The sequence below is a fragment of the candidate division TA06 bacterium genome (assembly GCA_004376575.1).
In the GTDB taxonomy this organism is placed as follows: Bacteria; Hydrothermota; DG-26; order E44-bin18; family E44-bin18; genus E44-bin18.
On record SOJN01000038.1, the window covers coordinates 1 to 48081 of the forward strand.

At 50.3% G+C, this 48081-nt stretch carries 44 protein-coding genes, 1 tRNA gene and 1 riboswitch; of the genes, 19 read left to right on the forward strand and 26 right to left on the reverse strand.

Annotated elements, in window-relative coordinates:
- Positions 1-104: 104 nt before the first annotated feature.
- The 3 genes from E3J62_02775 to E3J62_02785 all read right to left on the reverse strand — a co-directional run bounded on the left by E3J62_02775 (position 105) and on the right by E3J62_02785 (position 2796).
- A complete protein-coding gene (locus tag E3J62_02775) occupies positions 105-1103 on the reverse strand; it encodes a bifunctional methionine sulfoxide reductase B/A protein (GenBank protein ID TET46948.1) in 999 nt (332 codons plus the stop codon).
- A gap of 534 nt (positions 1104-1637) precedes the next feature.
- Complete coding sequence (locus tag E3J62_02780) at positions 1638-1931, reverse strand: GIY-YIG nuclease family protein (protein TET46906.1); 294 nt, start codon at positions 1929-1931, stop codon at positions 1638-1640.
- Positions 1932-2157: 226 nt separating this feature from the next.
- The gene (locus tag E3J62_02785; protein TET46907.1) at positions 2158-2796 is read right to left on the reverse strand and encodes a hypothetical protein; all 639 of its coding nucleotides are present in this window, start codon (positions 2794-2796) and stop codon (positions 2158-2160) included.
- Positions 2797-3177: 381 nt separating this feature from the next.
- Between E3J62_02785 and E3J62_02790 the strand changes: the two genes are divergently transcribed.
- A complete protein-coding gene (locus E3J62_02790) occupies positions 3178-3591 on the forward strand; it encodes a cupin domain-containing protein (GenBank protein TET46908.1) in 414 nt (137 codons plus the stop codon).
- A gap of 74 nt (positions 3592-3665) precedes the next feature.
- On the opposite strand, the gene E3J62_02795 is transcribed toward E3J62_02790, so the two are convergent.
- From E3J62_02795 to E3J62_02810, 4 genes are all read right to left on the reverse strand, one after another.
- Entirely contained in the window at positions 3666-3914 is a 249-nt protein-coding gene (locus E3J62_02795) for a GIY-YIG nuclease family protein (GenBank protein ID TET46909.1), read from the reverse strand.
- Positions 3915-4143: 229 nt separating this feature from the next.
- Positions 4144-4219: transfer RNA gene (locus E3J62_02800), tRNA-Asn, on the reverse strand.
- Between the two features lie 112 nt (positions 4220-4331).
- Complete coding sequence (locus E3J62_02805; protein TET46910.1) at positions 4332-4772, reverse strand: hypothetical protein; 441 nt, start codon at positions 4770-4772, stop codon at positions 4332-4334.
- A 3-nt stretch (positions 4773-4775) separates the two neighbouring features.
- Complete coding sequence (locus E3J62_02810; GenBank protein ID TET46911.1) at positions 4776-5054, reverse strand: hypothetical protein; 279 nt, start codon at positions 5052-5054, stop codon at positions 4776-4778.
- A gap of 97 nt (positions 5055-5151) precedes the next feature.
- Here E3J62_02810 and E3J62_02815 point away from each other — a divergent pair, with 97 nt between their 5' ends.
- From E3J62_02815 to E3J62_02825, 3 genes are all read left to right on the forward strand, one after another.
- Complete coding sequence (locus E3J62_02815) at positions 5152-5439, forward strand: GYD domain-containing protein (protein TET46912.1); 288 nt, start codon at positions 5152-5154, stop codon at positions 5437-5439.
- An 80-nt stretch (positions 5440-5519) separates the two neighbouring features.
- Entirely contained in the window at positions 5520-6500 is a 981-nt protein-coding gene (locus E3J62_02820) for a leucyl aminopeptidase (protein ID TET46913.1), read from the forward strand.
- 61 nt (positions 6501-6561) lie between these two features.
- Positions 6562-7179 (forward strand): hypothetical protein, encoded by a 618-nt coding sequence (locus E3J62_02825; protein ID TET46914.1) that lies wholly within the window; start codon positions 6562-6564, stop codon positions 7177-7179.
- A gap of 119 nt (positions 7180-7298) precedes the next feature.
- Here the strand turns inward: E3J62_02825 and E3J62_02830 are convergent, their stop codons facing one another.
- The gene (locus E3J62_02830) at positions 7299-7847 is read right to left on the reverse strand and encodes a hypothetical protein (GenBank protein TET46915.1); all 549 of its coding nucleotides are present in this window, start codon (positions 7845-7847) and stop codon (positions 7299-7301) included.
- A 453-nt stretch (positions 7848-8300) separates the two neighbouring features.
- Between E3J62_02830 and E3J62_02835 the strand changes: the two genes are divergently transcribed.
- Positions 8301-8750, forward strand: coding sequence for a hypothetical protein (locus tag E3J62_02835; GenBank protein TET46916.1), 450 nt, complete (start codon positions 8301-8303; stop codon positions 8748-8750).
- 213 nt (positions 8751-8963) lie between these two features.
- Here E3J62_02835 and E3J62_02840 read toward each other — a convergent pair whose 3' ends face one another.
- Together E3J62_02840 and E3J62_02845 are read right to left on the reverse strand one after the other, a co-directional pair.
- Entirely contained in the window at positions 8964-9416 is a 453-nt protein-coding gene (locus E3J62_02840; GenBank protein ID TET46917.1) for an NUDIX domain-containing protein, read from the reverse strand.
- Positions 9403-10407, reverse strand: a complete 1005-nt coding sequence (locus E3J62_02845) for a zinc-binding alcohol dehydrogenase family protein (protein ID TET46949.1) — start codon at positions 10405-10407, stop codon at positions 9403-9405. The genes E3J62_02840 and E3J62_02845 overlap by 14 nt, the downstream gene beginning before the upstream one ends.
- 372 nt (positions 10408-10779) lie before the next feature.
- Between E3J62_02845 and E3J62_02850 the strand changes: the two genes are divergently transcribed.
- The gene (locus tag E3J62_02850) at positions 10780-11655 is read left to right on the forward strand and encodes a radical SAM protein (GenBank protein TET46918.1); all 876 of its coding nucleotides are present in this window, start codon (positions 10780-10782) and stop codon (positions 11653-11655) included.
- Positions 11656-11748: 93 nt separating this feature from the next.
- On the opposite strand, the gene E3J62_02855 is transcribed toward E3J62_02850, so the two are convergent.
- Complete coding sequence (locus tag E3J62_02855; GenBank protein TET46919.1) at positions 11749-11964, reverse strand: hypothetical protein; 216 nt, start codon at positions 11962-11964, stop codon at positions 11749-11751.
- A 519-nt stretch (positions 11965-12483) separates the two neighbouring features.
- Between E3J62_02855 and E3J62_02860 the strand changes: the two genes are divergently transcribed.
- On the forward strand, positions 12484-13200 hold the full coding sequence (locus E3J62_02860) for an HAD family hydrolase (GenBank protein TET46920.1): 717 nt from the start codon (positions 12484-12486) through the stop codon (positions 13198-13200).
- Between the two features lie 280 nt (positions 13201-13480).
- Here the strand turns inward: E3J62_02860 and E3J62_02865 are convergent, their stop codons facing one another.
- The 7 genes from E3J62_02865 to E3J62_02895 form a co-directional block, all read right to left on the reverse strand.
- Positions 13481-14023, reverse strand: a complete 543-nt coding sequence (locus E3J62_02865) for a DUF664 domain-containing protein (GenBank protein ID TET46921.1) — start codon at positions 14021-14023, stop codon at positions 13481-13483.
- The gene (locus tag E3J62_02870; protein ID TET46922.1) at positions 14008-15159 is read right to left on the reverse strand and encodes a hypothetical protein; all 1152 of its coding nucleotides are present in this window, start codon (positions 15157-15159) and stop codon (positions 14008-14010) included. Before E3J62_02870 ends, E3J62_02865 begins: the two co-directional genes overlap by 16 nt.
- A gap of 81 nt (positions 15160-15240) precedes the next feature.
- A complete protein-coding gene (locus tag E3J62_02875) occupies positions 15241-15942 on the reverse strand; it encodes a PIG-L family deacetylase (GenBank protein ID TET46923.1) in 702 nt (233 codons plus the stop codon).
- A 350-nt stretch (positions 15943-16292) separates the two neighbouring features.
- On the reverse strand, positions 16293-17324 hold the full coding sequence (locus E3J62_02880; GenBank protein TET46924.1) for an ATP-binding cassette domain-containing protein: 1032 nt from the start codon (positions 17322-17324) through the stop codon (positions 16293-16295).
- Positions 17267-17971, reverse strand: a complete 705-nt coding sequence (locus E3J62_02885; protein TET46925.1) for an ABC transporter permease subunit — start codon at positions 17969-17971, stop codon at positions 17267-17269. Before E3J62_02885 ends, E3J62_02880 begins: the two co-directional genes overlap by 58 nt.
- 19 nt (positions 17972-17990) lie before the next feature.
- Positions 17991-18839 (reverse strand): tungsten ABC transporter substrate-binding protein, encoded by an 849-nt coding sequence (locus E3J62_02890; GenBank protein TET46926.1) that lies wholly within the window; start codon positions 18837-18839, stop codon positions 17991-17993.
- A 36-nt stretch (positions 18840-18875) separates the two neighbouring features.
- Positions 18876-19772: a helix-turn-helix domain-containing protein gene (locus E3J62_02895; protein ID TET46927.1), complete on the reverse strand. Its 897-nt coding sequence runs from the start codon at positions 19770-19772 to the stop codon at positions 18876-18878.
- Positions 19773-20153: 381 nt separating this feature from the next.
- Between E3J62_02895 and sppA the strand changes: the two genes are divergently transcribed.
- The 8 genes from sppA to E3J62_02935 all read left to right on the forward strand — a co-directional run bounded on the left by sppA (position 20154) and on the right by E3J62_02935 (position 31905).
- Positions 20154-21923, forward strand: a complete 1770-nt coding sequence (sppA, locus tag E3J62_02900; protein TET46928.1) for a signal peptide peptidase SppA — start codon at positions 20154-20156, stop codon at positions 21921-21923.
- Between the two features lie 9 nt (positions 21924-21932).
- Positions 21933-22283: a VOC family protein gene (locus E3J62_02905; protein TET46929.1), complete on the forward strand. Its 351-nt coding sequence runs from the start codon at positions 21933-21935 to the stop codon at positions 22281-22283.
- 210 nt (positions 22284-22493) lie between these two features.
- On the forward strand, positions 22494-23981 hold the full coding sequence (locus tag E3J62_02910; protein TET46930.1) for an FAD-dependent thymidylate synthase: 1488 nt from the start codon (positions 22494-22496) through the stop codon (positions 23979-23981).
- Between the two features lie 375 nt (positions 23982-24356).
- On the forward strand, positions 24357-25256 hold the full coding sequence (locus E3J62_02915; protein TET46931.1) for a hypothetical protein: 900 nt from the start codon (positions 24357-24359) through the stop codon (positions 25254-25256).
- A 19-nt stretch (positions 25257-25275) separates the two neighbouring features.
- Positions 25276-28518, forward strand: a complete 3243-nt coding sequence (locus E3J62_02920; protein TET46932.1) for a hypothetical protein — start codon at positions 25276-25278, stop codon at positions 28516-28518.
- A gap of 9 nt (positions 28519-28527) precedes the next feature.
- The gene (locus tag E3J62_02925) at positions 28528-29496 is read left to right on the forward strand and encodes a hypothetical protein (GenBank protein ID TET46933.1); all 969 of its coding nucleotides are present in this window, start codon (positions 28528-28530) and stop codon (positions 29494-29496) included.
- 45 nt (positions 29497-29541) lie between these two features.
- On the forward strand, positions 29542-31185 hold the full coding sequence (locus tag E3J62_02930; protein ID TET46934.1) for a GAF domain-containing protein: 1644 nt from the start codon (positions 29542-29544) through the stop codon (positions 31183-31185).
- Positions 31186-31194: 9 nt separating this feature from the next.
- Positions 31195-31905: a hypothetical protein gene (locus tag E3J62_02935; GenBank protein ID TET46935.1), complete on the forward strand. Its 711-nt coding sequence runs from the start codon at positions 31195-31197 to the stop codon at positions 31903-31905.
- A gap of 169 nt (positions 31906-32074) precedes the next feature.
- On the opposite strand, the gene E3J62_02940 is transcribed toward E3J62_02935, so the two are convergent.
- Genes E3J62_02940 through ribD form a run of 7 tightly spaced genes read right to left on the reverse strand, consistent with a single transcriptional unit; the run spans position 32075 to position 37748 of the window.
- Positions 32075-33181, reverse strand: coding sequence for a glycosyltransferase family 9 protein (locus E3J62_02940; GenBank protein ID TET46936.1), 1107 nt, complete (start codon positions 33179-33181; stop codon positions 32075-32077).
- A 2-nt stretch (positions 33182-33183) separates the two neighbouring features.
- Positions 33184-34008, reverse strand: coding sequence for a metallophosphoesterase (locus E3J62_02945; GenBank protein ID TET46937.1), 825 nt, complete (start codon positions 34006-34008; stop codon positions 33184-33186).
- Positions 33915-34343 (reverse strand): transcription antitermination factor NusB, encoded by a 429-nt coding sequence (gene nusB / locus E3J62_02950; protein ID TET46938.1) that lies wholly within the window; start codon positions 34341-34343, stop codon positions 33915-33917. Before nusB ends, E3J62_02945 begins: the two co-directional genes overlap by 94 nt.
- 12 nt (positions 34344-34355) lie before the next feature.
- Positions 34356-34829 (reverse strand): 6,7-dimethyl-8-ribityllumazine synthase, encoded by a 474-nt coding sequence (locus E3J62_02955; GenBank protein ID TET46939.1) that lies wholly within the window; start codon positions 34827-34829, stop codon positions 34356-34358.
- 14 nt (positions 34830-34843) lie between these two features.
- Positions 34844-36049, reverse strand: coding sequence for a bifunctional 3,4-dihydroxy-2-butanone-4-phosphate synthase/GTP cyclohydrolase II (locus E3J62_02960; GenBank protein ID TET46940.1), 1206 nt, complete (start codon positions 36047-36049; stop codon positions 34844-34846).
- Positions 36046-36651 (reverse strand): riboflavin synthase, encoded by a 606-nt coding sequence (locus E3J62_02965; GenBank protein ID TET46941.1) that lies wholly within the window; start codon positions 36649-36651, stop codon positions 36046-36048. The genes E3J62_02960 and E3J62_02965 overlap by 4 nt, the downstream gene beginning before the upstream one ends.
- Positions 36624-37748: a bifunctional diaminohydroxyphosphoribosylaminopyrimidine deaminase/5-amino-6-(5-phosphoribosylamino)uracil reductase RibD gene (ribD, locus tag E3J62_02970; GenBank protein ID TET46942.1), complete on the reverse strand. Its 1125-nt coding sequence runs from the start codon at positions 37746-37748 to the stop codon at positions 36624-36626. Before ribD ends, E3J62_02965 begins: the two co-directional genes overlap by 28 nt.
- A gap of 60 nt (positions 37749-37808) precedes the next feature.
- Positions 37809-37926: riboswitch (FMN riboswitch) on the reverse strand.
- Between the two features lie 324 nt (positions 37927-38250).
- Here ribD and E3J62_02975 point away from each other — a divergent pair.
- Together E3J62_02975 and E3J62_02980 are read left to right on the forward strand one after the other, a co-directional pair.
- Positions 38251-39885: a T9SS type A sorting domain-containing protein gene (locus E3J62_02975; GenBank protein ID TET46943.1), complete on the forward strand. Its 1635-nt coding sequence runs from the start codon at positions 38251-38253 to the stop codon at positions 39883-39885.
- A gap of 484 nt (positions 39886-40369) precedes the next feature.
- The gene (locus E3J62_02980) at positions 40370-42124 is read left to right on the forward strand and encodes a T9SS type A sorting domain-containing protein (GenBank protein ID TET46944.1); all 1755 of its coding nucleotides are present in this window, start codon (positions 40370-40372) and stop codon (positions 42122-42124) included.
- Positions 42125-42549: 425 nt separating this feature from the next.
- Here E3J62_02980 and E3J62_02985 read toward each other — a convergent pair whose 3' ends face one another.
- On the reverse strand, positions 42550-44295 hold the full coding sequence (locus tag E3J62_02985; GenBank protein ID TET46945.1) for a hypothetical protein: 1746 nt from the start codon (positions 44293-44295) through the stop codon (positions 42550-42552).
- Between the two features lie 204 nt (positions 44296-44499).
- Here E3J62_02985 and E3J62_02990 point away from each other — a divergent pair, with 204 nt between their 5' ends.
- Positions 44500-46602, forward strand: coding sequence for a tetratricopeptide repeat protein (locus tag E3J62_02990; protein ID TET46946.1), 2103 nt, complete (start codon positions 44500-44502; stop codon positions 46600-46602).
- Complete coding sequence (locus E3J62_02995) at positions 46603-47703, forward strand: DUF4388 domain-containing protein (protein TET46947.1); 1101 nt, start codon at positions 46603-46605, stop codon at positions 47701-47703.
- Positions 47704-48081: the final 378 nt, after the last annotated feature.

The following is a 48081-nucleotide window of genomic DNA, read 5'->3' on the forward strand; positions in this document are numbered from 1 at the left end:
CCCTACAAGGTCCTTCCCGGAGGCTGCAGCGGTGCCTGCCACGCAGATTTGCAAAGTTGAGCCTCGGGAGACTTCGCTGGGGCAGGCCCCGTGTGATGCGGGGCTCATCTCAGTTTTTTCAACTTCGGGGCGATGACCAGACGGCAATAGGAAGCGTTGGGGTTGTTCTTGTAGTAGTCCTGATGATAGTTTTCGGCCTCGTAGAACTCGCCTGCTGGGACGATTTCTGTCACAATCTTTTCTTGCAGCTTCTTCGGAAGGGATTCAATCGATCTGGTAGCTGCGTCTTTCTGCTGCGGTGTGTGATAGAAGATGACCGATCGGTACTGCGTGCCTACATCAGGTCCCTGCCGGTTCAACGAGGTCGGGTCGTGTACTTCCCAGAACACATCGAGAAGTTCCTCAAAGGAGATCTTCTTTGGGTCATATTCGATCTGCGCCACTTCGGCGTGTCCGGTGTTTCCTGAACACACCTGCTCATATGTCGGATTCTTGATATGCCCACCCATATACCCGACCTTCACCGACTTAACCCCGTCCAGAGTTTGAAACAATGCTCCGGTGCACCAGAAGCATCCAGCACCGAACGTCGCGGTCTCAAGCCGAGCCGGGTTGGGATGGTCCTCTGCCTTTTCGAATTTTAGAGCGACCGAGTTAATACAGTACCGCAGCCCTGTCGGAGGCGGACCATCGGGAAACACATGTCCAAGGTGTGCGTCGCAGCGGCTGCACAGTATTTCTGTCCGAGCCACACCCAGACTGTTGTCCAGCCGTTCAACGATGTTCTCTTTTCTGAACGGCTTCAAGAAGCTTGGCCACCCGGTGCCTGAGTCGAATTTGCCGTCTGAACTGAACAACTCAAGACCGCAACAGACGCACTTGTAAACACCCGCACCACGGTGATCGTGTAGCTCGCCGGTAAAGGCACATTCGGTGCTTCCTTGCCGGGTGACGCGATACTGCTCGGGGGTCAGGATCTTCCGCCATTCGGCGTCGGTCTTCACAACCTTGTCATTCACCTCCTGCTCTCCCTCTTGCTTTGTGTGTTTCGCATCCGGTGCTGCACAACCGTTGGATGCGATGAGAAACACTGCTGCGACCATGGCCAGGCCGGTGAATAGGAATTTCCATCTAGCTTGTGAGTCCACTTGTTTAACTCCGATAGCATTTCATTTTTCTTTGTAGAAGCCACGGCCTCCAACCCTCAAGCTCATAATACGAACTACAGCCCAGCTGTCAAGGTTCCGCGTGGGGGAGCTCGTGAAACGAGCGGCCGTCAAACGGCCCGGGCGGACCCCGTGTATCTCGCTTCGCGAGAAACGGGGCAAGCAGGTGTGGACTTTTGGACTCATGGCTCTACACGCAAAACAAGTATTGTCATTGCGAGCTGAATAGGTCCGATCCATCGTAAGATGGAGCGAGGCATATTCAGTCCTTCATCGGCGTGAGCCGATGGAGGAGTAACAAAGCGGCGAAGCAATCTGGCACAAGCAGATCCGGAGTTTATCCTGAGAGTATCGAAGGGACTCCGCTCAGGATGACAAAAGCCCGACCCCGGCGCGCATCCCAGCTGGGTACCCATGCTGTCATTCCCGCAAAGCATGCCCCCGACCTGATCGGGGGGCGGGAATCCAGAATCAGGCCAACTCTTCCCACAGGTCTCGCCAGTCTGGATTCTTCCTTTCAATCAACTCCAACTTCCACGCACGGTTCCACTTCTTGATTTGCTTCTCCCTGGTGATTGCAGAAATGATATCATCGTGCAACTCGTAGTAGACCAGGAGGTGCACGCCGTACTTCTTTGTGAAACCTTCGATGATGTCCTTTTTGTGTTCCCAGACGCGTTTGGCAAGGTTGGTAGTCACGCCGGTGTAGAGCGTTCCGTTGCGCCTGCTCGCGAGAATGTAAACGGCTGGTTGTTTCTTGTTCACGGTATCCTTCTGGATTCCCGCTTTCGCGGGAATGACAGTCTTTGTGGAATATTGTGTGGACGCTCCTCAAAGCTCTTGGCGACTCCGACGCATAGGGTCTTGTCGGAGCACTCAACGATGTAGACAAACCATTTCATCCGTCTCAAAATCCACAAGGGAAATCATGGCAGGCAGGGTGTGGATCGGGGATTTTACATTTTTCATGGGTGACCCCAATCTCAATGCTTCATCTTGAGAACTCAGGGCTTCTTGCCAAAATACACCAATAATTGTGGGTATCGGAAAGAAACATTCCGTTCAATCCTTTGGATAATAGTCTGTGGATTAATCTCTGAGAAAAGGAAGCGTTCTTGAATACGTCGTCTTCGTAAAACGATTGCTCAATAGTCCATCCTTTTGCCATAAGCAATGCTCGGATTGATGCCTCAGAATACATTCTTACATGGGTGATACAATCCCATAAGACGTAATGAGAAAATGCACAGCGCGGGTTATTGGTCGCAATAAAGAGGTATTTGGCCTTTTGGGCACTAATATCGATGAACTGCAAAACCTCAGTCGGCACCATGTGTTCTAGTACGGTAACACATACAATGATGTCAACTGGTTCCATGCTGGCGAAAGAGCCTTTTTCGGAAATCTCATCAATTTCAGTACAAGGTATGTTCATTTCATCACATATTTCCTTTACCCAACCAGAACCAGCACCATAATCAGCAACAGATGCATGATCTTTGATTATGTTTCTTACCCAAGGAAGTTTTCTCTTGCGTGCTGCTCTAAACTCGTCTGGATTCATTTCTCTTCCAAACTCCTCAAACGCTTTGATGGCGTTGTATCGTGTGAATTCTTCAGGTGTCATCATTGTGTGTTTCCTTTCTTCTATGGTCTAACTAATGAATATCCTGTTCATATGATATCCCAAACGCCGATGTTCTGCAACATGATATGACTACGGTCAGCCCGGGGGTCAGGCCCTTCGACTACGCTCAGGATGGACATGGGCCTTTGGACTTTTGACCAGAATGCAAAAATGTAGCGCCTGGCACCGGGGCGCCGTGGGTCATCCGGGCTCCTCAATACGCCTCCGGGCGGGATGTTAGAAAAATGTAAAAATGTAAAGCCAGGCACCACAGGGGTTGAGGGCGGATGGGGGCCATTCTTTTCTTCAAATTCCGCAGCGAATCCTTGACAGCCCCAGCAACTGGGGATATAAAATAGGCTCAGGCCGATCCGTCTCCGGAAAATGGGCATTTTGGGTAGAATAATAGGTTGGCCGGAACCGTACCGGGAGGTTTTCTGTGGACAGGAAAATTTGTCTGAGAAGTTGGGTAGCTTCACGGACCATTGGGGGCCGAAAATCGTTGGGCAACTGAACGATTACCATGTGAAACTCGTGAAGATCAAAGGCGAGTTTGTTTGGCACAGCCATCCAGATACTGATGAGCTCTTTCTCGTGTTGAAAGGTGACATGGTGATTGATTTCAGGGATGGAGAGAGCCATTTGTCGGCAGGCGAGATGGTCATTGTTCCGAAAGGTGTTGAGCATAAGCCTTATGCGTTGGATGAATGCCATATACTCCTAATTGAACCTGCGGGGACAAGGAATACGGGAGACGCTGGAGGCGAACTCACCGCTGAGAATGACGTGTGGATATGATTGTGTGCATCCGGGTCAGATCTGACAGCAATTTCCTAGTTTCCGGGGCGGTAAGGTAGGGCGGAGGGAGTTTCTCAATTTCGGGTGTCAGATATGAGGGTGAGTTTTTTGGCGCGGGGGAGGTGGTTGATTTGGCGTTCGCGCTTTAGGGCTTCAGACCTGTTTTTGCATTGCTCCGTGTATACCAGCCTGACGGGGCGGCGCGAGTTCGTGTACCCTCCGCCCCTGCCCTTGTTGTGTTCTTCGACCCGTCTCTTCACATCCGATGTGATTCCCGTGTAGAGAGATGAATCGTTGCATTGGACGATATAGACGTACCACACCTTGTTTCACATAACCTCTCCTCTCCCTCGATGGGAGAGCCTGTCCTCCGCGAAGTAGGAGGGGATAAAGGTGAGGGTGACAACCTAATCCATATGGGTGTCGAGCATTTTGGTTTCCCGATCTTCGATCTTACTTCTACGATCTGAGATGTCGAAGTGTCCTCCATCGGCTTACGCCGATGAAGGATCAAATATGCCTCATCCCGTCTAACGACGGGATGGGCCTATTTGGCTCCCCGGGAGGGACTCGAACCCCCGACCTAGTGGTTAACAGCCACCCGCTCTACCAATTGAGCTACCGAGGAGTGTGGATTATATGTTGGACTACTGAATTATACGAAAACGAATACCAGATGTCAACCTAGACGCAATTGTCTGGATTCGAGAGGCTCAAGAAGGAAGCGCAGGTCGAGCCTCTCACTTCTTGGCTGGCTCATAGACATTTTCGCCGCCGGTCTGGCTTTCTCGCCACTCTATCTTCTCAGTAGCGATTTTCAGCAGGCATAACTCATCAGAAGTCGGACCGTCCGGGAAGAACTGTGAAGGATCCCAGGATACCAGGTTCCAGATCCTCTTCTTCTCATCCAGGCTATCGACTATTTCGGCTCTACCGAATACAGTGGCTGCCTTCTCTCCTGAAGGATATTCCACAAAAGTAAGACAAATCCTGGGATTTTGTCGTATCTGTTTGACTTTCCTCGAGGAATTAAAGGTTATCACCCAGATGGTCATGTCATCTTCAACTATGGGCGAGATTGGACGAACTACTGGCTGGTCTCCATCGCAGGTTCCCAGGTAGGCGTGGGCACAATTCTCCTTCATTATGGCCACCATCTTGTTTCGATCAGATGAACTCATGCTTCACCCCTTTTTTCTACTATCCTGATTATACAGTTCACGAACTCCCAAGAACACATCTTTCTTCACGTGGCTGAGTTTTTGTGCTAAGCGAAGAACGCCAGACTTCAGTTCTATGAGATAGACACCCGAGGCAACCGGAGTGCCGTGGGAGTCCGTGCCATCCCAGACCAATCGGTGTGTACCTCGCTGAAACTGTTCATCTGCCAGGTTGATCACACATCGGCCACTTGCATCACAAACTGATAGTGTCACGTGATTTTCCTGTCGCCTGGTATGCAAATTTGGCTTTCTATTTTGAGGTAGAGATTTACTCTTTAGGGTTTGACCGTAAACTGTCGAACGTGTAGAATGCTTCTTTAGAGAAAGGAGGAGTCATATGGGGATATATGTTATCCTTAGTCGGCTTTCGCCTGAAGCGTTCTCTGATCCCAACGACTTCAGACAGATGGCCACTTTGGTGTCTGAAAAGATCAAAAAGGAATGTCCCGGTCTGGAATGGAAGGCCAGTTTCGCGACTCTCGGACGCTACGATGTAGTTGACATTGTGGAAGCTCAAGATCACGAGCAGGTAGAAAAAGCAGCCATGGTTATACGCGCCTATGGACATTCGACGACCGAGACTCTGGTTGCGACGCCGTGGGAAGATTTCCTTAAGGCGCTTTAGCAGGCCGGCATTGCTTCACTCTGTCTTGCATCTGCCATATCTGTGAGTGGTGGATGCTCCTATAACAGGAGGAACACGAGATGGAAATGCTTGAAAGTGCAGGCGGTGCTCTTCGTTGGGTTCTGAAACTGAAAGCAGGTGAGAGCCTTTTGGTGGTAACAGATGAGGCGCGTCTGCCCATAGGTGAGGCATTCCGTGATGCGGCAAAAGAGATGGGTGCCTTAGCTGAGATTTATGTTCTTCCTGAGAATGAGCGTCCGCTCTCAGAGATACCCAGTGATCTTTCGGGTCTTCTGAAAGACAGAAGCGTCTTCATCAATACCCTTACTAGTTTTGCCGAGGAGACGCCTTTCAGAATCAAACTGATCAAGGCCGGGATTGCAGTGGGTGCGCGGGTCGGTCACGGCCCAGGTATCACAGAGGGTATGATGATAGAAGGCCCCATGTCTGTGAACTACCCGGAGGTGGCCGGGGTTGGAAGGCGGCTCATGGCGGCGTTCGATAACGCGAACAAAGTCCATCTTACTGCTCCTGGTGGAACAGATGTGACATTCAGCATCGCGGGGAGACCTTTTGAGACAGATCTTGAAATAACTCCTGGTCACATGGGGAATCTTCCACCGGGTGAAGTTTGGTGTGCTCCTGTCGAGGACAGTGCGGATGGCGTGATTGTGAGTGACGGGTCCATCGGCGATTTGGGTCAGGTGCCTTCAGCGGTCACCATTGAGGTTGAAGGAGGGAGAGCAACAGCCTTTTCTTGTGATCAATCGCCATTCTTGGAGAAGATAAAAGAACTGACATCAGTTGATGATATGGCTTCGGTCATCGGGGAATTCGGGATAGGCGTCAATCCGAGGGCAAGAATAACAGGGAACCTTCTTGAGGATGAAAAGGCAGGCAAGACGGCACATATTGCGTTCGGCAATAATGAGACCATGCCCGGAGGGAAGAACAAGTCCAAAACCCATAGAGACTTTCTCTTTCACAAGCCGACTATAGAGGTTACATATGCAGATGGTTCCAAGAATACAGTCATGAAACAGGGTGATGTGGTGGTATAGTTGCTGAGTTGTTTTGGGCATGGTGGTTGATACGATGTCTGGAAAAACGGAAGGAGGGAAAATGAATCGTCAAATCGCACTGTCTTTCAGTCTTGCGCTTCTCCTGATTCTGGGGTGCAGCCCGAAGGTGATGGTCCCTCCAAGAATCGATCTGGGAGAATACGGTGCTATAGGTCTGGTCAATTTTACGTCGAACGCTGAGGGGAACCTGGATGAGTATGCGACACAGAAGTTCCTTGAGATGGTGAGCGAGTCGCAGCCGAGAGCACGGTTCATAGAGCTTGGGAGCCAGAAGAAGCTGCTTGAGTCAATAGGGCGGGATGAGATGGATCGTGCAGCAGTTCAGGAAATCGGAGAGAAGCACAATCTGAGCGCGGTCATTTTTGGTGACCTGTATGTTGGCGATGTCGAACCGAAGATCAGGTTCAGTTTCGATTTCCTGCCGGCTAGCGTCGAGGCTGAGGTGGACGCTTCGATGAAGGCGAAGTTGGTGGATACGAAGGACGGCGCGACTGTATGGACTGCTTCAGCACGCGACAAGAATACTGTCGCTCATGTCAGCGTATTTTCTTCTGGCGGTTTCATTTTTGACGCAGAGGACCCCGATGAGGCATACGGAGATCTGGTCGAGTCGTTGGTCAAGGAAGTATCGAGGGACCTACGGGTAACATACAAATAGAAACATAAAGAAAATCACAAATTACGAATTACCAAGTACAAGACGAAATATGAATTCACATAGCAAGGCCCCGGTCTGCTGACCGGAGCCTTGGTCGTTTCTGGGAAATCACGCGAGCATCAAGGGGAGTAGGGCATGTTCCAGTTTGGTATGAAGTCATAGTCAGTTCTGCCTTGATATACTTGATGGGCAAGTTCAGGATGTGGGCCGCCGTCAAAGTAGAATGTAAGCATGGGCCTGTGGTGGAGCCACACGACCTTACTCGGGTGTTGCGCGCCGTCTGAAACGCGGACGAATTCGTGATAATGGACATAGCCTTTCTCTGAGTAGTCTTTTGCTTTATCCATTGACCACGTATCTATGATGGCACGAACGTTGAACAGAAGAATGCCATCGTCCTCCTGTGTTGCCCACCAACTGGAAGCGCCGAACGGTCCGGTATTGTAATGCTTCCCGACCATCCTGTTCATTCCAGCCATTCTCCACCAGTGTCCCGGAATGTCGCTTGCGCCGTTGGGTCCGTCCGGAGGTCCAGCCAAATAGTAATCCTCGCCATCGAGTTTGACAACGATCCCGTGCACGAATCCTTTGCCTTTGGCGAGGGCTGCTGCTCCTGACAACCCAATAACGAGAAGTATACCCAGGGCAATGTAACCGAGCTTTTTCACGATGCTACCTCTACTGTTGATTTTCCAAACCTATCCCTGGTGATGCAAATGACCAGGGGCTTCCGACTGCGTGCTCCAAAACTAAGAATTCTCGCCTCCTTTCCTATATGGGTTGAGCCACAAAATATGTAGATTTAGAAATTTGTCAAGTCCCGTGATAGGTTTCAATACGATTTTTTCTATTTTTTTGACAAAGGCTTTCTTCAATGGTTTTCTTGGGATACGTGAGAAGCGTAGCTTCTCAGTCCCTGTCGTTTTCACCCGCGGCCTACCCCATCAGGGGAGCTCGTGAGACGAGCCGGGAAGGGAGGTCTTTGGGTTGGGAGCCTGTTATGTGGGGAAGAGCGTTGACACAGCGCAAAAAGCACGTAGAATATCCTTACGTTTTTGAGGGTTTGTATTCCAGTCCGATCGCAGATAGAGGCTTTTGATCCAAAACGCAAGGAGGATGAATTGAAGAGCGCCATGATTGCCGCTTGCCTGATATGTCTAGCCGCCCTTGCCGTTGGAGGATGCAGTTCACCATTTCGGAGGTTGCCTGAGTCAGAGGTAGATGCCGGAATGAAATTAGTCGCTGAGCGTGTTGCGACAAAAATCCTCGAGTCGGAGAGAGATGGGCTGTTTGAGCCTCTGGGTGATGAGGCCACAGCCGCTGTGCGTTCAGGTCTAACACCGGAAGTACAAAAGGAATCTTACGAAAGCATCAAAGGCATGTATGGTGACTTTCAGTCCATGGAGTACGCGGAGACCTGGGTCCCTACAGATGGTTCTTTGCTTGTTATCTATCGCTTCAGAGGGCGCTTCTCCAAAAGTGACGCAAGACCGGAAATTCGGGTTGTGATGGATGGGGAAGGAAAATTGGCAGGCCTATGGCTTAAGCCGTGGAAGTCCAGAATTCAATAGACTTATCCTGTGATTCAGAATTGATAAGGATCCTCTCCGGAACGCGGTCCTGAACTATCCATAGCGAATTTCTGTGGGAGGCGTAATGCCTTACGCTCCTACAGACTTTGACCCCGGGGCGCGAAGAATGCTGGAAGCTGTTCTATGGCGTCGTGCTAGAAGATCTCAAAAGGCAGGGGAAGGTAGTGGAATGGAGTTAGTGTACGTGGTTTGTTATTCCATGGTGGATGCCCAACAGTGCTCTTTTTTTGAGGATAGCCATCCCGGCAGTAACAATCGGAGTGATGAAGGCTCAAGCTTTGAATCGCCTAACCGCTCAAGAGGGTACCAGATGAATTCGAGTTTGCTCTCCTTTGAAGGCACAGGAAGCCTGTGGTCAATATCAGAAACTGAGATAGAAAAAACAAGATTGATCTCGTGGCTAATTCCACCGGCTTCGTCCCATGCGTGTTCAATGGTGCCAAGATATCTCTCTACTTCTGCATCCAGATCCGTCTCTTCCTTGATCTCACGAATGAGTGCGTCTCTGGCTGGCTCCCCTTTTGTGATGTGGCCTCCTGGCAGGAATGTGTTGGCTTTTCCTATGGCGTGTGCAAGAAGGATGTGATTGCCTGACACCAGTACGCCTCTTACTATTACATCTATTGCCTGGTCAATCTGGGCCAATTTCCAGTACTCCTGCTCCTTTTATCTCGCTCCGCTTCAGCATCTGAAGCGCTTTATTTGCATCCTCCAGAGGAAAACTCTGCACCTCCGTTCTGATCGGTATTTCGCCTGCGTACCGAAGAAGTTCGCGCGCATCCTCCCTTGTGCTTGCGGTGACGCTGCGTATGGTACGCTCATCGTAAAGAAGTTTGTAGTCAGTTTCAGGTATTGGAGTCATGTATATTCCTGCGAGAGCAAGGGTGGCACCCTTGTCCATGACTCTGAGCGCGTCCAGCACGAGATGTCCTGCAGGCGCAAATATGATTGCACTCTGGATACTGTCAGGGGGATTGTCCTCTGCCTTCCCCACCCATGCTGCCCCTAGCTCAGTGGCAAGATCTCGATGCTCCTTGCTTCGAGTGAACACAGAGACTTCGCATCCCCAATGGCGGGCGATCTGGATTGTGACATGTGCGGAAGCACCGAAACCATAGAGTCCTAACCTCTGTCCGGGTTTGACCTCACTCAGTCTCAATGCTCTAAATCCAATGATTCCGGCACAGAGAAGAGGAGCCGCGGCAGTGTCACTAAAACTTTTTGGTATTGGGTATGCGAAGGCTTCCTTAGCCACTGCATATTCAGCATAGCCGCCGTCCACGTGGTATCCAGTAAACTGGGCATTCACGCAGAGATTCTCCAGCCCCCTTTTGCAGTAGTCGCACTCTCCGCAAGTGCAGGAGAGCCAGGGTACTCCCACTCTGTCTCCCTTCTTGAAGGTCGAGGTTTCGGGCCCGAGGCCTTCCACCAGTCCCACAATTTGGTGCCCCGGTATGAGAGGGAGTCTGGGTAGATCAAGTTCCCCTTCTAAGGTATGAAGGTCGGTATGGCATATTCCACATGCCTTTAATCTTATGAGTATCTCCCCCTTGCCAGGCTTTGGTCTTTCAACATCCTCAAGTCTGAGTGGATTCTCTTCGATCGGCCCAGGCGTGTTCAGCACCATCGCCTTCATAACGTAAATAGAGTATTGCATCGATAGTGACTAGTCAAGAGATTCTCACGCTGCACGCTCTACGATAGCAGTCAGCTCTCAGCTTCCAACAACCCAAAACCTCTGAACCACAGATTAGCACAGATTATCACAAGATTCTTTTTCTGGTTCGGGTTCAGCCATGAGGATATGGTTTGAATCCGTGTCAATCTCGTGTAATCTGTGGTTACAAGTGTTTTCAATTTCGCAATTTCGTGGTTTCGTAATCTCGTATTTTGTGTCAGGATCTTGTGTAATCTTGTGGTTGCAATCCATGACGTACAGCGACGGATGGGTGGAAGGGCTTGACTGCCAGGTGAGGGAGCGGTAACATAGTGAGAGAGAGGCGAAAAAGTGAGATTCAAGGGAATGATAATAAGACCTCCAAGTGAGGCTGATAGCTACCTCCTTCAAATAACCTACGGATGTTCGCACAACAAGTGCACATTCTGTCCTACGTACCTGGACAAAAAGTTTGGCGTCAGGCCACCAGAGGAGGTCTTTGAGGATATTGAGCTTGCCTCCAATAGTTACCCTCAAACTCGACGGGTCTTTCTTTGCGATGGAAACGCTCTTGTACTCCAGAACAGACGGCTCATGCCAATACTCGAAAGAATCTACACAGCATTTCCCAGTCTGCAAAGGGTGGGCATCTATGCCAATGCGCGTGATATATTGAGAAAGAGCATGGAGGAACTGGAGGAACTCAGGGAGAAGAAGCTTGACCTGATATACATGGGGCTTGAGAGTGGTAGCGATGAGGTTCTTCGGAAGGTGAAGAAGGGTTCGACTGTCAGGGAGATCATAGACTCCGTGAAAAAAGCGAGGCGCGCCGGAATAAAGGTTTCGGTCATAGGCTTGTTGGGTCTGGGGGGAAAGACACTATCACACGAACACGCAGTCAAGACAGGAAAAGCGGTGAGTGAGATGGATCCACTCTACTTCTCCTTGCTGTCGTTAATGCTTGTGCCTGGAACTGAGCTCCACACCGAGTGGGAGAGGGGTGAGTTTGAGATGCCAGAACCCATAGAGCTCCTGCAGGAGATGAAGATAATAATTGATAACCTTGAGGGTTTGAGCGGGTGCATCTTCAGAACGAATCATGCTTCCAACTACCTACCCCTGGCCGGAAGGCTTCCTCGGGACAGAGAGAAACTGCTTGCTACGATTGATAGTGCGGTTTCCCAGGGAGAATCGGCTCTGAGGCCGGAAAGCTGGCGAGCACTTTGACATTTCTGATGAAAAATAAACGGCACCCATATGGGGCGCCGTTTATCTCGCAAGGTTGAAAAGAGGAAGGCTTGAAACAGCGCGTCTCAAGACCTACCAATATGTTTTCTTCTTCCTTCTGGCTGCTGTTTTTCTTTTCTTCTTTTTCTTTGCTGTCTTCTTTTTCGGTTTTGCAGCGGCCTTCATCGATTTTTCTAGTTTCTTCACAGCGAACTTGGTCTTTTTCAGTTCTCTCTCAAGGCCGGTTGCCTTTTTTTTCTTCACCTTGATCATGTACTTGATCTGTGCAGCGGTCTTCTTCCTGGCCATGAGGTCCTCCTCCACTAGGTTTTGTATCCCACCGAGGTCAGGCGTGAATGCCCAACCTCATCCCTCCAACACCTCTTGAACCTCTTCAATAATAAGACAATCCACCTCCCTTCCTTCCAACCCCAGCGAAACAACACAAAAAAGAAAGGAACCCCCCGAGGTTCCTTCGTGAAAGGTTCCCTTCAACATAGGATTCCTAGACACATCTGTATTTTAGTGCGTTAAGGTTATGATTGCAACAGGAAATTACACAGTCATAAGAAAGAATTCCAATAACCAAGCACCAAATTACAAACAAATTCCAATGACAAAATCTCGAGCTCCAAACCGGAGCCGTCATCTGTTTGGAATTTGCGTCATTGGTTATTGGTCATTATTTGGAATCTGGTGCTTGGAATTCGTGATTTGGCCCTGGAGTCAGTTCATCCAGCAATGGGAGAAAAACAAGGAAATCAAATGTGTTGAACTGTTATTCAATAAGCACTAGAATCACAGCCTTATGATGGTTCATGATTGCACATGAGGATTGAGATGCTTGTTCTATTTGACATAGATGGCACACTGTTGAGAAGAGTTCCTCCCGAGGAAAGTGGCCGTAAGGTCTCGGTGAAGGAGGAGGCCTTCATGCATACGCTGAGGAGATTATGGTCTGTGGATGAAGGGTTCTATACCAGTGTCGTAGGAAGCAACCTCGAAGGAATGACCGACCTGACCATAATGGAGAAGCTGGCCGGAGGACTGGGGGTTGCGGCTGATCAAGTTCGCAGCCGCACCGAAGAGGTGAAAAAGGTCTTGATAGAAGAATTTGAAAAACTTGTGAAGAAATATGCTCCAACCAATGAGTATGTGATTCTGCCCGGAGTAAGGGAGTTGCTTGAAGAACTCAAGGCCCGACAGGCAAAACTTGGGCTGGCAACGGGCAATCTTGAGCACTTCGCGATGTATAAGATGAGGCTCATGAAGCTGGATCAGTATTTCACTCTGGGAGCCTTCGGGGATCACAGCTTTGAGAGAAGAGAGATTGTGAAGAAGGCTTTGAGAGAAGGTGCCCAGGAGAAATCGTTTCTCGTTGGGGATACCCCGGCTGATATTGAGGCAGGCCATTCCTGCAATATTGGTGTGATAGCGGTGGTCACAGGTAAGCACAGTCTGCAAGAGTTGGAAGCTTGCTCACCAGAACTGCTAGTCAAATCCCTGACCGAAAGAGACCGGATCTTGAGATACCTGGGTTTCTAGAAAGATTGCCTCTTCTCGTACGCTCGCAATTCCAATAACCAAGCACCAAATTACAAACAAATTCGAATGACCAAATCTCAAGCTCCAAACTAGAAGCGCCCGTTGTTTGGGATTTGGGGCATTGGTTGTTGGTGATTATTTGGAATTCGGTGCTTGGAATTTGTGATTTAAACGTAGACTTAGTTGAGTCAACAGAATCGGAGAGGAACCAAAAGATTGAATGAAAGCAAGGCCGGAGGCCACTCTGAGTAATTCCTCAGACGTGGAGCCATAGCGTTTTCTAGCATGCCCTTTCGTGTTTGCCTTCAATGAGAGCACGCAGAAGCTGAATCCGTCCGATGTGCAGCGCCGTATGCGCCGTGGTGATGAAAAGCCAGTGAGCCACGCTCAGGCGCTGATCTGAAGTAGATGGCACCTTGTGAAAATCTTCGTCAGTAAGTGCCCCGATGTACTCGTGACTTCTTTCGCGCACGTCCTTGACCCAGTCGAGAACATCCTGCACAGAACCCATCGACTGGCGGATCTTTTCAGTGGCGCACCACTCTGGACCGAAGACCTCGAACTGTTCGGGAATTATTGTAGGTTCAAGGCTCTGAAGAAACATTCCTATGTGCGATCGTTCTCTGTGCGCAATGTGTCCCACGTGCCAGAGAATGCAAAGGCTGTTTGGTTCTGGAACCCAGAAGAGTTGTTCCTCGGAAAGTCCGTCAATCTCCCTGAGCGGGTCTGCATACCAGAAGCCTCTGCCATAGAGAAAGTAGGCAAGATCTTTCCATTCGTGCATGAGTTCCTCCTTCTCGCTGCTCATTATCTTCTCATCCATTCTATAGCTTTTTTGGCTGCCTCCTCGGGAACTCTGTGGCCTCCCTCAAAGTCATAAGACGTGACGTCATAACCGTACTTTGTCAGGAAATCCTTTGCCTTGATGCCCGCCTCATGCTCAACTACTCCGTCTTCCGTGCCATGGGCTATGAACACTCTGAGACCCTTGGCACCTTTGACAGATGTGTCTGTTAGCCAGTCTTCATCAAGCCAGCCACCGAAGCATATCAAACCCTTAAAAAGAGGACTGTACCGTAGTCCCGTCGTATAGGTTTGAGCGCATCCCTGGGAAAATCCGAGAAGATATGCTTCGTCAATCTTGTAACGCTTGCGCAGATTCTCCACTACTAATGCAACGTAGTCGTCGGACATTGCCGAGGTCTTCTTCCCGAGTCCCTTTTGGCCCGGACCCCAAAGGCGCCAGCTGTACCCTATCTCTTTGCCAGAAGAGAATGGGTAGGGGGCTTGGGGTGAGGCGTATATGAAGTCGGGCTTTCCGAACTTCTCCCAGAGAGTTATGAATCTATCAGGGTTACTGCCGAGTCCGTGCAGTCCAACAAGAAGAGGATAGCTCTTGGTTGAATCATAATCTTCTGGCAAACGGATTCGGCACTTGAAAAGTGCAGGGGCATCGACGTGAATGATGTTTCCCAGGGCCTCGGTCTTTCTCTTTATCTGGGAGGCTATGCTGTCCACTACTGCATCAAATACTTTCTTCCCTCTTACTTTGTCGAAGTCGGGGTCTTCTTTTATGTGCTCGATGTCTTCAAAGCCCGCCGTGACCGATCTTTCAACATACTTGGCCGCGAGTGTGTCTTTCCCCAGAAGCCCATAGCAGCATGCAAGGTTGTATATGGAATTCGCATTGTTGATGTCGTATCTCAAGAAGACGAGGTAATACCTGGCAGCCTCCTCAATGTCTTTTGATTGATAGGCGTCGTATGCTTTCTTGGCGTAGTCTCTGAGATCCACGTCCAGGAAGTCCCCGATGTCTTCACGAAAAGGATCTATGATCTCCGGACGGGACCAATCAACATCTACTGCCTTTTCAGTCTGGGGTGGCTCACTGAACGCAGGGAAAGAAAAAGCAACGCACAGCAAACAAAAGATCCCTATCCATTCGCAAAGGGTACGCATCAAAATACCTCCTTTTCACGTGGAGGGCCCACAGTTTAGGATAATAACGAGGTCTGCAGAATGTTACGGATGGTTTTCAGGCTAGTCCAGATATTTCGCTTCACTTGAGCCGCGCTGGATGACATTGAACGATTCAGCAAGCTCACAGCCAAGGCTGAACCCGTTTACGGCCGAACTTGCCAGCTTCAGATTGAGGGCCTGCCATGGGCCATACATTTTCTCATAGATTGATGTGAACTGTCTTATCAGCTTCTCTTGAGTTGATATGTCCACATAACAAAGAGGGAACGGCGAGGTAGGCAGCCCCGGTGCAAGATATAAACTGATAATCTCCCGGTAGGGAGGCAAGGAGATCTCGGGAATCTTAAAACGTGCATAAGAGACTGCATCCAGGACGATAACCGAAGTATATCTGTGATCTGGATGTCCCGGACCGGTGGCCCAAAGCTGGTTCCAGGTTATGATGATGGTGGGCTTGATCTCCCTGATCAACTCGGCGACCTTCAGCGAGGCTTCTCTTGAAGGATAGATCGCGGTGTCCTCGAAGTCGAGACATCTGGCCTCTGCACCGACGAGTTTTGCGACCTCCTCGGCTTGCTTGGTCCGTGCGACTCTCTTCTCTTCATCAGTTCCGTCCAAAAAGGAAGTTCTTGTCCCCGGGGTCATGCAGGCCATGATAATCCTGTCGCCCCTTTTGGCATGGTTTGCTATAGTTCCAATAGCAGCCAGCTCATCATCAGGATGTGCGAAAATCGATAGCAGCGTCTTTTTCACGGGCGTCATTATAGACTTGCTCGCGAGGACTTTCAATCACAAATTGCAGATGGCTGGGCCAGAACCTCTTAGCCACAGAGAACACAGAGATCATTTCTTGTGCAAAACCTCTGAACCACAGATTACACAAGATTAACACAGAGAAACACTGAGCCCAGGGTAGAACCATGAATGGGGAATCTTGTGGTAATCTCTTAATAATCTGTGGTTGTTGGTTTTATTTTCGATTTTTGGATTTTCGCAATTTCGAAGGTTGGGCTGGGGGTCGGGCGGAGTTTCGAAGGTGCGGTGAGGGGTAGATGGGAATTTCGAGGGTGTAGTGGGCGGGGCCGGGAGTTTGGTGATTTCGTCCTCTGTGGTCACAGGACCCGCACCGAGGTTGCCTTGAATGTCGCGTAGACTTTGAGTCCCGGGGACAGGCGGAGCTCCTCAAGTGAACCCCTAGTTATTGACGAAACAAGTTCAGTCCCGACGTCCAGGTATACATTGACCAAGGAATCTTCAAGCGATATTCGCTTAATCGTCCCCGGAATGCAGTTTCTGGCACTCGATTCTAGTTCTTCGAGAGAGAGGAGCACGTCCTGAGGGTCGATGGCTATGTGGCCCTTGCCCTCTTTCAATGTGGCAACAGATATGTTGATACCGCACTTCAGAGTGGCGACATTGTTCAAGATGGAGCAGGGGAATACATTTTCTGGGGAGACATCGACCATTTTGCCTGCCACCAGGGAGACCATGTTGTCACTGAGCCTGTAAGCCTGGTGGAAATCATGGGTAGACATGATTACGGTCATTCCTTCTGATTTCAGGCGTAACGCGATCTGTTCTATCATCTCGGAACTGATCTTGTCGATGTTTGCTGTGGGTTCATCTAGAAGCAGGACTTCGGGCTCCAGAACCACCGATCTTGCAATGGCCACTCTCTTGCTCTCGCCGCCTGACAGGGTATCGGTTCTTCTGTGCTCAAATCCTCCAAGTCCTACTTCATCCAGAGCGGAGCTGACCGACCTTTTGATGAATGATGGATCGTGCCGCCTTACCCTCAGGCCATAGGAGACGTTCATCCCTACAGAACCATCAAAGAGATAGTGGTCCTGGATAACCATGCTCACCGACCTTCTCACCTTTTGAGGTACGGTTGCGTCCGGACCAAACAGGCCTCCTTTGAATTCAATGGTTCCTTTGGTTGGTCTTTCCAGGAAGGAAGTGAGTTTCATGAGGGTGGTCTTCCCGGAACCGTTAGGTCCAACTATCGTGTGCAGGAGGCCAGATTCTAAAGACAGACTCTCCACATCGAGTACCATCTCATCCTGGTAGGACTTCTGAACCCCTCTTAATCTGTAGATCTCGATGTTCTTTCCTCCAGAAAATGGAGCAGCACGTTTATGCACAGTGCCACAGTCAGGAGCATTATCCCCAAACCCAACCCCAGAGAGATCTCGCCCCGGCTGGTTTGAAAGGCTATACCTGTGGTGAGGTTTCTGGTGTAGTGTCTTATGTTACCACCCAGCATCATAGACACCCCGACCTCGCCAAACACTCTCCCGAATCCGGCGACCATGGCAGCCATTATAGCGAAACTTCCTTCTCTCAGGATTGCGAGATTGGATTGAAAAGGCGTAGCGCCCAAAGATACGGCGGTGGGTGCAACACGCCTGTCCACACCGCTAAGGGCAGAGAGGGTAAGCATGGTCACTATGGGGAACGCGAGAATGAATTGGCCGATCACCATAGCGGTCTGGGTGTACATGAGTCTCATGCCCCCCATAGGGCCTGATCTGGAAAGAAGAGAGTAGACAAAAAGGCCCACTACAACGGTGGGCAGAGCAAGAAGGGTTCTTAAGATGGTGATGAGGACTCTACGTCCGGGGAAAGTGTGAAATGCCACGAAGAACCCGGCAGGCAGACCTGCTGCAGAGGCCAGAAACGTTGACAGTGAGGAGACTCTGATAGATACGAGAGCTATACGATACAGCTCCGCATCTCTGCCGAATATCATCTTTACGGCTTCTGCGAATCCCTGCAGGATGTGACTCATGTATTTCTAGTCTACCCTATTAGTGAGCGTTGGGAGTAAATAATATCTGTCCAAACCTCTTGTACTCCCCAATCATCCTCTGGCACTCTGGCGAGGTGAGCCAGCCTATGAGCGCCATGGCATAGACGTAATTGGCATCTGGATACCTGGCAGGGCTGACCGCAATAACCCCATACGGATTAAACAGCTTCTCGTCGCCCTCACAGAGCACTGTCAGGTCTATCTTGTCCTTGAATGTAAGATAGGTCCCTCTGTCAGTAAGACAGTAAGCCTGTTTCTCATTCGCAATCTGGATAGTGGCGCCCATGCCCTGTCCTGATTCGATGTACCACTTCCCCGAAGGGGTAATTCTTGCACCCACCCAAAGCGACAACTCCTTCCTGTGAGTTCCGGAATCATCTCCTCTTGAGACAAAAGCTGCTCTGTTTTGAGCTATTCTTCTTAGAGCTTCGGATGCATCCTTCAGCCCCTTCGTTTCCGCAGGATCATCTTTGGGACCTACCATGACGAAATCGTTATACATCAGATCCCGTCTGTTGACGCCAAAATCCTCGGCGACGAAAGCTTCCTCTGCCTCTCTCGCGTGCACCATGATCAGATCCACATCGCCGTTCTTGCCCAGTTTGAACGCCTTTCCTGTTCCCACGGCGACAACGTCCACCTTGACATTGAACATCTTCTCAAAAGGCGGCAGGATTTCAAATAAGAGGCCAGAGTTCTCTGTGCTTGTGGTGGTGGCGAGCCTGAGCCGGGGACGAGGTCTTTGTGGTCCTACCCGGGCGCATGAAAGAGACAGGATGGCAAGAAGGATCAACAATGCTTGTGTTTTCTTCTTCAATGTCTGGTTCCCTTGAGGTGTTCTCTTCATTACTTCAAATGCAGAGCACACAAAGATTCCTGGTGCTCAGTACGCAGGTATCGGTCCTGGTGGCTGTGTTTCATAGCCTCCTGCTTCTGCCAGCACTTTCTTGAATCTTGCAGACTTCAGATCTTCCAAAAGGATTTGAAAAGAGCGCATTTGTGTGGCTTCCTTTCTTACGAGAATGTCGAATCTTTCTTTTCTCAGAGGGACAAACCCGAGCCCAAACATTTTTGCGGCAGAGCGTATCCCGAGCCCGGCATCTGCCTTCCCCCGGGATATTGTCGTGGCAACCTCGATGTGCGTTCCAACTTCTCTCGTATAGCCGACAATTTGAGAGGTTGTGAGTCCTGCCTTGGTCAGAAGGAGATCGAAGAGGGCTCTTGTTCCTGTTCCTTTTTTCCTGTTGACGAATCTTATTCCAGGGAAGATCAAATCCTCAATTCCGGCAATTCCGAATGGGTTACCCTTTCTAACCAGGAGTCCCTGTTCCCTCAGAGCGAATGGGAAGATGAGAATGTTCCTTCGGGTTTTTCGGTCAAGGAATGGAAGGTTGTATTCACCGGTGGTTGGGTCAAAAAGGTGGGCAGCGGCAGCATGCGCGTCTCCTTTCTCCAACGCCTTCAGTCCCGAAAAACTCCCTACCCTGGCAAAGTAGATGAGGGACTCGGATGCTCTGACAGATAGGGAACTAACCCCGGATTCCAGGATCGGATCATTGCTTCCAGCTATGAGGAACACATCCTTTTTTGCTGAGATGGATGATTGGACACTGACGGTTGATTGTAAAAGCCAGTTGTCCACCAGTTCTCTCGGGAAGAGCCACTTCCCCGTGGCCTTGGTGGCTGGGAGGGCGGCATCCCTTACAAGCAGGTAGACCTTTTTCTCATTGACATCAAGGTACTCTGCGATTTCAGCAGTGTTCATGAACTTCTCAGACAAGGTCCTCTCCTTTTGGGCAAGGCTATTAGAGCGATCATGCGCTTCTTTAGCTCGTTGTCAAGAATAAAATCACCTAAAATAACCTATTCTTACAACCTTCGAGTTATACGCTCTACGCTGCACGAAAAGGTCAGGCGTGAACCGATGGAGGAGTAGCAAAGCAATAGCGAAGCAATCTGGCACAAGCAGATCCGGAGTTTATCCTGAGAGTATCGAAGGGACTCCGCCCCTGGATACTTTCTCGTCGATTCTATTTTCGTGTCTGTCGTCTATCGTACAGCGTATCGCGTACAACGGTATTGTGTTGTTGACGGCGTTGGAACGAGACGGTATAATCCGACAGTTACTGGCACTGAAGCAAGGCTGGAAAAGGAGGCAAGAATGAGCAAAAAGGCAATCTGGACAATAGTTATTGTTGCCGCCGTTGTGTTCATCGGGATCTGGCTTACAGGGATATCGTTCGTCATGAGGAGTCTGGTGAAGGGTCCGGTTTCGGTGAAAATGGGGAGCGTGTTGGTGGCAAATCTTTCTGGTTCAATTCCTGAAGAGCCCCCCGGTCCCCTGTCGAAATTGTTCGGAGCAAAAAAGAAGCTGACTATCCAGGAGGCTGTGGACCTACTTGATGCAGCCAAGGAAGATAAACGGATTGATGCGCTCTTGATAAAGTCAGGTGCGCTTCAGGAGGTTGGGTGGGCAAAGGCGCTAGAATTGCGGAGTGCCTTCCTGGACTTCAAGGAAAGCGGGAAGCCTGTCGTGGCCTTCTTAGAAGCCGGGACCGATAGGGACTACTACCTTCTGAGTTCTGCTGACAGCATAATAATGCCCGAGCTGGGCATGCTGTTTGTTGATGGTCTTTTGGCTCGGGTAGGATTTGTGAAGGGAACCTACGGGAAACTGGGGATAAATTGGCAGGGGGTCAGAAAGGGAAAATACAAGGCGGCGATCGAACCATTCACTAGAGAGAGCATGTCCGAACCATTCAAGGAGCAGCTCGACGCCCTGCTGGATGACATATATTTCGAGTACCTGAAGGCCATAGCTGAATCGCGCGGAAAGACGCCTGAACAGGTTGCATCCATTGTCGATGAGGGACCTTATCTTGACGCTAAGGCTGCTCTTGAGGCCGGGCTCATAGACAGAATAGCTTATTTTCGGGAGATAGAAGAGGGACTGGGCATAGCTGAATCTTCCTCTTCTGACGGAAAGGGGAAGGCGGTCGACTGGCGCGACTACGCCAGCTCACGAAAGAAAGGGATACCTTTCGGACAGAAAAAGATAGCAATCGTTCATGCGGTGGGAGCAATAACTACGGGCAAGAGCAAAGACAGTCCCTGGAGCGGAAAGACCATGGGGTCCAACACCATAAGCAAGGCAATAAGCAAGGCCGCCAATAATGATCAGGTAAAGGCTATAGTAATGAGGGTTGACAGTCCGGGAGGATCCGCTCTTGCCTCGGATATCATATGGAATGAGGTACAGAAAGCCAAAGGGGAGAAGCCTTTCATCGTATCAATGGGTGACGTGGCCGGGTCCGGGGGATACTATATTTCCTGTGGAGCGGACGCTATCGTGGCCCAGCCAAGCACCATCACTGCAAGCATTGGCGTGTTGGCCTTGGTTCCGGATGTGAGTGGGCTATACAAGAAGATCGGGTTCAATATTGAAACTATAAAGAGAGGAAAGCATGCCGACTTTCTCTCCACTGATAGGCCAATGGCCGATTGGGAAAGGGCGGCGCTTGATGATTTCATCCAGGTGGTCTATGACCGGTTCGTGAACCTTGTGGCCGCCGGTCGAGGTATGACATACGATGAGGTCCATGAGATCGCTCAGGGCAGGGTGTGGACGGGAGTCGCGGCGAAGGAGATAGGTCTTGTAGATGAAGTAGGGAGTCTTGAGACGGCAATAGAGATAGCAAAGGAGAAGGCCGGTATTCCAGAAGATGAGGAAGTGAGCTTCGTTCACTATCCTAAGAAGAAGACTCTCGCTGACATTCTCAAGCAGGGCGATTTTTTGAACAAGATCGCATTGCAGGTATGGGAACACATGCCAGAAGAAATGAGAGAGGCGCTTGAAGTGTCAAGGCTGAGAGTTCTGTTCAAGGACGAGCCGGTTCTGTTGCTTGCTCCCGAAGAGATAGAAATCGATTAGAGGAGGTGTATGATGCACGGGATATGCCATTTTGAATTTCCCAGCGTGGACATGGAGAAGTCAAAGGAATTCTACTCCAAGGTGTTCGGATGGGAGTTTAAGGATGTTGGTGATCCGAACTATGTTGTATTCTCCACACCGGACGGACCTGGCGGCGGGATTGAAAAGGCGGACGTGGGTTCGGGTTCCAACATCAAGATATATATAGAGGTGGAAGACATACCCTCGACTCTGGCGAAGGCAGAGCAACTGGGCGGGAAGATCGTTAAGGAAAAGACCCTCATAAGCGAAGAGCATGGTTTTTGGGGGATGTTGGCTGACCCCTGTGGTGTACAGATAGGGATCTGGTCAAAGAAGTAGACGAGTACACAGGGCGGGCCGTCAGTGACTACCGATCAAGATGTTCGAGTTGTGTACAAGACGATTGAGAGCATGCACTGAGTTGTGTGTTCTCAATTGGCAATCTTGAGCAGCCCGAATCGCTTCAAGGTTTGGCTGAGGTAGCCAACTGACGTTGACCTTACCCCGTCGCCCCGGCATAATGTGATGGCCTGAAAGTGGGGCAGTATTTTGAAGATAATACTCGCTGGCTACAACGTAGACGCAGATGTGATCGACGAGCTTGCAGCCAGTAGAGAAATGGGCGACGTCACTCCGGAAACCATATCCGCGGCATATGCAAGGATAAGCAGGGACCCCAGGCCTGTTGATGAGCTTCGCAAACTCGCTCGTAAAGAGGTGGAGAAGGCAAGAAGGTCAAACAAGAACATCATCTTTGGGTTGGGTCACCACTCAGTTGCAGAACACGCAGTTTTCAATTTTGATATAATAGGGGTCTCCAGGCTTGCCATTGAAGAGATAGAGAAATTCAGACTGTGCTCATATACAGAGAAGTCCCAGCGGTATATAACACTGAAAGATGAGTTCATAGTTCCTCCTGAGATTCAGGGCTCCAATCTCGAGAGCCGGTTTGTGAAGACTGTGAATGCGCAGAATGAGCTCTACCACAAGCTTTTTGACAGGCTGAAGGAAAGAGTCGCGAGGTGGTATCACGATGAGGCGGAATCTCCTGGTGAGCTAGGAATCATAGAAGGGATAGCAAAGGAGGATGCAAGATACATAACCTCTCTCGCAACCGCAGGACAGCTTGGTGAAACAATCAACGCGCGAAACTTGGAGCTTCTTCTGAGGAGGTTTGCATCGCATGAGCTTCTGGAGGTTAGAGAGATAGGCAAACGGATGTATGAATGCGTGGCAGATGTTGCGCCAAGCATAATCTTGTTCACGGAAGCAAATGATTATGATCAGAAGACATATCCGGCACTGCGCACTGTTTCGGCCGATTTGGCGAAGACCGGTATTCAACCTGAACGGCCCGTTACTGTCCAGCTTGTTGACTACACCAAGGATGCCGACCTTGTCCTGGTGGTAGCTCTTCTTCATACTTCAACGGAGATGTCTTACCAGAAGTGCAGAGAGGTGGGTGAGAAGCTATCCCTTGAGAAGAAACGGGAGATTGTCAAAACTGCCTGCCAGCGCATGGAGCTTTATGATCCAGTATTGAGAGAGTTCGAATACATACATCTCAGCTTTGACATTGTTGTCTCGGCTTCAGGTTTCGCTCAGCTTAAGCGACACAGAATGGCGACCATTACTGTACAGAATTACACTCCGGAGCTGGGGTTAACTGTACCGCAGTCAGTTATTGACTGCGGTATGGAGAAAGAGTTTTCATCCGTTGCTGAAATGAGCGAAAGGAGCTATCACGCGCTTCTCGAACAGTCGCCTTCTGTTGCTCCTTATGCTTTGACCAATGCCCATAGAAGAAGAGTACTGCTGGGGTTGAATGCGCGTGAACTCTATCACTTCTCGAGGTTGAGAGAAGATCTAACTGCTCAATGGGAGATAAGATCGGTTTGCAAAAGGATGACAGAACTGGCCAGAGAAATCATGCCTCTTACAGTGCTTCTTGTGGGTGGAAAGGATTCCTACCCGGGGATTTATGAACAGGTTTATGGCAAACCCCCCAAAGTCCTTAAACCCGAACTGCCTACCTGACGAAAGGCCTTCAGCTGTCACAACTCAGTACTCAATCGAAATTGAGAAAACGGAAATCAAAAATCACCCTGGCGCGCGCACCCCGGAATGTCATTGCGAGACTTGGGGAGCGAGGCGAAGCAATCTGGCACAAGCAGATCCTTCGGCGGAGTTTATGCTGCCTGTCCTGAGGGCTTCCGAAGGGAGCGAGGTCCCGCCCGTCCCGAGCCTGTCGAGGGGAATTTATGGAGGGACGGAGCCGAAGGATCTAGCTGCGGGCTGGACACCAGGGACCAGACACAGAAAACTTGGTGCGAGATCATAGATCATAGATCTGAGATCTTGGATAGTGGGGGCCGGTCATTGTTGACATTGGGGTGAAGGCGTCGTAAACTTATGGTTGAGATGCGTTTAAAGATAGTCTTTCTGTGTCTGGTTGTGTTTCTCTGGGGCTGTGGTGGAACAGTCACGACTGTGAGGCGTGCAGCCAGGACTCCCATCGGAATGGTCCGCGTTGGAACATTCGGTGCGGAGCAACTTTCTAGCCCAATGAGCATATGTTCTGATGTTTACGGTGACATATATGTTGGGGATGGGGCCAGAGTGGGTGTGGAGAAGTTTGGTCCTGACTTCTCCTACAAGACAGAGTTTGGAGAATTTGGACATGGAGATAACCAGCTGTTGAGTCCGGTCGATCTTTCTAGTGACGGTTTCTACATCTATGTTGTTGATGGCAGAAACGAAAGGATTGCAAGGTATGATCGCTACGGTGGATTTTCCAAATTGATAGTGCCTGTGGGGGCAGATTCATTTGGTTCCGGCTGGCCAGTGGCGGTTGCCGTTTCAAAAACCGGTGAGATGTACATAGCGGAAACGAGGCCTGATCAGATTCTTGCCCTTGACGAATTCGGAAGGTTGAAATTCGCGTTTGGTCATCTTGGAGGGATCAGCGGTCTGAACAGGCCGACTTCAATTGCAGTAGGTCCATCTTCTGACATCTACGTTTGCGACAGCGGAAATAGGCGAGTGGTGATCTATGATCCTTTTGGAGGCTACCTCAGCGAGATAGGTGGTCTTGGGGATCCCAGCAGTGTTGACGTTGATGAGTCAGGTAATGTTTTTGTGAGCGACCTTTCAGATGGGACAGTTGTCTGCTTCGACCAGGCAGGGAACCGTGTCACCTCTCTTGAGGGTTTTCTCTCCCCTCGTGCGATTGAGGTGAGAGGGGACAGCACACTTCTGGTTGTGGACACAGAAAATGGCTTCGTGGCCATATACAAGATCTACTACAGGTGAAGCTCGACTGCCGGCATCCATGCTGGCAAGCGTCCTACTCATAATTCTGGCCTGCAGTTCGACAGGCAGCGTTGAGCTTTCCAGAGCATCTGACACTCTGCTAACAAAAGGCCCAGGTCCTTATCAGCTTGGAAAACGCTTTATCATAGAGGACTCTGACTCTGTTCTTCTTGAAGATGTACTGCTTACCAGAGATGAAGATTACAGGATAAATTACAGGCTGGGTCTCTTGACGTTGAAGCGATCACCATCTGAGAGTGTTGCACTTGTTGTGAGTTACAGATTCTTCCCCTTCCAGATAGGCGAGCAATACTACAGGCACAAAATCCAGGCCAATGTGGAAGGAGAGAAGGCTATCATGAAAAAAGAGCCCGTCGAGAGAAAAGAGACATCATCTGCACCTTCTACCCTCATAATCGGAGGGTCAAAGTCACTGGGGATAAGTGTAGGTTCAGGCAAAGACATTGAGCTTGAACAGGCCCTGAGAGTGAACATATCAGGTATGGCAGCAGAAGGGGTTGAGGTGAGAGCTATCCTTTCCGATCAATCCACTCCCATACAGCCTGAAGGGACTACAGAAGAACTCGAGGAGCTGGATCAGGTTGTACTCGAGATAAAAGGAAAGAACCTGGGTGCTTCATTTGGTGACTATGACCTGGAAATGAGAGATTCTCGGTTCGGCGAGATAGCGAGGAAGCTGGAAGGAGGAATGGGTGAGGTGAGATTCTCGGGAGTAAGCCTGATGGCGGCTGCAGCACGCAACAGGGGCAGTTTCGGCTTCAACCGCCTCTGGGGAATTGACGCAAAACAGGGTCCCTACCAGCTCACGTCTGAGGATGGGAGGACGGACATTGTGATTGTCGCAGGTTCAGAAAAGGTCTATGTGGACGGAGAGATAAAGAAGAGAGGCCAGAACAATGACTATGTGATAGACTACTCCACCGCGCAGGTGACATTCACCAGCAGGGTTCTCATCACCTCTCTTTCAAGGATTCTTGTCGATTTTGAGTATGCTGTATTGGACTACAGAAGGTCTCTCTATGCTGCCAGTGCTTCCTACTCATCCTTAGCCGGGAAACTCCTGATCGGTGGAAGTTACCTGTATGAAGGAGATGACAAAGACTCACCTGTGAGCCTGAGCATCACACCTGAGAGGAAGGAGCTGCTTCAGAATGCCGGGGACGACACTTCGCTTGCGTGGGCGCCAGGCGGTGTGTGGGTTGGTGATAGTCTGGGAAGTTACATCCTGACTGACTCTGTGTATGAATACAAGGGATATGGGAAGGGGGACTATTCGGTCTTATTTACGAGGGTGCCCGAAGGTGAGGGGGACTATGAATACAACTACGCTCTCGGAGGATACGAATATGTTGGGTTGGGCAATGGAGACTATGTAGCAAAAGTGAGGCTTCCCTTGCCCCAAAGAGATGAGTTCTACTCTTTCAGGGCGGATTACGAGATTGCTGAAGGTGTTGCGGCAGGCTTCGAGTACGCAGGAAACAGGAGAGATGAGAATTCGTTCTCTTCCATAGCAGATGACGATAATATCGGCTCAGCCTATGATTTCTCATTTGATGGAAACTTCCGGGAGAAGCTCTTCATAAGAAGTAAGTATAGGGTCTGGGGTGATAGGTTCAGTTTCCCGGGGAGAAGAACTGAAGTCCAGTATGAAGACAATTGGAATGTCGGTGAAAGTGAAGGTGAAGAGTCGGCAGGAGAACTCGAAGTTGGGGTTTCGCCATTTAATGGAATGAGAATGACCGCCAGCTTTGGCAGGCTGGAGAGACCAGGTGGCGAGGCAAACAAGACGGGGCTGGACGTTTCCTTCAATCACATAAGTTTGCCATCAATCTCCTACGCATATAGTAGAGCGGAAAACGACCTGGATACCACCGGCACGCGCATACGGCACGGGTTGACTGCCACACAAAGGTTGGGCAGATTTTCTCCGAGACTCTCCTTCTTTAAGGAGGAGGGCGAAACCAGGCTGAGGGAGGGGACTGCCGGGTTATCTTTGGGTCTGGACTGGATGACCGGCGACGTTTCATACAGTCACAGGCTCGATGATGTTTTGGATGAAGGTGGCTGGACGCGCGAGGGCACGATAAGAACTGCGAGAGCCTCCTTTCGGGCATCGAGAACAAAGAGAGTGAGCGGCTCCCTCGACTTCGTCCACAGGGACAAAAGGTACGAACACGATTTCCCAGGTGAGAGTTCTAACTACGATCTGGCCAGTCTGAGACTGAAGGTGAAGCCGATTGAGAAACGCATGTCCGTGGAAGCAAGATATGAGCTGACTCAGACTCAATCGAGAGCCAGGCGCGAGGTTTTCCATGAGGTAGAAGAGGGGACCGGCGACTACAGCAAGGATCCAAGCACAGGCGAATACTATCCAGACCCTGAAGGTAACTACAGAAGAGAGATAGTGGCGACGGGGGACTACAGGCCAGTTGCGGATATCTCTTCTTCATTCAGAGTTTATCTCTTGCCTGTAGACGTTCTGTCTTTTGACGGATTCATAACAATCGAGGAGAAGACCGTTCAGGAAAACCGGTTTTCAATCTACACATTTGACTTCAAAAACTTCCACAACGATTCGACGACCCTATCCGGAACTTTTTCATTCCAGGGAGATATCGATCTTTTCCCGTACTCGAACCGCTCACTCAGCATGAAATTGAGGTATGGTGATTACGAGGACAACCGATTGGAGACAGTCCATCAAGAGAGAGAAAGATTTCAGCTTTCTCTATTGGGCAAGTCGAAGTTGAGCAGAGCGCTCTCCGGGGAAGTCGAGGTGGGCACAAGAAGCGAGGAGACACGAAGCACAGAAAGGGGTTCCGAAAGGAGAGAGTCCTGGAAGAATGTGCGATCCACTCTTACCTGGAGACTGAATAACCGTTTTGAGCCATCGATCTCTGCTGGATATGAGATGGGCGAAGTGAGCGAGCCATACCACTACGGTTCGCTCGGGGCTGTTGCTATGACCTCTAGAGAGATTTCTCCGAGAATACGCTACTATCTCACACGCAGAGGAAGGGCCGAGCTTAGCGTCACGGTGACCGACAGGAGATCCGAGTCCGACGTACTTCCGCCGGACATACAGGCCATCTACGCGCCTGGATTGACAACCACAGTGAGGTCGAGTACGGAGTACAGGGTTAATGAGTGGCTCACTTCTTTCTTGAATTACTCGGTGAGAAAGGAACCGGATGATAAGCCTAAGCATACATTTCGGGCGGAGATGCGGGCCAGTTTCTGATGGAGACTTATTCACTCACCGCCGTATGACACCCTCTTCAGACAGTCGGGTTCAGGGTCGGGCGTCATACCTTCTCGAGGAGGCATACTTGTGCGCAGGAGGATAGGTATTGCGCTTGGTGCCGGTTCTGCGAAAGGATTGGCACACCTTGGTGTTCTTCAGGTCCTGGAGGAGAACGCGGTAGAGATATCCTATATTGCCGGGTCATCTATAGGTGCAGTGATTGGCGCAGCTTATGCTGCGGAACCAGATGCAAAAGAACTTGCTCTGAAAACAAAGGCCCTCTTGCACAGCGAGGCATTTGATGCGATAGGGCTGGAATTTTTGGTGAAAAAGGATCATCCAGGGCCAGGTCTGTTCAGAAGGATAACGGATTTTGTGAGGAAGCGCTTCTTGATGAGCAGAGCTGCAATGAGGCCCTGGTTGGTGGAGGGTGAGAAGATTGAGTCTGTACTGAGATTGATCCTCCCCGATATTGAGATTACCCAGTTGAAGATCCCGTTTGCATGCGTGGCCCTGGACCTGACCACTGGTAGGGACGTTGTCTTCAAATCGGGTTCGCTGATCCAGGCTGTCAGGACGAGCATGTCCATTCCCGGTGTCTTTCCTTATATGGAGATCAAAAAAGGCATCCTTGTTGACGGCGGAGTCACTGCGTCTGTTCCTGTAGATGCAGCAAGGGAGATGGGAGCAGAATTTGTGATTGGCGTTGACCTTCTGGACAAGATGAGCAGAGACTTCAACGTGAAGAGTGGGCTTGAAATAAACTTCAGGGCTGATGAAATCGCGAAAAGGAGGCTAAACTTTCTCCGGGCCGAAAAAGCTGACCTTCTTGTTCGTCCTAGAATGGACACCATTCACTGGGCAGACTTCAGCAAACCCGACTTTTGTATTGATCGTGGAAGAGAAGCCGCTCTGGAAGCGATACCTCTCTTGAGAGCGAAACTGAGGAAGAGACGCAGGTTATGGCCGTTTTAATATATTCTTGACATGCCCACCGGGAAATGATAGATTGCATGCGCCATGGCCAAGAAGGTGAAGGACGAGCGGAACAAAGCCATAAATGCTCTAAAACTCAGACTTAAGGTTCTTCAAAGGGCTGCTGAAATATCCAAATCGACATTCGATCTGGATAGGATTCTCGATCAGTCCGTGGAGCTGCTTATGGAGGTGATTCCTTCCGAAGCAGCCTCTTTTTACCTTGTGGTCGGTGACACGCTCAACTTCAAGGTTGCGAAGGGGGAGAAGGGGGACCAGTTGGTGGGTGGGCACATGAAGATGGGGCAGGGCATCGCGGGCTGGGTGGCAAAAACAGGAATACCCTATTTGACCAATGACGTTGTGCGTGAGCCTAAGTGGGAGAGGAGAATAGCGGAAGAGATGAAGTTCGACACGAGAAGTATCCTGTCTGTTCCTGTCAAGTCGAAAGAAGAGGTGATTGCTGTTGTTCAGCTCATTAACAAGAGGGAAGAAGGGGAATACGACGAGGACGATCAGGAGATGGCGGGTCTGTTTGCCTCTCATCTGGCTAATGTTATGGACAGTGTAAAACTCTACTGGGAAATGTCAGAAAAGGTATCCAAGCTGAGCGTGTTAATGGATGCCTCCATTCACATGACCTCCACGCTGGACCTGGAAGAGGTCCTCGATCTGATAATGAGTCAGGCGAAGGAGGTGTTGGACGCAGAGGCAAGCTCCGTATTCCTGATTGATGAAGAGAAGAATGAACTTTACTTCGTATCCGCCACAGGAACTGGGGGCGGCAAGGCGAAGCGTGTGCGCGTACCCTGGGGAAAAGGGATAGTTGGCTGGGTGGCTGAGACTGGTGAGACTCTCCTTGTTCCGGATGTGGCCAAGGACAAGAGGTTCTACAGGAAAGTTGATGAGGAGACCGATTTCGTAACCAAGTCGATCCTCGCTGTGCCATTGGTGGTCAAGGGGAGAGTGGTTGGTGTTGCAGAGTCTCTCAACAAGAAGGGGACAAGCGGATTCACTCAGGACTATGTGGAACTCTTCGAGGCGTTTGCAAGACACGCTGCGGTGGCAGTAGATAATGCCAGGCTCTACTCTGAACTGGAGGAACTTTTCAAGAGTTCAATACGGGCTGTTGTATTCGTGGTTGAGGCAAAGGACAAGTACACTCGCGGGCACACCGAAAGGGTAACAGAGTACAGCGTGATGGCGGCCAGGGAACTCGCTCTGTCCAAGGACGAAGTGAAGAGAGTAGAAATAGCTTCTCTTCTCCACGACATTGGCAAGATTGGCATTCCTGATACGATCTTGGGCAAGCCCGGTAAGCTTACCGATGAAGAGTTTGAGATTGTCAAGGACCATCCAGTGAGGGGTTGCGAGATAATGGGTCCCATAGCGGCGATGAAGAATGTAATCCCCGGCATACGACACCATCACGAAAGGTATGACGGCCTGGGTTATCCTGACAAACTGAAGGGAAAAGAGATACCTCTTCTGGGCAGAATAATCTCTGTGGCGGATGTTTTTGACGCCTTGACCACAGATAGGCCCTACAGAGGAGCCATATCGATCGACGAGACACTAGAGTACCTTCAGTCGAATGCTGGTTACCAGTTTGACCCTGATGTGGTAGATGCGTTCTGCAAAGCCTATGACAGACAGAGAGAAGGTGGAGCAGAGTCAGAGGAGGGGTAGAAAAGCTGCATGGCCTTTAGTGTAAAGCTGGAAGTTTACGAAGGTCCTATGGACCTTTTGCTATATCTGGTGAGAAAAGATGAGTTGGATATTCAGGATATTCCTATTGCGAAAATAGCCAACGAATACCTTGAATACATAAGATTGATGAGGCTTCTCGACCTTGAGTATGCGGCTGAGTTCATATTGATGGCGGCAACCTTAATGCGTATCAAGGTTCAGAGTCTCCTTCCTACACCTGCCTTGGAAGAGGAAGAAGAGGATCCCAGACTTGAACTGCAGCGGAGGATGCTTGAATACCAGAAGTACAAGGAAGCGGCCGCAAGATTGGGTCATAGGGAGGAGGCCGCCCGGGACCACTTCCCCAGGACCTATATGCATGCAGCTGAACCTGAAGCCAAGGAGGAGATAGACTCAGAGGTGAGCCTTTTTGACTTGCTCTCTGCCTTTAAAGCAATTCTGGGCAAAGTGGAGAAGATCGATGTCTATGAGGTAGAAACAGCCCGGCAATCAGTTGAAGAAAGAATGGAGGAAATAGTGTCCATTCTCTCTGGAGAGACAGGCTTGAATTTCTCCAGGCTGTTTTCGTCGGACTCGACAAGACTTGATTTTATAGTCACTTTTCTGGCGATTCTTGAATTGATCAGACTGCAGAAGATTCTGGTGAGGCAGAGAAAAGCCTTCGGTCAAATTACAATACGTCTGGCCAAACCCAAATAGCCAAATTCCAAGCGCCAAATCACAAACAAATCAGAATAACCAAGCGCGAAATTCGAAACAACTAACGGTTCGAGTTTGTGATTTAGGATTTCGAGGTTGGAGTTTATTTGGAGCTTGGAATTTGGCGGTGGAGATTTGCTTTGAGTTTGGGATTTGGCTCAAAGTTGGTTCAAGAACCAGAAATGGTTTTCGCCAGGATTTCTTCCGCGGCACTGTACACACAGTCCACGCTCAAGCTGGTCAGACAGGCGAAGTCGCCTCTCCTGCAGGTTAGTGGCCTCGGGCTGTAGTAGAAGCATGGGCTACAGGCAAGTCCTGCTCTCACGAGGGCATATTGTCCGGTCCAGGGGTGCAGCCAGACAGGGTCAGTGGGGCCAAATATCGCTACTACGGGCGTTCCTACGGCAGCGGCAATATGCATAGGCCCTGCATCGTTGGTGATGAACACGTCGCATCTTTCCATTATGGCTGCGCTCTGGCGGACAGTTGTTCCCTCCACTATGTACAAAGGTGACTGGCAGGCTTCTTGTATCGTTCTGTTTGTGTCCACGTCGTGGGGCCCCTGAAAAAGAAGAATCTGGTAGTTGTGATTCTTGCTCAACCTGTCAGCAAGGGCAGCAAAATTCTCGGCCGGCCAGCACTTCTTGTGCATATTCTTGAGAGTCGTGGACCATGCGTGCATGCCGATGAGAACCTGGTCGTGGGGGAGTTCATGGAGGAACCGGGACGCATATGTTCTGTCCGTCTCTTTCAGTGGGAGGCTGAGAGTCTTGTCATCTTCTAAGATGTCAATTCCAGCCAGGCCAAGGAGTCTCAGATTTTCTTCCACATTGTGAAGATCCGGCCTTTCGAGCACGGTCCTGTTGTTCAGGAAGAAGAGATTCTTTGCATTTTGATGATGATATTGGTGGGCCAGTCTGAGCCTTGCGCCAATAATGAAACTGACAAGATTGTACTCTATTCTGTTTGCCGGGTAACACATTATACTCAGATCAAACTTCTTCCTCCTCAGTTTCAAAAGGAACTTGAGAGAAGACAGAGGGCCCTCATTCAAGAACTCCCAGAGTATGACTTTATCAATGCGAGGATTGGCCTCTAGGACTTCTTTGCAGGGCTTGTACATGACTAAGGCAGTCACATGCGCCCCGGGGAAAGCTCTCTCCAGAGGTTGGAGGATGGGGGTACAGTTGATAGTATCGCCTATTCCCGGCAGCGATATTACAAGAATTTTCTTAACAGATGGGCTCCTACGTAAGAATGTGCTCCTGAGGGCCAAACTCACCTACCGGCTAACAGTCTGTCTCCAAGAAAGCGAGGAAGTCCTGCTTCGATGATCTTTCTGCGTGCAGTTTCAATGTCGTATTCGGCCCTCTTGATTTGAACGGTCTTCCGGGCGGTGTCGTAGATGGCGTACGAAGCTCTGGGGTCGAGATCTCTTGGTTGTCCCACTGACCCAACGTTTATGATGTAACGGTTCTCCTCTTCGATGTCGAGGCTCGCCCGCGCATCAACAATCACTCTGTTCTTGGAGTTGACGAACGTAACAGGTTGGTGAGAGTGTCCGACAAAGCAGGCTCGCTGAATGAAATGGTGAAACTCCATCTTGGCATCATCTATTGAAAAGATGTATCTCCACATGGCAGGATTGGAGGGGCTGGAGTGGACTACAAGGCCGCCTTTGAGCACCATGCTTGTGCTCAAAGACTCCAGGTATTTCTTATTCTTGGAGGATAGCGTATCTCCAGTCCAGGATATTGCTGTTCTCGCGAGGGGGTTGAAGCCTTCTATACGGGTCATATCTAGAGCGGCGCTGTCGTGGTTTCCCAAAATCGCAACATCTGCCACTTCTCTCACAATCTCCGTACACTCGTTGGGATCAGCAGCATATCCGACGATGTCTCCCAGGCAAATGTATTGGTCAACTCGTTCTTTCTCGAGAGCCTCCAGCACCGCGTTCAATGCTTCCAGATTGCTGTGTATGTCAGATATTAGCGCATATCTCAACGATATCAGTTCCCTGCCTTTGTCGCAGCCTCGGGGTGGCTTTTCGCTATTTTGTCCAGTATGCCGTTCACGAACCTGCCTGAATCCGGGGTTGAGTATTTCTTGGCAACTTCAATTGCTTCATCAATGGTAACTTTCATGGGGATGTCCGGAAAATACAGGAGCTCGGCTATGGCAAATCTCAGAATGTTTTTATCTATGATCGCGATTCTGACAAGGTCCCAGTTCTTCGCTGTATCTGAGATCAGCTTGTCAATGTCACCTAAGTGATTCATGACCTGTTTTACCAATGATTCAGCAAATGCCCTTGTTTCGTCATCTACGGATTTGGAAGCGAAATGGTTGCTTAGAACGAACTCCAGTTCGTCCTCTGCAATCTCAATTCTGTAAAGAACTTCGAGTGCGAACTCTCTTGCTCGCCTTCTCTTGCCCATCGGGGTCTGGTCCTACTTGCTTTTGTTTATCCGTCCGAGGAGGTTCGACATCTCCACGGCACTGATTGCGGCATCCCAACCTCTGTTGCCTGCTTTTGTTCCCGCCCTTTCGATTGCCTGCTCCTGGGTATCTGCGGTTATGACACCGAAAATTGTGGGAACACCGCTGTCCATCGACACCTGAGCGACGCCCTTTGCCACTTCCCGGGCGATGAATTCGAAGTGTGGTGTATCCCCTCGTATCACCGCACCAAGGCAGAGTATGGCATCGAACTTCTTTGAGTCGGCAAGGTGCTTTGCCAGACAGGGAATCTCGAAAGATCCCGGAACTCTGTAAACCTCAATCTTGTCCTCGTCAGCATCATGCCTTCTCAAGCAATCGATTGCACCGTCCAAGAGTTTGTCCCCTATGAACTGATTGAACCGAGACAGGATGATTGCAAATTTCCTGCCTTTTGCGGAGAGGTTCCCCTCAAATTCTTTCACATCTACCCCCTTTTCTATACCTTTCCCAGGATGTGGCCGAGCTTATCTCTCTTTGCTTTCAAGTACCTTTTGTTCTCCTTTGTGGGCGTGGCCTCAAGGTGTATCCTCTCCACAACTTCGAGACCGTACCCTTTCAGACCCACAACCTTTCTTGGATTGTTGGTAATTAATCGGATCGTGGAAAGGCCGAGGTCCACGAGTATCTGAGCCCCTATTCCATAGTCCCGAAGGTCAGGGTCGAAACCGAGTGCAAGGTTCGCCTCAACGGTGTCCAGCCCCTTATCTTGTAACTCGTAGGCGCGGATTTTGTTCTTAAGACCAATGCCTCTCCCTTCCTGCCTCATGTAGAGGAAAACACCTCTACCCTCCTTTCCAATCATCTCGAGTGCCTTGTGGAGCTGGCTTCCGCAGTCACACCTGAGCGAACCGAAGACATCCCCTGTGAGGCACTGAGAATGTACTCTAACCAGGATGTTCTTTTTTCCGGATACTTTTCCTTTTACCAGAGCTAGATGGTGAGAGCTGCCCAGTATCGATTCATAGACGTGCAGATCAAACCTCCCATATCTGGTGGGTATGAAGGAAGAAGCAACCTTTTCTACCAGCTTGTCTCTTCTGGCTCTATACTTGATTAGATCCTTGATGGTTATCAGCTTGAGCCCGTGTTCCTTTGCGATTTCGATAAGCCTCGGAACCCTCGCCATTGTTCCATCAGCATCCATGATCTCGCAGAGAATCCCCGCAGGATAGAAGCCAGCCAGCCGGGCAAGATCAATCGTGGCTTCGGTATGTCCTGCTCTCCTCAACACGCCACCCTTTTCCGAGCGGAGAGGGAATACGTGTCCGGGTCGGGCCAGATCTTCGGGACGAATATTAATGTCCATGATAGTCTTTATGGTCTGAGCCCTATCGTGGGCCGATATGCCTGTCGTGGTCCCCTTGATTGCATCCACAGAGACTGCGAAAGGTGTTCCCATCTTGGCCGTGTTCTTTGAAACCATGGCCGGTATCTTTAATTCATCCAGTCTTTCACTGTTTATGGGTAGGCAGATCAATCCCCTCCCATGCTTGGCCATGAAGTTTATTGCCTCAGGCGTCACTTTTTCAGCCGCCATTATGAAGTCGCCTTCGTTCTCTCTATCTTCGTCATCTACTACAATGACCATCTTTCCGACTTTAATATCTTGCACTGCTTCGTGTATGGTGTCAAAATCGCTCATGTTTCGGTTGTCTCCTTATTTCTATCCATCAGTTTTTCGATGTGCTTGGCCAGGATGTCGGCCTCTATGTTTACCTTATCGCCCGGGCGCTTGTCTTTCAGTGTCGTCGATGCAAGAGTGTGAGGTATCAGGGATGCTGTGAACGCCCGAGGTTTGACGGATGCCACGGTGAGGCTGACTCCTTCAACGCACACACTTCCCTTCTCAACTATGTACCTCTCCACCATCTGGGGAGTTTCTATCTCCCAGAGCTGGGAGCCGCTCGGCTGTTTTATGGACCTTATTCTAGCGGTCGTATCGACGTGACCGGTTACGAAATGGCCCCCGAACAAAGATAAAGGTGTCATCGGGCTTTCAAGATTGACTCTGGTTCCAGCCCTCAGCTCTGAAAGATTTGTTCTCGAAAGAGTCTCCTGGCCAACCTCCACCTCAAATCTGCGGCCAGGACTGATGACGGTGAGGCAAGCACCGTTCACGCAGACAGAGCTGCCACTGTTCATCTCAGATGAAACATTCACGGCTTCAATGCTCAGCCTGAGATTGCCTCTCATTCTGGAGACTGAGATGACTTTTCCTATTTCCTGAACCAGTCCCGTGAACATTTGATCGAACCTCTGCTATTTTCGGACTTCTTTGGATAGGCGATCACCAGTATGTCAGTGCCTACCATACGGACGTCCGTTATGTCAAGCTGAAAAGCATCATTGAGGCCGTCTGCTGCAAAACCTTTGAATGCATCGAGACCTGAACCGATAATCTTTGGAGCCACGAACAGGATCAACTTATCGACTTTGTCTTCATTGAGAAAGGATGAGAAGACCTCTGCTCCACCTTCGACAAGGATTGACGTAATTCCCTCTTGCGCTGCCCTTCTCAGAAGACTGTCAAGACTGACTCTACCTGAGTTGCTAGATTCAAGAGACCAGATCTCAGCATTGCCCACCGCCTTGGGGGATGAGACGGCCGTTGCTATTGCGGTGGGCGCATTTCGATCCAGTACTTTTGCATGTAGTGGAGTACGGAGCTTGGAGTCGAGGACAATTCTTCTGGGTTTTCTTTCACCTTCGCCGATTCTTACGGTCAACGAGGGATCATCTGCCAGAATGCTTCCAACACCCACAAGGATTGCATCCGCATCGGCTCTCAGGCTTTGAACGTGGTCTCTCGCCTCAACTTCTGTTATCCATTTTGACTGGCCACCCCCGGTCGCTATCTTACCGTCAATAGTGGCCGCTACCTTCAGGGTGACGAAGGGAAGACCGGTTCTGGCGAACTTGATGTAGCTCTCGTTCATCCTTTTTGCCTCTTCATCGAGCAGCCCGAGTTCGACCTGGAGCCCGGAGTTCCTCAGTAGTTCAATCCCCTTACCAGAGACTGACGGGTTTGGGTCGGTTGTCGCTACGAGAACCCTTGATATTCCCGCCTTGATGATTGCCTCTGTGCAGGGGGGGGTTCTGCCCCATGTGAGGCAAGGCTCGAGAGTGACATACATCGTTGCCCCTTCAGCTAGATATCCAGCCTCTGATAGTGCATTCACTTCTGCATGAGGCTTTCCGGCACCATGGTGGTAACCTCTTCCGACCACCTTCCCATCGTTTACGACTACGGCGCCTACGAGGGGGTTGGGACTCACCCTTCCGCGTCCCTTTTGAGCGAGGAGCAGTGCTTCTCTCATTATGTTTCTCTCGATGCTGGGCATAGAAAAACCCCGATAGCTCTCTTCGGGGCCTAAGGGGGTCTTGCGAGTGTCAGTACTTGTTTCCCTCTTCTCCCTTCCAGACTTTCACTGTCGGCTCCGGAGTTTCACCGGATCAGCCCTTTCAGGCTCGCGGGCGTTCGCCGCCGGCCGGGAATTTCACCCAGCCCCGAAGAGGAATAGTCAATATACAGCAGAACCCTTCCGCTGTCAAGGGCAATTCGGTCCAGATGTCATAGCAAGTACTGTCATTGCGAGCGATAGCGAAGCAATCTGGCACAAGCAGATCCTTCGACTCTGTGCTTCGACTACTCTCCCTTCGGGTTCCCTCCCCTCGACTCGGCTCGGGACGGGCAGGACAGGCAGGACTGTTGAGCCAAAAATGACTATTAGCTCTAATGGGCCGAAGGTAAAGGAAAATGTGCTTGACATTGGCGTGTTGATGGTGTAACCTTTATTAAGTGACAAGGATGGGGCGGCAGGGAGCCGCCCTTCCTTTCGTGCGATGTGCCAGGCTTCCTGTAAGAAGAGCTCTCATATGGATATTAGAAGACGGTTTTTGCTGTTGTCTATCATTACTCTTGTGGGCCTTTCGGCCACTGCGACATGTTTGTCGGAAGAGGATGGGCCCAGGATCGTTTCGAAAGCCCTTGGCGGTCAGCCCCTTTCCCCCGCTGGTGTTCCTGTCCCGAGTTTTGGGGACACAATCAGGTATGACGACGGCACGCTCACCTTTGGACTCTGGCTCCCCGGGGAAGATGTCTACTGGGCAATGAGGTTCACGCCTGCCATGGACTGCACCTTGAAGGAAGCACATTGCGCCATTGATATCTGGTCTGGTCAGGCACCGACCTGCACGCTTATTGTCTGGGATGACAACGGTGGAGAGCCTGGAACTCGTGTATTCAGCACGACCTTCACACCGGACACAACAGGCCTGAACGTTATCGATATCACAAGCGTGATCACATATCCGGAGTCAACAGACTTCTGGATAGGCTATTTCCTTCAGGCACCTGCTGGTCTGGACACCACACTTGCGGGGGCAGACTCCGCGGTGGATTACAACGAGAGGAGCGGTATTGGTGTCTCGGGTGTCTGGTACACTATGAATGACCTTGGTGGCGACGGAGACCTGATCATAAGAGCATTCGTAGAATACTACGGACACGATGTTGGGACAGATTCAATAACAGGTCTGCCTGATACTGTCAGGCCGGAGTCCACCTACTCACCTGTCGCATGGGTACACAACTACGGAATTCACTCTGAGAATTTCCTGGTGGAGTGTCTCATCAATCCGGGAGGATATTCCGATACGTTTCAAGTGCTGTCTCTTGCCCCTGCCGCAGATACCGAGTGTGTTTTCAAGCAGTGGACAGTTCCTCCTGATGACAGTACGCCTTACACTATGTGCGTGGCAACGCTTTTGGCGTCGGATGCGGATCTGAGCAATGACACGTTGTGCAAGGGAACCTACGCAGTGAATCCGGTCATACATAATGCTGGGGTAGATTCAATCACAAGTCCTCCTGATACAGTATGGACCGGCATGGACTACAGTCCTGTGGCATGGGTGCACAACTATGGGGGCAGCAGTGAGTATTTCTTAGTAATCTGCCAGATTGACAGCTTTGGTGGTGTGGTCTACACGGACACAAACCAGGTGCTTAATCTTGCCCCTGGAGGGGATCAGGAAGTAGGGTTCACTCAATGGACTGTGCCTCCTGAGCAAGGAGTCCCTTACAGGACCTGCGTCTGGACTATACTCATTGGTGATATTGACCCATCGAACGACACTTTGTGCATGTTGAGTTATGCCATTACCGGCGTAGCAGAAGAGTTGTACGTTCGCAGGCCACGTCGCCTGTTGCTTCACACGATCGTTCCCAATCCTTTCTCCGTGTCCACCACGATCTTCTACGAGATACCTGTCCCCGGGAGAGTGAACGTTCGTATCTACGACGCCGCCGGAAGGCTCGTCAGGACCCTCGTGGATGACGAGACTTCTCCCGGTAATCACAGGACAATATGGGACGGGAAAGGCGATGACGGCCCTGGGGTCCGAGACGGAGTCTACTTCTGCAAGCTCTCCGTGGGCAGGCTCGAATCTACAGCCAAGTTAATCCTTATCAAATAACCCTCCACCCTTCTTCCACAGCATAGTCCCCTGAAACCACGAGATTACACAAGATTAACACAGATGAAAGCCCATTCTCATGGCTGAAACCGAACCATAAGGAAATCTTGTGTTAATCCTTGCCCTCCGAAGCCACCTAGGCTTCTCCACCACCCAATCCCAACAACCAGCTTCGGTGGCCAGGGCCACAAGGCCGTCAGCCCGTCGAAGCTCAACGGAGTTGAGCGAAGACGGGCGAAGGAGGGAGTGAAATCTGTGGTTCAAAGGTTTTGGGTGTTCGTTCGTAGTTTGAAATTTGCAGTTCGTAGTTTGCAGTTTTCGGTTATTTGAGGTGGGTTTCAGGGTTCCAAAAATCCCTTGACAGCACAAGGGGGGTCTGATACTGTCGAATGTGAGACAGCAAATACTGACAATGAGAGGGGGTGGTTTGTTCCGGAGTTTTCTTGTTTGAGCAGAGTAGCCCAATCACAATAGGAGGTTTGTGATGAAGAAGTTTTTGGTCTTTCTTGTATTTGCATCTGCAACTCTCATTGCCGTCAGTTCCTGGGCTGAGACGATGGCTCCGAGCCAAAACGCGGCCAGAAAGACCACTGAGGAGTGGATATCGCCCAAGAATTATGAAGGCGACATAACTCTCGGCGAGGAGTGGATTACTTACTATGACGGAACACCGGCCTGGATCTGGTGGAATGGCCCTGAAAGGGCGACCATATTTGACCCTTTCGACTTCCCCAACGCGGTATATCCATTCTGGATCAAGAAGGTGAGGACTACTTTTGTGGAACAAGCCCCGTATCTCTGGGGCCCGTGCAGCCTTTTCACATTCAAAATCTACGACGATGATGGATCGAACTTGCTCTACGAGTCTCCTGAGCTGGTTGCAGCCAAGCGTCCTTTGAAAACAGAGCTTGACCTGGGCCCAGACTCAGTTGAGATCACCTGGGGGAAATTCTACGTTGCAGTCCACCCCACTGTATGTTGGGAAAGCCTTCCATACCACCCTACCAGCCTTACTGATGGTGCCTTCCAGGGCCACACCCGTTACGGGGTCCAAGGTTCTTGGGGTGGTGTCTATCCTAATGGTGAGATATACCATGAAGCGTATGTCGCCTGGGGAGTACTTCAGCACGATGTCTACGTAATGGATATTCTCGCGCCTGGATATGGTGCGGAAGTTAACACCAGTTACCCGGTCAGGCTGAATGTGAAAAACAGTGGTACCGATACTGAAACCTTTGACGTGGAGGTCTTGATCATAGCTGGTATTGACACAGTATATGCGGACACGCAAAATGTCGCGAGTCTTACGGGCGGATCCGTCAGGACGGTAGTTTTCGCCAACTGGACTCCGCTTCTGTATGGCCAGCAGTACAATGTGAAGGCAAAGACGTTGCTGCCCACAGATCAGAACCCGAATAATGACGAACTGACAAAGATCACAGAGACTTATGAATACGGCGAAATAGCATATGACGATTTCGAACAGGACGGCTACTGGGTTGTCACTCAGCCGAATGGTCCCCAGGACGCGTTTGGAGTCAAGCTCATACCTCAGTTCTCACCCCCTTTTAGAGTTCATAAGTTCAAGATCTACGTGAACTCCGTAGTGCCGTTCGATAATGTAAGACTGTGCCCTGATAATTTGGGATTTCCTGACTACAACAATCCCTACGATGAAATAGCTGCGCCCAATGCGAGTAACCCGCCCGAGTGGATCGTCCGTGATTTCGACTCGACTCAGACTTATATCAGTACTTCTCAGCCAATATGGCTCTGCGCACAGTTTACGAACGGAGGGGATGGCCCTGGCGTCGGTGGCGATGCCGATCCGCCGATCAGCCTCAAGTCATACTATACACAGGATTTCTCCACTTGGAATCTTGTCGCCCAGAACTTCATGATGAGGATAATCCATCTGCCGACTGTTGGTGTCGAGGAAGAGTTTGCTCTCAGAAGGGATGTGCGCACAAAACTCTACCAGAACACTCCGAATCCCTTTAGAAGGAGCACGACTATCAAATTCAGTATATCTCTGCCGGTCCATGCATCGCTAAAGGTGTACGATATTGGCGGAAGGCTCGTCAGGACTCTTCAATCTGGCACCATGGAACCAGGCATTCATACTGTTCCCTGGGATGGGAAGGACGAAATAGGCAGAAACGTAGCAGCGGGAGTTTACTTCTACAAGCTTAACGCTGCCAGAACCAGTGAGACGATGAAGATGATTATGGTCGAGTAGGTTTCTGCTGAAATCAGGCAAAAGGGCCCTTCGTGATCCTGCGGAGGGCCCTTTTACATTTATGATTTAAGATCTATGATCTAAGATTGCGCGACTTGCCGAACATGGGGATTGCTTCGTCATTTCATTCCTCGCAATGACACGGGGGGGTGCCTGGTACCTGGCGGTGCGTCTCTTGTGCATTCCTGGGAGTAGATACTGGATATCGCGACTTGCCAACATGGGGATTGCTTCGGAACTGCTTACTCTCCTCCGTCGGCAATGCCGACGAAGGACCAAATATGTCTCATCCCGCCTGCGACGGGCTGGACCTATTTGGCTCGCAATGACACAGGGGGGGCGTGTATGGCTGAGGGGCCTGGCATTGGAGAAGGGTGGGGTCTTTGTAATTTGTACTTCGTAATTCGTACTTCCCGGAGGGCACACTATTTTATTTGTTTGAATCGTCCTCTGTTTATGGTGTATATCTTTGCCTGTCCGGTTACGTCGTCCCTTGAAGAGAAAGAAACAGCACCAGATGCACCCCAGTAGGTGGTCACCATAGAGAGCCTCTCCATGAGTATTTCCGAGGTGGTTTGAGGATCTCTTGAGGCATTCTGAATGAGTTGGATCGCATCATAGCCCAGAGCAGAATGCCTGCTCGGCCTGGATCCATATTTCGACTCATAAAGAGCCTCAAACTTCCTGCTTGCTACACCTCCGGCGTATCCAGTCTCCACAGCCGCGAAAACAGCACCCTCAACGTACTTTTCTCCAAGCCTGGTCACCTTCTCTGAATGCCAGCCTCCGGCTCCAAGCATAGTCCCTTCGAATTCGTAGTATCTCATTTGAGGAGCAATCAGAACGATGTCATCTGGATATGCGGGTATGAAGACCGCTTGCGGTGACGAGGCCTTGACCGCAAGAATCTGCTCTCTGAAATCTGTGGTTCCTGCCTCGTAGCCCGCCGTGACGAGCACTCTGCCACCCAGGGAGGTGGCCACATCTCTAAAGATTTTTGAAAGCCCTTCGCCGTAAGCATCTTTAGGATAGATGATCGCAATATCAAACAGGCCGAGACTGGACACAGCAAAGTCTGCAATTGCCTTAGCTTGGGATTGAAGACTGAGGTTGAGCTGGAATATGTAAGGCCCTATGCTTGATATCCGACCTTCAGTCGAAGTGGGGGAGATAAGGGTGACTCCCCTGTTGCTCGCAACTCCCGCGGCCGCAATGGTGGGCATGGAGAGCACAGGTCCAATTATGGCAAGCACGTCATCCTGCTCTATCATCGACCGGGTTGCCTTAAGCGCTTCAATGGGGTCGCCCTTAGTATCATATGTTACTACCCTGAACATGGTTGTGTCCAAACCAAGACTGACTCCACGCTGGACAGCCATCCCATACATCAAGTATTCGCCACTCACAGGGAGCAAGAGACCTAATGTCCTTTTCACGAGCATGCCCGTCATGCCCTGAAGCATCCTTTCGGCCTTCTCGACATATCGACTGCCAGAATATCGGGTAGTCATCTTCCTTACTATCTGTGTTGCCCTCGACCTCCTCCCTGCCTGTATCTCAAGTTTTGCGGCCTGGTAGAGAAGAAGAGGCGCAAGTTTCTGATCCGGGAAGTCCCTGGCAAGCTTCTGCAATTCACGTGATCCCAGCTTTTGTCTGGCCATGCGGGTGAGAGTCTTCTCAGCTTCGCGCACAAGACGGGCATCCTCAGAGGTTGATAAAATGCGTAGAAGGTAACTGGCCGATTGGAGATGATTCTCTCTCTTTGAGTAAGATTTGGCAACTACCAGCATGGCATCGTCCACGTATCGACTTGAAGGATCAACATGGATCAAATTTCGACCCTGAAGTATCGCATCCCTGTATTTCCCCAGGCGGTACTTGCACAAGGCAACCATATACCGTGCACCTGCAATCTTTTCCGGATCCAGAAGTCCACTGGCTGCTTTCTGGAAGAGACCAGCCGCCTCCTCATATTTCCCCTGTTTGTATAGCTCCTGGGCTTTGAGGTATGGTTCGGGTTCTCCGTCGGTGGCTATCTCGTCTGGGATGCGTGGCTCTGCGTGCATGCAACCTGCTAGAGCTGCAACTAGAATCAGGCAGAGCAAGTGCTTTGCCCCTAGGGGGTTGCGGCCCGAAGACTTAGCAGACACTGGAATAGAAAAAGCTGCCATTTGCCTTCTAAATCTACAACAGCCAAAAGCCGTTGTCAATTGCCAAATAAGCCATAAGCTGTAAGCTATAAGATTAAAACTATGGGACCAAAAACCGAGCTTACAGCTTACACCATACAGCTGTTAGAGTTTTAGGTTGACATATAGGGCTACAATTTTTAATATCATAGGGCTTTGACCCACGATGCTGTGAGAGAAGGCAAATTGCTATTGCTGAGATACGGATTCCCCACTCTGCTTGTCCTACTCCTTTCTGCGCACGCAGCGCAAGCAAACGGAGACCTACTTCTTAGACAATTCCTCAGAGCTGATGCACTAATGGAGGAGACAAATCGGATTCATCCACTCTTTGCCGGACTGATTTTAGGCGAGACAGAAATAGCCGCGGAAAACATATCGACTGTCATACCAATCCTGGAGGTGTTTACCGATAGCACTCCTTCGAATCCTTTTCTCTGTCTTGCACTGGCAAATGCATGCAGGAGGCTTGGCCAGGAAGATGTGAGCGAATCTCTATTCGTCCTTACCAACAAGAGAGCTGCGAATGATGCGGGTCTCTTGTTAGTTTTGGCGTCAAGGTATGAGAACTTGAATCTCACCAAACACGAAGAGGCTGTTTATGATGCACTTCTGGATTTGAGCATGTCTTCCGCATATTTAAGCAGGCCCGCGCTCGGATACTATTTCTACAGGAGGGCCGTGGAGAAACTGAAGGAAGGCGAAAGGTCAGAAGCCTTGAGAGAGCTGGAAAGGGCTCTTGAGTTTGACCCTTACTCGCTTTCTGCAAATCTGTTGGCAACAGGTTTGGACATAAGAATGCTCAGGGGCAAAGCTGTGGGCCAGATGCTTGCACTGTACAGGGCAGTGAGGGAGAGCTTCTTCGCGCAGCATTTGGTCGTGTTGAACGGTTCAAGAGTAGCTGCGATCTGCCTGATGATCGTTGCGGTTGCGTTCTTACTGGGGATAACCTTTAGAAACTTGCCCAGTATACAGCACCGGACTTTTGAATTTCTGCCTTCTAGACTTCGACACGCCCATAGAGGTACGCTTGCGTGGGCTATAATGGGCATTCCTTTAATCTGGCTGTGGAGCATGTTTCCTTTGATCATCATACCCGTCTATCTTTTTGGAGCCTGGCTTCCAGCCTTGCGCAGAGAAAGGTTTTTCATCTTCGTATTCTTTGTTTACTTGATCCTTGTCCCGTTTCTTATGAAGTCTGAATCGAAACTGCTTCAACCGCTTGATCCTCACCATGAAGTGAGCATCATGGCAAGGGCTCAGGAAAGCGGGTACGAGCCTTCTCTTGCCGCTGAGATCAAGTCTCATCTGGAAAAAGACTCGAGGGATTTCAATATGATCTTTTCCTTGGGGCTCCTCCAAAAACGGGGTGGGAACTTCAAGGAGGCGATATCACTGTTCAGCGTTGCATCCGGCATGAAACCGAGATCATCCGCAGTGAGAAACAACCTTGGTAACACATATTTTGCACTTGGAGACTATGACAGAGCCATGGAAGAATACACGACGGCTGCTGAGCTGGATCCCGGGTCTGCTGCCCCACGATACAATATGGCCCAGACCTACTCAAAAAGACTGATGCTTCCTGAGGCGTCACAGGAATTGAATAGAGCGCTCAAGCTTGACTACGCTCTGGTGCGCCGGTTTAGAAGAATAGCAGGTGATACCTACAACAGACAAGTCATAGACATTGCGATTCCTCCTTCTCAGATGTGGCGAGTCCTCTTTCGTTCCAAGCCTCAAGGAAACGACAGCGCTATCGTGGGAAGCCTTTTCGGAGCATACCCAACGCTTCTCTCAATCACTGCTGCAGGGCTGTTGTTTCTTTCTATTCTGGTGGGTATTCTGTTGAGGGGTGTGTCCCTTTATACGACATGTATTGTCTGTGGGGTTCAGGCGTGCCACAAGTGTCTTGAGAACGAAATCTGCTCCAAGTGTACCAAAAAGATGGTGGTGACTGATTCCACCAGCATGCGGGAAAGGCTGGAGACCAAACTGAGGGAGAGAGCCTATAAATTCAGAGCGATCAAATCCCTGGTTCTTACGGCTGTGTTGCCCGGTGCAGGGCACGTTTTTCTCGGCTCCACCTGGAAGGGAGTCATGTATTCTCTTGTGTACTCGATTGCTTTGATAAACATAGCCTTCAGAGGATTGTTCATAAAGCTATCGCCTTTTTCTGAGGCTGCGGCAGGGTTCACCCAGGGGCTTGTCGCCTCGGGAGCAATGGTTGTGATATATGTGTTCTGCATTAGGAGCACCACGAGGACTCTTACGATGGAGGAAATGTAGATGGCTTTGGCAGGGAATCTCAAAGATTTCGGAGTGCCCGACATACTCCAGCTGATTATGAGCCAGGAAAAGACCGGAGTTCTGACAATAAAGTCCGACGCGAAGGTGGCCAACGTAGGTTTTCAAAAGGGCCAGCTCGTGGAAGCCATATACGGCGGTGCTACCAGAGACAGAGTCCTTAGGGACTATTTCGTGAAACCAGGAAGAATCTCAAGCGAAGAGTTGCAGGAGATCTTGAGGCACCAGGCTGAAACCGGCTCTTCTTTTGAAGAAATCCTTCTCAAGTTCGGATTCGTGTCTGAAGAAGAGCTGAAAGAGATAGTTGTTTTCAGGATACAGGAAGTGCTGGACATACTCCTGACGTGGAAGGAAGGAGAATACAGATTCGAGACTGATGCGACAATATATCCTAAGGGTGTGGTCCAGGTCTCTGTCAACCCTCAGGCAGTAATGATGGAAGGCATGCGGAGAGTTGATGAATGGCCGAGAATCCGAAGGGTTCTGTCAGACCCCAAAATAATCCTGGCACAAAAAGCCAAGCCTATACTCTCTATGGAGTTTGGATCGAACGAGAAGAAGGTGCTGGAATTAGTCGACGGTACAATGAGTCTTGCTCAGCTCCAGGAGGTGTCCGGACTTGGCAAATTCAGAACCTATCAGGCATGTTTCAACCTTCTGGAGGTGGGCGTCATAGAAAAGAAGGGGCTGGCGGTCACGAAGGTTGCCAGGAGGAAACGAGTGTCCGGTGCCAAGATCAAGGTGTTCACCCTCAGTGGTGCAGGGTGGATATTCATTGTCGCCTTTGTGATTGTCAATGTTGTCCTTGGCCTGTATGTGCGAAGCATGATAGAGGATAAAATAAAAGTCACAACAACCTCATCCCATCTTAGAACGAGTGCGACGAGCGACCTGAAGGTGTTACTGGACCAGTTTTTCCTGAAGAAGGGCTATTACCCCAGGTCTCTCGAGCAGTTGGTTGGGGAGTCCTGGACTACTCCCCAGGCAATAGCCGGATTCGACTACATGCGAACAGATGGAGGAGCTTCATACGTGCTCACCCCACTCGCCACCGAACGAACCTCCATCAAGTTGCCATTCTAACCCAACAAACCAAGAACACGAAATTCCCCCATCCACTCTCGCAGCCTTCGAAATTCGAAAATCAGACCAAGAACACGTCATTTGGGGACGGTGCTTGACATTTGACATTTCGTCCATTTTCCTGATTCTCTAGGTCTTGTGACTCTTTGTTATCCAAGGACTTACGCCGTCGCATTGGGGACGGTGCTTGACATTTGACAAAATGCCTAGGCCCATCGATACTCTTCTCCCCTTGGATGTGTTTGGTTTCCAGCAGATTCGGAGTTGATCCTGCTTGTTCTGAGCGATAGTGGAAGGGAGCCGAAGGCGGAGGGAGCCACCGGCGAAGGATCTGCTTGTGCCAGATTGATAATCATATAAAAGGCACCTCGGTATACC

What these genes read in the sequence shown, in the direction of transcription:
- E3J62_02825 (TET46914.1), top strand. Translation starts at nt 6,562, where the DNA reads ATGAATCGTCAAATCGCACTGTCTTTCAGTCTTGCGCTTCTCCTGATT.
- E3J62_02785 (TET46907.1), bottom strand. Translation starts at nt 2,796, where the DNA reads ATGATGACACCTGAAGAATTCACACGATACAACGCCATCAAAGCGTTT.
- E3J62_02845 (TET46949.1), bottom strand. Translation starts at nt 10,407, where the DNA reads ATGAAGGCGATGGTGCTGAACACGCCTGGGCCGATCGAAGAGAATCCA.
- E3J62_02885 (TET46925.1), bottom strand. Translation starts at nt 17,971, where the DNA reads ATGAGTCACATCCTGCAGGGATTCGCAGAAGCCGTAAAGATGATATTC.
- E3J62_02870 (TET46922.1), bottom strand. Translation starts at nt 15,159, where the DNA reads ATGCGTACCCTTTGCGAATGGATAGGGATCTTTTGTTTGCTGTGCGTT.
- E3J62_02875 (TET46923.1), bottom strand. Translation starts at nt 15,942, where the DNA reads ATGACGCCCGTGAAAAAGACGCTGCTATCGATTTTCGCACATCCTGAT.
- E3J62_02975 (TET46943.1), top strand. Translation starts at nt 38,251, where the DNA reads ATGTGCCAGGCTTCCTGTAAGAAGAGCTCTCATATGGATATTAGAAGA.
- E3J62_02815 (TET46912.1), top strand. Translation starts at nt 5,152, where the DNA reads ATGGGGATATATGTTATCCTTAGTCGGCTTTCGCCTGAAGCGTTCTCT.
- E3J62_02805 (TET46910.1), bottom strand. Translation starts at nt 4,772, where the DNA reads ATGAGTTCATCTGATCGAAACAAGATGGTGGCCATAATGAAGGAGAAT.
- E3J62_02860 (TET46920.1), top strand. Translation starts at nt 12,484, where the DNA reads ATGAGGATTGAGATGCTTGTTCTATTTGACATAGATGGCACACTGTTG.
- ribD (TET46942.1), bottom strand. Translation starts at nt 37,748, where the DNA reads ATGCCCAGCATCGAGAGAAACATAATGAGAGAAGCACTGCTCCTCGCT.
- E3J62_02965 (TET46941.1), bottom strand. Translation starts at nt 36,651, where the DNA reads ATGTTCACGGGACTGGTTCAGGAAATAGGAAAAGTCATCTCAGTCTCC.
- E3J62_02985 (TET46945.1), bottom strand. Translation starts at nt 44,295, where the DNA reads ATGGCAGCTTTTTCTATTCCAGTGTCTGCTAAGTCTTCGGGCCGCAAC.
- sppA (TET46928.1), top strand. Translation starts at nt 20,154, where the DNA reads ATGAGCAAAAAGGCAATCTGGACAATAGTTATTGTTGCCGCCGTTGTG.
- E3J62_02855 (TET46919.1), bottom strand. Translation starts at nt 11,964, where the DNA reads ATGGCCAGGAAGAAGACCGCTGCACAGATCAAGTACATGATCAAGGTG.
- E3J62_02920 (TET46932.1), top strand. Translation starts at nt 25,276, where the DNA reads ATGCTGGCAAGCGTCCTACTCATAATTCTGGCCTGCAGTTCGACAGGC.
- E3J62_02890 (TET46926.1), bottom strand. Translation starts at nt 18,839, where the DNA reads ATGAAGAGAACACCTCAAGGGAACCAGACATTGAAGAAGAAAACACAA.
- E3J62_02980 (TET46944.1), top strand. Translation starts at nt 40,370, where the DNA reads ATGAAGAAGTTTTTGGTCTTTCTTGTATTTGCATCTGCAACTCTCATT.
- E3J62_02915 (TET46931.1), top strand. Translation starts at nt 24,357, where the DNA reads ATGGTTGAGATGCGTTTAAAGATAGTCTTTCTGTGTCTGGTTGTGTTT.
- nusB (TET46938.1), bottom strand. Translation starts at nt 34,343, where the DNA reads ATGGGCAAGAGAAGGCGAGCAAGAGAGTTCGCACTCGAAGTTCTTTAC.
- E3J62_02935 (TET46935.1), top strand. Translation starts at nt 31,195, where the DNA reads ATGGCCTTTAGTGTAAAGCTGGAAGTTTACGAAGGTCCTATGGACCTT.
- E3J62_02820 (TET46913.1), top strand. Translation starts at nt 5,520, where the DNA reads ATGGAAATGCTTGAAAGTGCAGGCGGTGCTCTTCGTTGGGTTCTGAAA.
- E3J62_02960 (TET46940.1), bottom strand. Translation starts at nt 36,049, where the DNA reads ATGAGCGATTTTGACACCATACACGAAGCAGTGCAAGATATTAAAGTC.
- E3J62_02790 (TET46908.1), top strand. Translation starts at nt 3,178, where the DNA reads ATGGGCATTTTGGGTAGAATAATAGGTTGGCCGGAACCGTACCGGGAG.
- E3J62_02905 (TET46929.1), top strand. Translation starts at nt 21,933, where the DNA reads ATGATGCACGGGATATGCCATTTTGAATTTCCCAGCGTGGACATGGAG.
- E3J62_02995 (TET46947.1), top strand. Translation starts at nt 46,603, where the DNA reads ATGGCTTTGGCAGGGAATCTCAAAGATTTCGGAGTGCCCGACATACTC.
- E3J62_02775 (TET46948.1), bottom strand. Translation starts at nt 1,103, where the DNA reads ATGGTCGCAGCAGTGTTTCTCATCGCATCCAACGGTTGTGCAGCACCG.
- E3J62_02930 (TET46934.1), top strand. Translation starts at nt 29,542, where the DNA reads ATGGCCAAGAAGGTGAAGGACGAGCGGAACAAAGCCATAAATGCTCTA.
- E3J62_02865 (TET46921.1), bottom strand. Translation starts at nt 14,023, where the DNA reads ATGGATGAGAAGATAATGAGCAGCGAGAAGGAGGAACTCATGCACGAA.